This is a genomic window from Corynebacterium sphenisci DSM 44792, assembly GCF_001941505.1.
GTDB lineage: Bacteria > Actinomycetota > Actinomycetes > Mycobacteriales > Mycobacteriaceae > Corynebacterium > Corynebacterium sphenisci.
In genome coordinates this window covers 783,356-837,997 of sequence record NZ_CP009248.1, presented here as the reverse complement: position 1 = coordinate 837,997, position 54,642 = coordinate 783,356, and the positions used below count along the sequence as shown (strand labels likewise).

Sequence of the window (54,642 nt, the reverse complement as noted above, 5' to 3'; positions counted from 1 at the left end):
CCAGGTGCGGGTTGAATCCCTCTCCGAACACGCCCACCCCGATTTCGATGACCGCCTCGTCGCGGCCGGCGGGCGCCGGCTCCGGCGGGGCGCCGCCGCCGGGGTCGGCGACCACCGGGGGATCGCCGGGGTTGGCCATGCAGGACGCGGCGAGGGCGGCGGCGGCCAGCGCCGCCGCCGCACGGGCGCGGCGGGGCGCGACGGGGCCGTGGGACATGCGCCCCAGCCTAGTGGGCGGGGGCGCCCCGCGGCGTCAGCTGCTGCGGTTGCGGGCCTTCTCCCGGGAGCGGGCGCGGCCGCGCTCGGTGGAGTCCAGGATCACCTTGCGCACCCGGATCGCGTCCGGGGTGACCTCCACGCACTCGTCGCCGCCGCAGAACTCCATGGCCTCCTCCAGGGTGAGGCTGCGCGCCTTCTCCAGGGTGACCGTGGCGTCGGCCGTGGCCGAGCGCATGTTGGTGAGCTTCTTCTCCTTGGTGATGTTGATGTCCATGTCCTCGTCGCGGGGGTTCTGGCCCACGACCATGCCCTCGTAGGCCTGGTCGCCGGGTTCGACGAAGAAGCTGCCCCGGTCGGAGAGCTGCATCAGCGCGTAGGCGGTGATCTGCCCGGAGCGGTCGGCGACCAGGGAGCCGGTGGCTCGGCTCTTGATCTCCCCGGCCCAGGGCTCGTAGCCGGCGGAGTAGTGGTTGGCGATGCCGGTGCCCTTGGTCTCGGTCATGAAGGTGGTGCGGAAGCCGATCAGTCCGCGGGAGGGCACCGTGTACTCCATGCGCACCCAGCCGGAGCCGTGGTTGCCCATCTGGCCGAGCCGGCCCTTGCGGGCGGCCATCAGCTGGGTGACCGCGCCGAGGTGCTCCTCGGGCACGTCGATGACCAGGTGCTCGGTGGGCTCGTGGAGCACCCCGTCGATGGTGCGGGTGACCACCTGGGGTTTGCCGACGGTGAGCTCGAAGCCCTCCCGGCGCATGGTCTCCACCAGCACCGCCAGCGCCATCTCGCCGCGGCCCTGCACCTCCCAGGCGTCGGGGCGCTCGGTGGGCAGCACCCGCAGGCTGACGTTGCCGACCAGCTCCTGGTCCAGGCGGGCCTTGACCACCCGGGCGGTGAGCTTGTCGCCGCCGCCGCGGCCGGCCAGCGGGGAGGTGTTCACGCCCACGGTCATCGAGATCGCCGGCTCGTCGACGGTGATCCGGGGCATCGGGTCCGGGTGCTCCGGATCGCAGAGGGTGTCGCCGATCATGATCTCGTCGATGCCGCTGACCGCGGCGATGTCCCCGGCGACGGCCTCCTCGGCGGCGACCCGGGTCATGCCCACGGTGCGCAGCAGCTCCGCGATCTTGGCGGTCTTGACATGCTGCGCGCCATCCGGGTCGTAGTGGATCCAGGCGACCTGCTGGCCCTTGCGGATCCGCCCGGAGTGGATCCGGATGAGCCCGATCCGGCCGAGGAAGGAGGAGGAGTCCAGGTTGGTGACCTGGGCGCGCAGCGGGCCGTCGACATCGGCGGAGGGCTCCGGGAGCACCTCCCGGATCACGTCGAAGAGGGGCTGCAGATCCGGCGAATCGGGCAGGTTGCCGTCGCCGGGGTTGACCGTGGCGGCCCGGCCGGCGCGGCCGGAGGCGTAGATCACCGGCAGCGAGAGGTTGTCCTCGGCGACCTGGGCGGCGGCCGGGTCCTCGACGATGGCGGCCAGCTCCAGGAGCAGATCCTGGGCCTCCTCCACCACCGCGTCGATCCGGGCGTCGGGCCGGTCGGTCTTGTTCACGCAGATGATCACCGGCATGGAGGCGGCCAGGGCCTTGCCGAGCACGAAGCGGGTCTGCGGCAGCGGGCCCTCGGAGGCGTCGACCAGCAGCACCACCCCGTCCACCATGGACAGGGCGCGCTCCACCTCGCCGCCGAAGTCGGCGTGGCCGGGGGTGTCGATGACGTTGATCACCAGGTCCCCGCCGTCGGCGGCCTCCCCCTTCCGCCGGATGGCGGTGTTCTTGGCGAGGATGGTGATGCCCTTCTCCCGCTCCAGATCCCCGGAGTCCATCACCCGGTCGGTGATCTCCCCGTGGTCGCCGAAGACGCCCGACTGCTCGAGCATCGCGTTGACGAGGGTGGTCTTGCCGTGGTCGACGTGGGCGACGATGGCGACATTGCGGAATTCGGGGTTGCTCACTGGCGGGGGTTTCCTCGGTGGATCGGGGGTGCGGGGCGCGCGTGGCGCGGCCGCCGCGGCGGGTGCGCCGGCTGCGGCGGAACGTTCTACACGCTACTCCGCGGCCGGGTCGCCTGCGAGTTCGCCGCCGGGGCGCCCCCGCGGCGGCGCCCGGGGCGGCCCCCGCACCGAGGGGGGTTCTTTCCGGTTTTCTTCCCCAAACGGGTTGCGGCCGTTATGATGGACGCACCTGCGTGGCCCGTCGGCCGCGTGTGACCCGTGGTCCCCCGTGGACCGGAACCCAGACGCCGATACAACAAGGGGAATACTCCGTGGCCATCACCCGACGCACCATCCTCCGCCGCACCGCCGCCGCCCTCGGCGCCGCGGCCCTGCTCACCGGGGCCGCCCCCGTCGCCGGGGCCGCGCCCTCCGTGCCGGAGATGCCGGCGGCCCCCTTCGACCAGTTCGGCCGGCCCACCCCCGAATTCGAGGCCCGGGCCCGCGCGATCATCGAGAGCGAGGCCATGCCCGAGGAGATCGGCGAGCTGCTCGGCAAGGGCCTGGACTTCCTGGCCGGCACCGGCGAGCCCGGCATCGACATCCCGGAGAACGGCCCCGCGATCTCCCAGTTCTACCTGCCCACCGCGGCGGAGAAGTGCATCAACGGCGAGGGCCGCTCCATCGGCCTGGCCACCGCGGTGCCCGGCCCGGCGGCGCTGCCGCTGCCCGGCATCGGCGCCGAGCAGACCGGGTTCATCTTCACCGGCCTGGGCACCGGCGGCGTCGCCGAGGAGCAGAACACCGAGATGAAGGTGCACTGGCTCAACGTCGCCAACGCCAAGTACGGCTCCACCCCGCTGACCTACACCGGGATCAACGCCGATGGCCCGGGCACCGTCAACGGCACCGCGGACACCGGCAAGGGCCTGGTGCTCGCCGTGCTCGAGGGCGGCTTCACCGCCGACGAGGAGGTCGGCCCGGTGGACTGCAACTACACCCCGACCGTCGCGGTGATCAAGGTCGGCTGAGCGCCCGCCGCACCGCACGCGCCCGCCCCGGCCGGTTCCCCGGCCGCGGCGGGCGCCCGCGCGTCCGGGGGGGGCTCCCCCCGGCCCCCGACTGGGCCCGGTGATACCCCCTCGGGTATGCTGGGCGCGTTTTGGAAAACCCCGTCCCCCGAAGGAGCCCCACGCCATGTGCTACCCCGTCGAATGCCCGAAGTGCCACAAGACCACCTGGGGCGGCTGCGGCAGCCACGTCGACCAGGTGATGGCCGGGGTGCCGAAGTCGCGGCAGTGCACCTGCCCGCGGGAGACCACCCCGCGCAAGGGCTTCCTCGCCGGCCTCTTCGGCTGAGCCGCGCCCGGCAGGCGACGCCGCCCGGTAGCGTGAACGCCATGTCCGACGCCACCGCCGCCAAACCCCCGAAACGGGAGCTCTTCGACGTCGCCGCGGGGGTCAACATCGACCCCAAGGGCTACCGCCGCCCGGTGGACCGCTACCGGGAGACCCCGGCCGGGCTGTACCTGGCCCGCGGCTCCGACCACCGGGACTTCCACTACCTGGAGTCCTGGCTGCTGCCCGGCCCGGGTCTGCGGGTCTCCCGCTTCCACCGCCGCCCGGGCAGCTCCTACGACTTCGACCTCTACCTCGACGTCGCCGAAATAACCCCGCCCGCCGAACCGGGCGGGCCCTGGCGCAGCCGGGATCTCTACCTCGACGTGGTCGTCGCCGGCGGCCGGGTGCGCCTGGAGGACGCCGGGGAGCTCACCGCCGCCGTCGCCGCCGGGATCCTCGGGCCCGCGGAGGCCGCCGCCGCCATCGACCGCGGCTGGCGGGCCGTGGCCGGGATCGCCGCGCATGGCGGCGACGCCCTGGCCTGGTTGGCCGGGGCGGGCCTGGCGCTCGACTTCGCCGACCCGGGCCGGATCCGCCCGGTCGCGGAGGGCGCCTGGGCCGATGCCGAGCCGGTGCCCGGCTGGGCGGGGCCGGAGGGGCCCCGATGAGCCCGATCCTCGACGCGGTGCGCCGCCGGCTGTGCGGCTACTTCGAGGAATCCGATCCGGCCTCGGCGACGCTGACCTTCCTCGGCGCCGGCGCCCTGACCATCCTTCGCTTCGGCCCGGACACCGCCGGGGTGGTCACCTACGCCACCGTGGGCTGCTCCGCGGAGCCGATGTCCGATCCGGCGGACTTCGCCCCGGATCCGGTGGCCGGGCCCCGGGCGGAGCTGCTGCTGCCGGTGCACGGGGGCCTGGACGCGGTGACCCGGCCGCTGGCGATGCTGGCGGCCGCCCCCACCGTGGAGGGCCTGGTGCTGCGGCCGGGGGCGCTGCTGGACTTCACCGCCCCGCTGTGGCCGGAGGCCCGGTTCACCGGGTTCGTGCTGCTCGACGCGGAGGTGCCGGAGGTCGATCCGGCGCATCTGCCCGGCGCCCCGGCCGGGGCGGAGCCGGTGCGCTTCCTGCAGGCGGTGCCGGCCACCGCCAATGAGCTGGCCCTGGCCCGGGCGAAGGGGGCGGCGGCGCTGGTGGAGGCCTGGCGGGCCCAGGGCGCCGATCCGGGGGATCCGCACCGGGCCCCGGCGGTGTAGCGGCCCGGCCCGGGGGCGGCTAGCTGAGCTGCAGGAAGAGCTTCTCGATGTCCTCGGCGGTGATGTCGTCCCGGCTGCCGTCGATGCAGCCGCGCATCGCCGAGGAGATCACCTTGAACCCGGCCCGGTCGATGGCCTTGGACACCGCCGCGAGCTGCGTGATCACGTCCCGGCAGTCCCGGTCGTCCTCCAGCATCGCGATGATCCCGGCGAGCTGGCCGTTGGCGCGCTTGAGCCGGTTGATGATCGCCCGGCGCTGCTCGGCGGCCAGCTCGGCCTGGGCCAGGGCCGCCTCGGCGACCTCCGCGGCCGTGGCCCGCGGAATCGGATCCTCGGCCGGCGCGGGGCGGGTGGCCCCGGTCTCGGCGATGCCGGCGCCGGGGGCCGGGTGGGCCTGCGGTCGCGCCGTCCGGGTCGCGTCCGTCATGGACGTCCTCCCCTTCCTCGGGGCGCCCGGATCGGGCGCCGGTCTCTCATCGATACCCCCTACCGTAACCCATGGCCGGCGCCGGCACACAGATCGGTCTACCGGGTGCGGCCCGGCCGGGCCCCGCCGGGCCCGGCCCCGGCGCCGCCGGGGCCAGCGCCGATGGACGCCCGGGCACCCCGCCGCCGGCATGCCGCGGGCTCGGCGCGCGGGCGGGCCTGCCCCGATCCGTCCGCGCGACGGCCCCCGGCGCCCGGGCGCGCCCCTACCCTGGGGGCATGGCCGATACGACGATCCCCGCCCCCATCGCCGAGCTCGCCCGCGCCGCCCGCCGGGTGGTGTTCTTCACCGGCGCCGGCATGTCCGCCGAATCGGGGCTGGACACCTTCCGCGACGCCGGCACCGGGCTGTGGAGCCACGTCGACCCGGAGGCGATGGCCAGCTTCGACGCCTGGCGCGCCGATCCCGCCCCGATCTGGCCCTGGTACCTGGAGCGGCTGCGCCGGGCCCGGGCCGCCAAGCCCAACGCCGGGCACCGCGCCGTGGCCGAGTGGTCCCGCCGGCTGGCCGCCACCGGCGGCTCCGGGTCCGTGGTCACCCAGAACATCGACGATCTGCATGAGCGGGCCGGGTCCGCCGGGGTGGCGCACCTGCACGGCAGGCTCGACGAGTTCCGCTGCGATCACTGCGCCGCCCCCGCACCGGAACCCGTCCCGCCGGAGCAGCCCACCGCGCATCTCATGCCGCCGTTCTGCGCCGCCTGCGGGACGGGCTTCGTGCGCCCGGCGGTGACCTGGTTCGGGGAGGCGCTGCCGGCGGCGGCGTGGGCCGCCGCGGAACGGGCCATCGGGGAGGCCGACCTGGTCGTGGTGGTGGGCACCTCCGGGGTGGTCTTCCCCGCCGCGGGGCTGCCGCTGCAGGCGATGCGCGCCGGGGTCCCGGTGGTGGAGCTCTCCCCCGCGGACACCGATCTCACCCCGGCGCTCACCGCCTCCTGGCGGACCACCGCGGCCACCGGGCTGCCGGCGCTCGCCCGGCGGGCCATCGCCGCCCTCGACGCCGCCGGGGGCGCCCCGGCGGCGGACTAGAGCAGCAGCGCCCCGCCCAGGGCCACCGCGATCACCACCGCGGTCACCGCCAGGCCGTGCAGGAAGGGCGCCCAGCCGGCGGCGGCCAGGGTGTCCCGACGCACCCCGGTGCCCAGGGCCACCATGGCGACCAGGAAGGCCCAGGTGCGCAGCCCCTCCAGGCCGCCGAGCAGCCCGGCCGGCAGGTCCAGCGCGCTGCGCGCGGCCACCGCGGCGATGAAGCCGAGCACGAAGGCCGGCACCAGCGCCGGGCGCGCCCCGGCCGGGGCCGCCCCGGCCGCGGCGTCCGCGGCGGCGGCGCGGCGCTCGGCGAGGCCGAGCAGGGCCAGCACCGGGGCGAGCAGCAGCACCCGGGCCAGTTTCACGATCACCGCGGCGGTGAGCACCGCGGGCCCGGCGATCCCGCCGGCGGCGACGACCTGGGCGACCTCGTGGGTGGCCCCGCCGATGAACACCCCGGCACCGTGCTCGTCCAGACCCGCCAGATGCGCCGTCACCGGGCCGAGGGCGATCATCGCGGTGCCGAAGAGCACCACCACCGCCACCGCGGTGGCGGTCTCGTGGGCGCGGCGCCGGCGCAGCACCCCGTCCACCCCGGCGACCGCCGCCGCCCCGCAGATGGAGCAGCCCGCCGCGGTGAGCAGCGCCTGCTCCCGGGTCAGCCCGATCAGCCGGCCCGCGGCGATCCCGGCCAGCAGCCCGGCGGCGACCACGGCGAGGATCACCGCGAGCACCCCGGGGCCGAGGGCGACGACGTCGCCGACCGCGATGGAGAAGCCGAGCAGCACCACCCCGGCGCGCAGCACGGTACGCGAGGCGAAGGCCACCCCGGCCGCGGCCCGCGCCGGGATCGGGCGCAGGTTCGCGACGACCACCCCGACCACGATGGCCAGCAGCATCGGCGAGGCCGCGGGCACCACCGCGGCCAGCGCCCGGGAGGCCGCCCAGGCGAGCACCGCCCCGGCCAGGCAGAGGCCCAGCCCGGGGGCGATGGCGGCCGCCCGGGCGGCCGCGCCGGCGCCCCCGGCGGTCGCGGGGGGCTGGGCGGGGGCGGGGGATGCGGTGCGCTCGGTCATGGGGACAGCGAAGCAGCCGCGGCCATTCCCCACAATGGCCGCCGGGCCAGGTCCGCCATATCATGAGCGCATGGCCGACTCCCCCGCCGCCGGGCCCGCGCCCCGGATGCCCTCCCTCGACGCCCTGGATCTGCTCACCGCGGTCGCCGACTCCGGCAGCGTCTCCGCCGCGGCCCGGGCCACCGGCATGGCCCAGCCCAACGCCTCCCGGATGCTCGGCCGCCTGGAGCGCACCCTGGGCGCGACCCTGCTGCGCCGGGGCCACGGCGGGGCCACCCTCACCCCCGCCGGCGCCGAGGTCGTCGCCCGGGCCCGGGTGGTGCTCGACGCCGCCGACGAGCTGCTCGACGCGGTGGCCCGGCCCCGCCCGGAGCCGGTGCGGGTGGCCGCCTCGATGACCGTGGCCGAGCACCATCTGCCGCACTGGATCGCCCGGCTGCGCCACCGGCTGCCGGACGCCGCCGCCGGAATCGACGTGGTCAACTCCGCCGAGGTGCTCCGCCTGGTCGCCGAGGGCGCCGCGGAGGTGGGCTTCATCGAGTCGCCGGGGCCGGCCTCGGCGGCGCTGCGCTCCCGGGTGGTGGCCACCGACCGGCTCACCGTGGTCGTCGCCCCGGACCACCCCTGGGCCGGGCGGGGCCGGCCGCTGCGTCCGGCGGAGCTGGCGGCGACCCCGCTGGTGGTGCGCGAGGCCGGCTCCGGCACCCGGGAGGCCCTGGACCTGGCCCTGGCCACCGCCTGCCCGGCGGTGGCCCGGGCGGAGCCGGCCGCCCGCGCCGGCTCCGCCACCGCGGTGCTCATGTCCGCCGTCGCCGGGGTCGCCCCGGCGGTGGTGCCGGTGGTCGCCGCCGCCCCGCTGCTCGCCGCCGGGCTGCTCGCCGAGGTCGCCGTGGACGCCCTGGAGCTGCGCCGCCCGGTGACCGCGGTCTGGTCCGGCCCGCACCGGCCGCCGGGCACGGCCGGGATGCTGCTGGCCATCGCCGCCGCCGAGCGCTGAGCCGGGCCGTCTCCCGATGGTGATGCGGCGTTGCCGGGCACCGGGATCGGGGCCATCATGACCCCGGCGACCCGCCATCGGATCACCCGGATCGGCGGGGCCATCCCCCCCGCCTCACCGGCCGGGCCGCCCCATCCCGGGGGCGGTCCCGGGCACGGCCGGCCGGTGGAGAAGGGCATCGACGTGCTCTGCGCGCTGGAGGTGATCCGGCAATGCCGGCGGGACGGCGTCGACCTGGTGATCCTCGCCTCCCGGGACACCGACCTGATCCCGGTCCTCGACGAGGCCTTCGACAGGCACCAGGAAGACCCCGACCACTGCGCCAAAATCGAGACGGTCACCTGGTATGACCGGGGATCCCGACGCTGGTACCACGGGCACCTCCGGCCCTCCGGAAACCGGCGGATCTGGAACACCAACCTGGACCGCCGCGTTTACGAGGCCAGCCTGGATCGCCGGCCCCACTGAACGGCGGGGGGACGGGCCCGGCGCCGCTCCCGCGCGGGCGGAGGCGCCCGGCCGCCCCGGGGCCCGGCCCCACCGCCACCGCCCCGGCGGCCCATCCCGGCACCCGGCGTGGCGGATTCCGCGTCACCGGCCCCGGGAACGGCGGGGCCCCCGCAGCGACGGCGATCGCGGCGGGGGCCCGGGTACGGCCGATGCGGGTCTAGCGCTTGCGGCCCTCGGCGAGCAGCTGGCGGCCGGCGACGAGGCGGCACACCTGGTTGGTGCCCTCGTAGATCTGGGTGATCTTCGCGTCGCGCATCATCCGCTCCACCGGGAAGTCGGAGGTGTAGCCGTAGCCGCCGAGCAGCTGCACCGCGTCGGTGGTGACCTCCATGGCGACATCCGAGGCGAAGGTCTTCGCCGCGGCGGCCATCAGGCCCAGCTTGCCGCCGCCGTCGGCGTGGCCGCGCTCGGCGTTCGCCGCCGCGGTGTACACCATCAGCCGGGCGGCCTCGATCTTGGTGCGCATGTCGGCCAGCATGAACTGGGTGTTCTGGAAGGCGGCGACCGGCTTGCCGAACTGCTCGCGCTCCTGCACGTAGCCCACGGCGTAGTCGTAGGCGCCCTGCGCCAGGCCCAGGGCCTGCGCGCCGATGGTCGGGCGGGTGTGGTCCAGGGTCTCCAGGGCGGTCTTGAACCCGGTGCCCTCCTCGCCGATCATCCGGTCCCCGGGCACCCGGCAGTCCTCGAAGTACAGCTCCGCGGTGGGCGAGCCCTTGATGCCCATCTTGTGCTCCAGACCGCCGACCCGGAAGCCCTCGTCGTCCTTGTGCACCATGAACGCGGAGATGCCGTTGGCGCCCTTCTCCGGGTCGGTGACCGCCATCACGGTGTACCAGGTGGAGCGGCCGCCGTTGGTGATGAAGCACTTGGAGCCGTTGAGCACCCAGTCCTCGCCGTCGCGCACCGCGCGGGTCTTCATCGCCGCGGCATCGGAGCCGGCGCCGCGCTCGGTGAGCGCGTAGGAGGCCATCTCGCCGTTGACCAGGTCGCCGAGCACCTTCGCCTTGAGCTCATCGGAGCCCTTGAGGATGAGGCCCATGGTGCCCAGCTTGTTCACCGCGGGGATCAGCGAGGAGGAGCCGCACACCCGGGCGACCTCCTCGATGACGATGCAGGCGGCGACCGAGTCGGCGCCCTGGCCGCCGAACTCCTCCGGCACGTGGACCGCGTTGAAGCCGGCGGCGTTGAGCGCGGCGAGCGCCTCCTCGGGGAAGCGGGCGTTGCGGTCGACGTCCTCGGCGTGCGGGGCGATCTCCTTCTCGCAGAGATCGCGCAGGACGGAGCGCAGCTCCTGGTGCTCCTCGGGGAGCTGGAAAAGGTCGAAGCCGGGGGTCAGTGCCATGGGGGATCCTCCCTGGATCACGCATCGGGAAATGGCCCGGGCGAACACCCGCGCCGCAATCGTCGTTCCCCCCGACTATAGCCGCGCGGGGCGCCGAAAGTGCCCTGGATCACTCAATCGGGGCCCCCGGGACCGGCGCCACTGCCCCGCCGCCCCCGGCGGATGCCCGCGGGCGCAGCCACCACGCCCAGCCGGCGGCGACCGCCGCCGGCGCCCAGGGCCGCCCCGCGCCCAGGGCGGCGAATTCGCGCAGCAGGGAGGTCGCCCAGTACCGCGCCGGGGTCGGCGCCCCGGCCACCGCCCAGGGCAGGCCCCGCCGGCGCAGCCCGGCGCGCACCCGGGGCACGTGGAAGTCGCTGGTGACCACCACCACCGGGGCCCGGCGCAGCAGCGGCGCGGCGAGGTCCAGGTTCTCCGCGGTGCTGGTCGCCGCGTCCTCCACGGTGACCGGGCCGATGCCGCGGGCGGCCAGCCAGCGGGCCATCACGGTGGCCTCGGGCAGCGGTTCATCCGGGCCGCGGCCCCCGGTGACCACCACCTGCGGGGACCCGGGGGCGCCGGCGAGGATCCGCGCGGCCAGCTCCAGGCGCAGCCGCAGCAGTTCCGAGGGCGCCCCGCCGCGCAGCGCGCAGCCGAGCACCACCACCGCCCCCGGCGCCGGCGGGCGGCGCCGGGCCCGGGTGCGCCGATGCGCCTCCAGCACCGGGGCCAGGGTGCCCGGGGTCGCCGTGGCGGCCAGCGCCACCCGGGCCAGGGCGCGGGCGGGCGCGCCGGCCCGGCCGGCGGCGAGGGTGCGCCACCCGGCGAGGGTCGCGCCGCCGGCGGCCGCGCCGAGGGCGGGCAGCCCCCAGGCCGGGGGCCGCCGCCGCGGCAGCCGGGGCGGGCGCAGCACCGGGTCCCGGTGCACCAGCACCCCGCCGGCGATGAGCAGCGCGGCGAAGCCGAGCCCGGGCACGGCGGCGACGCTGGCGCGGAGGGGGATCATGGCGCCCACGCTAGTCGGCGCGGCCGCCGACGGCGGTTCAGCGCAGCGCCACCCAGGTGCCGGCGTCGGCCCAGCGGAGCAGCTCCACCACGGTCGCGGTGGGCACCGCCACGCAGCCGCCGGTGGCCGCGCCGTTGGTGGAGTGGATGAAGAAGGCCGAGCCGGCCCCGGGCACCCGGGCCCGGTTCACGCCCATCACCAGGGCGTGGTCGTAGACCGCGTAGTCGATGAGGTGCTCCGAGCGGGACTCGTCGAAGGGGCAGGTGCCCGGACGGCAGCGCTGGTGGGTGTTGTAGGCCGGGCTGGCCGGGTCGGAGACCCACCAGTCGTTCCCGTCGAGCCGCCGGTAGGGCAGTTTCGCCCCCGGGTCCGGGGCGCGGCCGAAGGCGGACTCCAGGGGGTAGGCGCCGGCCGGGGTGCGCGGCACGCCCTCCCGGTAGTCGGCGCCGATGCCGGCCGACCCGACCTTGGCGGCGACCGGGTCGCCGACCGGGGCCCAGCCGCCGGGCACCCGGCGGTAGCGCAGCAGCCGGGCGTCGGAGCCGCCGGTGGACTCCACGGCGATGACCCGGGTGGCCGTCGCCGGCACCCGGGCGCCGAACCAGGGGTGCTGCACCGCGGCGGCGCCCGGCGCCCCGGGGAGGGCGGGCGCCCCGGGCAGGGCGGGCAGCGCGCCAAGCGCCTCGGCGGCGGCGTCGACCAGCGCCCCGGAGTCGGCGGCGGCGAGCGCGCCGGCGATCCGGGCCGGGTCCGGCGCGGCCGGTGCGGCGGCGGCGCCGGGGGCGGCGGCCAGGGCGATCAGGCCCGCCCCGGCGAGGGCGGCGGTGGGTCGGCGGGGGATCCTGCGGTGGGGCATCGTCGGCGGTCCTCGGGGAATCGGCGGTGTCGCTGTCCCGCCGATGCTACCGCCCGGGCGCGTCCCGGCCGACCCCCGCGGCGGGGATCCTCCCCCGCCGCGGGGTCGGCCCGCTCAGCCGGGCCGCACGATCCACCCGGCCAGGCCCACCGGGTCATGGGCGGCGATATGCGCGTCCTCCTGGGCGGCCCACATCGCCCAGTGCCCGGCGAAGTGCTCGTCGCGGGCCATCGCCCGGGCGTGCCGGGTGGCCGCGTCCAGCTCCACCCAGATCGGCCAGACCTCCCCGAAGCGCCGTGCGGCGGCGATGTTCGCCGCGGTCACCGCCCCGCAGCCCTCGATGATGAGCGGCCGGGCCGGATCCAGGTCCACCCACCCCGCCCAGTCCCCGGCGAAATCGCGGGCGAACCAGTCCCAGCGCCGGAACCCGGGCCGCGCCGGGTCCAGCATGTCCGCGGCCACGGCGGCGCTGCCCGCGGCCAGTCCACCCCAGCCCGGGTAGGCGTCCTCCAGATGGGCCACCGGCCAGCCCAGCGCCGCGCCCATCCGGCGGGCCCAGGTGGTCTTGCCCGCCCCGGACCGGCCGTCGACCAGCCAGATCATGGACCGTCCGCGGTCCGGCCGGTGGCTCATGCGCCCAGCAGGCGGAAGGCCCCGAGGGCCACCGCCGCCCAGATCGAGGCCGCCGCGACACCGGCGCAGACCACCAGCAGCGCCGCATCCCGGGCGCCCACCGTGGAGGGCCGGAACCAGGTGCGCGGGCCGGGTGCGCCGAAACCGCGGGCCTCCATCGCGGTGGCCAGTTTGGTGCCCCGGCGCAGGGAGAGCACCAGCAGGGCGAAGACCTGGTTGAGCACCCGCCGCAGCCGCCCGGCGTCGCCGAGGCCCCGGGCCCGCCGGGCCCGGCCGAGGGCGTGCCAGTCGTCGAGGAAGAGGCCGATCAGGCGCACCCCGGCCACCGCGGCGAGCACGAACCGGGCGGGCAGCCGCAGCACCTGGGCCAGGCCCGCGCCCACCTCGGTGGGATCCACCCCCACGGTGAGCACCACCACCGGCAACCCGATGGCCAGCACCCGGAGGAAAATCGCGGCCGCCAGGTGCAGCGAGTTGTCGGTGACCCGGATGAGCAGCAGGCTGAAGTGCTCCGCCCCGCCGGGGCTGCCGTAGAGCGCCATCGAGATGGCGGTCACCGGGGCGGCGGCGAGCACCGGCCAGCCGCGGCGGAGCAGCCGCACCGGGCCCACCCCGCACAGCGGGGCGGCGACCAGGGTGCAGCCCAGGGCGACCAGGGCCGAGACGATGTCGATGGAGAGCAGCAGCGGGGTGGTCAGCAGGATCAGCCCGGCCACCCGGGTCACCGGGTTGATCCCGGCGAGGATCCCGCCGGCGGGGCGGGCGGGCGCGGCTGCGCCGGGGGCGCTCATGCCGCCGCCCCGATCGCCGGCCGGCCCACCCCGGCCAGATCCAGCACCCGGTCGCCCAGGGCGGTCACCAGCAGCGGATCGTGGGTGATGGAGACCACCGCCACGCCCTCCTCGGCGAGTTCGCGCAGCAGCGCGGCGAGTTCCGCGAAGGTGCGCCGGTCCTGGCCGAAGGTGGGTTCGTCGAGCAGCACCACCTTCGGGGCGCAGGCCAGCACCGTGGCCACGGACAGCCGGCGCTTCTCCCCGCCGGAGAGGGTGAACGGGTTCGCCGCGGCGAGGTGGTCCAGCCGCAGCCGGGCCAGCAGCTCCTCCGCCCGGTCCGCGGCGACCCGTTCCGGCAGGCCCAGCAGCCGCGGGGAGAGCCGCAGCTCCTCGGCCACCGTGCCGGTGACGAACTGGTGCTCGGGGGCCTGGAAGACGGTGCCGATCCGCCCGGCCAGGGCGCGGGAGGACCAGTGCCCGGGCCGCCGCTCGGGACCGGTTCCCCGGCCCCGGCGGGCCCATGGTCCGCGGCGGCGGCGGGGCGCGGCCCCGGCGGCGAGCCCGGGGGCGGCGAGCACCCGCCCGCCGAGCGGCTCCAGCAGGCCGCCGAGGGTGAGCGCCAGGGTGGATTTGCCCACCCCGTTGGGGCCGGTGACGCAGGTCGCGGCACCGGCCGGGATGGCCAGGTCGATGCCGGTGCGCACCGGCTGGGCGAGGCCCTCCACCCGGTGCCCGACGGTCAGGTCCTCGGCGACCAGGGCCGCCTCGGCGTCGGCGGGCGCGGGCCGGGCCGCGCCGATCGCCGGGGGCGGTCCGGGCACCCACACCCCGGCGGCGCGCAGCCGGTCGCCGTGCTCGGCGAGCACCCGCGCCGGCGGCCCGTCGGCGTCGATCCCGCCGGCGCCGACCACGATCACCCGGTCCACCACGTCCATCCACGCCGCCACCCGGTGCTCCACCACGATGAGGGTGGCCCCGGTGGCGTCCGCGGCGCGGATCACCGCGTCCCGCAGCGCGGGCACCGCGGCCGGGTCGATGTTCGCGGTCGGCTCGTCCAGGGCGATGATCCGCGCCCCCATGGCGAGCACCCCGGCCAGCGCCAGGCGCTGCTTCTGGCCCCCGGACAGCCGGGTGGTGGGGTGCTCCCCGGGCAGGCGCAGGCCCACCAGCTCGAGGCAGGCGCCGATCCGGCGGCCGATTTCGGCCCGGTCCACGCCGAGGTTCTCCGCCCCGAAGGCCACGTCATCGGCGACCCGGGCGGAGATGACCTGCGAGTCGGGGTCCTGCAGCACCAGGCCCACCTCCCCGCGGGCGGCGTCCGCCGGGGCCCCGAAAACCCGCAGCTCCCCGGTGGCCTCGCCCTCGTCGGCGCCGCCGAGCACCCCGGCGATCGCGGCGAGCAGGGTCGATTTGCCCGCGCCGGAGGCGCCGAGCACCAGCACCCGCTCCCCGGGTTCGATGGTGAGATCCACCTCCCGCAGCACCGGCGCGGCGCGGCCGGCGTGCCGCCAGCCGAACCCGCGGGCGGCCACCGCCGGGGGGCCGCTCACACCAGCTCCCGGGCTTCCCGGCCGGCGGCGAAGCGGTCCAGGGCCCCGGTGCGGGCCAGCGCCCGGGTCAGGCCCAGGCCGAGCAGCCCGGCGAGCACCGCCCCGGACAGCAGCACGCAGGCGCCGTAAATCAGGTTGAACTCCAGGGATTTGGCGAGGTTGCCGGAGGTGAACAGCTCCAGGATGATCGCGCCCACCCCGGCGCCGGCCCCGGTGGCCAGCGCCGCGGCGAGGCCGAAACGGCGGTAGAGCAGGATCGCGAGCACCAGTTCCGCGCCGAGGCCCTGGGCCAGCCCCGAATAGAGCACCGAGATGCCCCACTGGTTGCCGACCGCCGCGGAGACGCCCGCGGCGAGCACCTCCACGAACAGGGCGGCGCCGGGTTTGCGGATGATCAGCCCGCCGAGGGTGCCGCCGAGCAGCCAGACGCCGATGAACAGCCCGCCCAAACCGGGGGTGAAGGCGTCGAGGAAACCGTAGCCGGCGCCGCCGATGAGGTTCCAGGCGACGAAGACCACGCCCACGGCGACGCCGAGCACGGCGGCGGTGACGATGTCCACGATCCGCCAGCGCAGCCGCGGCGGCGCCCCCCGCCGGGCACCGGGGTCCGGGGGCGCGGCCGTGGTCCGCGGGTCGGGTCCGGCCAGGCCGGCCCCGTGGTGGTGTTCGATGTTCATCCGCTGTGTCCTCCAGGGTCGTCTTCTCGTGGAGGCACGGCCGCCGCGGCACCGCGCCCCGCGCCCGCCGCGCGACCCGGGGGTCCGCGGCCGGGCCCGCGGGGGCGGGCCGGTTGCTCCCTGCGCCGGCATTACCCGGATCAGGTTCGACGGTCGAGGGCGGTACGCGCCCTCCTCTCAGCCCCGGCTCCCCGGGGCTCCCGTGCACTGGGCCCGAACCTACCGCATCGGCGCCCGGGGCGCGCGGCGGCCGCCCCGGCGCGCGCGGCCGGCCGCGCCCGCTCCCCCGCCGGCCGCCCCCGCCCGGCGCGGGCCCGGCGGACTAATAGAGTCTGGAGGCCATGAGCGATGCACCGCAGCCCGGCGTCCCCGCCGCCGACGACCCGCAGCTGGCCGCCGCCGCCCGGATCGCCCAGCGCGAGGCCCGGCCCACCCGCGCCCAGTGGCTCGGCGGGATCGCCGTGATCATCGCCCTGCAGACCCTGGGCCGGATCTGGGTGCTCGCCGGGCGCACCTTCTACTGGGACGACTTCATCATCGTCGCCGGCGGGCACGACCACCCCTGGTGGTCGCCCTCCTTCTGGGCGCAGCCCCATGACGGGCATTTCGCGCCCCTGGCCTTCCTGCTGCAGGCCGCGGTGAACGCGCTGGCGCCCTGGCAGTGGTGGCTGCCGGCGACGCTGATGGTGCTCGGCCAGGTGGCGGTGTCGCTGATGGTGGCCCGGGCGGTGCACGCCATCGCCGGGCGCAGCTGGCAGGGCCTGGCCACCGCGGCGATCATCTGCTGGACCCCGCTGACCCTGCCCGGGGCGACCTGGTGGTCGGCGGCGGCGAACGCGCTGCCGATGCAGGCGGCCCTGGCCTGGTGGGTGGCCCTGGGGGTGCGCGCCACGGTGCGCCACGATCCGGCGGCGACCTCGCCGCGGATGGTCGCCCGGGCCACCGCGGTGCTGCTGGTGGCGCTGGCCTTCTTCGAGAAGTCCCTGGCGATCGTGCCGGTGGCCGGGGCGATCGCCGCCTCGGTGGCCTACCTGGAGCGGCGCCGGGTGCGCCCGGCCTGGCGGCGCGGCCGGCCGCTGTGGCTGCCCGGGCTGGCGGTCACCGTCGCCTGGGGGGTGCTCTACCTGGTGATCGCCGCCCGGGACGCCCGGGAGGCCTCCGGGGAGCCCCGGATCGAGCTGGTGCTCTCCGGGCTGGGCCAGGTGCTCGCCGCCCTGGCCGGCGGGCCCTGGCAGTGGCAGCGCTGGGCGCCCGGGCAGGCCTGGGCGGACGCCCCGGCGGCGCTGGTCACCACCGGGGCGGTGCTGGTGCTGCTCTCCGCTGCGGTGGCGATCCACCGGGACTGGCGGGCCTGGGCGCCGCTGGCGGCCGGGTTCGGCTACCTGATGGTCGTGCTCGCCGCGATGACCTGGGTGCGCTCCGGGGAGGGCACCGCCGCCGAGCTGGCGAAGACCCTGCACTACTACGGGGACGCGGCGATGGTGATCGGCTTCGCCCTGGCGGCGGCCTGGTCGGACCGGGTGCATCCGCTGCCGCGGCGCTCCCGCTACCTGGTGCTCGCCCTGGGCGCGCTGCTCGCGGCCTCCTCCCTGGCCTCGGTGGCCGGCTATCGGCAGGCCTGGTCCGATGACGTCACCGGGGACTGGCTGGCCACCACCCGGGCGGGCCTCGCCGCGGCGGACCCGGCCACCCCGGTGCTCAACCAGGCGGTGCCCCTGGAGGTGCTGCTGCCGGTGGTGCAGCCGCGCAACACCTACCACTGGGTGTTCTCCGATCTGCGGGACCGGCCGCCCTTCGGCCGGTGGACCGACCGGCCGCGGATGTTCGACGTCACCGGGCGGCTCATCGACGCCGAGGTCACCCCGGTGGCCCGGCTGCGCGCCGACGGGGGCTGCGCCACCGCGCTCACCGTCGGCCCGGACGGCACCGGCGCCCTGGACGTGGGCCTGGACGAGATCATCACCATCGACGACTGGGTGGTGGAGTTCAACGCGATGGCCTCCTCCCCGATGGAGGTGCGCCTGGCGCTGCCGAACCCCTTCCAGGACGTCGACCAGACCTACGCCGCCTCCACGGTGGTGCCGGTGGGCGCCGAACCGCGCCGGCTGTGGGCCACCGTCGGCGGCGGCGGCAACATCCTGCGGGTGGTGGTGCGCGACGCCGACCCGGGCGCGGAGCTGTGCATCGGCGCCGGCGGGGTGGGCCCGCTCACCCCGGCCGGCTGAGCCCGCGCCGCCGCGCCCCGCGGGCGCCGATCGGGGGGCGAATGCCCGCCGCTGCTGAAAATGTCCTAAGATTTCGGGAAACACGTCCTGTGTCGTCCGTGCCCTGAAGGAGTACTCATGCGCAACCGCCTCACCGGTGCCCTCGCCGCCGGCCTCATCGCCTCCGCCGCCCTCGTCGCCTGCTCGCCGCCCAATGAGCAGGACTCCGACGTGCAGGTCACCGACCAGGAGAACGCGGTGCGCACCTACGAGTCGGACGCCGGGGCCACCACCACCGAGACCGGCGCGGAGACCGACTCCGCCGGCTACGGCACCGCGCAGCAGTAGGGTCCCGCCCCACCCCCTCATCCCGCAGGCGCGACGGCGCCGGCCCGGGCCCGCCCCCATCGGGGCCGCCCCGGCCGGCGCCGTTCCCGTGTCCGCGGCCGGCTACAGCGGGTGCGCCCAGACCACCTCGGCGCCGTCCCGGATCTCGGCCCGGGGGGTGCCGGTGATGTCCAGGGTCACCTCCAGGGCCGCGGAGCCGTCCGCGGCGGCGGTGCGGTAGGTCATCGACTCATTGGCGATGCCGGTGACGGTGACCCGGGCGTCGGCCAGCCAGGGGTGCCGGCGGCGCAGCGCCACCAGCGACTGGTGCACCCGGTGCATGTCCGCGCCGAGCTCGGAGAGATCCTCCGGGGTGGGCGGGAACAGCGGCCGGATCTGGTCGTCGCCGCCGAAGCGCTCCTCCTTCACCCCGGTGTAGCCCTGCTCGTCGCCGTAGTAGATGAGCGGGATCCCGCCGACGGTGAACAGCACCACCGCGGCGAGCACCGCCTTGTCCGCGCCGACCTGGCTGGCGATCCGGGTGACGTCGTGGTTGCCGACGAAGGTCACCGGCCGGAAGGCGTCCTGGAAGCCGTCATGGCGGCCCAGGGTCCACTCCAGCTCGAAGAGGTTGGCCTCCTTCAGCGCCGACCAGGTGGCCTTCCACAGCTCGTACTCGGTGACCGAGTCCATGGTGGAGCGGGCCACGATGTCCACGTAGTCGCCGTGGATCACCTCCCCGTAGATGAAGGCGTGCGGGTGGGTCTCCCGCACCCGCGGCAGCACCCGGGCCCAGAAGGCCGGGTCCACCGCGTAGGCGGCGTCCAGCCGCCAGCCGTCGGCGCCGCGGTCCAGCCAGTGCCGCATCACCCCCACGACCAGCTCGGCGACCTCCTCGGCGCCGTGGTCGAGCTCCACCAGGGAGTCGTGGCCCTCGAACACCGCCGGGCGGGGCTCCCCGCCGGAGCGGTCCACCCGGATCAGCCGGGCGGCGGGGCAGTCCGGATCCGCCAGCGCCTCGGCGACCAGCGGATGCCGCGCGGAGACGTGGTTGAACACCCCGTCGAGCAGCACCTTGATGCCGCGCTCGTGGGCGGCGGCGATGAGCCGGTCGAAGGCGGCGTCATCGCCGAGGCGATCGTCGATCCGGCGGTAGTCCAGGGTGTCGTAGCCGTGCTCGACGGAGGCGAACACGGGGCCGAGCTGGAGCACGTTCAGGCCGAGCCGCTGCACGTAGTCCAGCCAGTCGGCGATGTGGTCCAGCCGGGTGCGCGCGGGCTCGGCGGCCGGGGCGTCGCCGGGGTGCACCGGGGCGCCGGTGAACCCCAGCGGGTACACGTGCCAGCCGATGGCGTGGGCGGTCCAGTCGGGGGCGGTCATCTGCTCTCCTCCTCTGCGGCCGGGGGCTGGGGGTCCGCGCCGCCGGGGCCGGCCGACGGGCGGGGCCGGGGGCGCTGCGCGCCGGCCCGGGACTCCGGGGTGCCGGGGCCGGGCCGCTGCGGCCCCGGGGGGATCGTTCCGGCCGCGGGCAGCCGGTCCGCGGCCTCGGGCATCGGCGGGGGCGGGGCCGCGCCCGGGGCCAGGGCGTCGAGGGCGATCTGCGCCTCCACCCGGACCCCGGAGATCATGGCCCGCTCCACCACGTCGAAGCGGCTGTTGTGCAGGAAGTGCGGATTGCCCACCTCGGGCCCGCCGCCGCCGAGGAACATGTAGCAGCCGGGCACCTCGCGGGAGAAGTAGGAGAAGTCGTCCGAGGGCGCCCAGGGCTCGGCCTCGAAGACCCGGTCCGCGCCGATGGCGCGCACCGCGGCATGCCAGGCCCGGTCCACGGCGAGATCGGCGTTGACCACCATGGGGTAGGGGATCTGCCAGTCGAACTGGGCCTGCGCCCCGTGGGCGTGGCAGACCCCGCCGACGATCCGCTCGATCCGGTGGCAGATCGCCTCCCAGTCCTTCTCGTCGACGCTGCGCATGGACACCTCCAGTTCGGCGGTGTCCGGGATCACGTTGCCGGCGGCGCCGGAGTGCAGGGAGCCGACGTTGACGATGTTCATGTTCTTCGGGTCGAGATCGCGGCTGACGATGGTGTTGAGCATGGTGGTGATCTCGGCGCCGATGAGCACCGGGTCCACGGTCAGCTGCGGGTTCGAGGAGTGCCCGCCGCGGCCGCGCACCGTGATGGACACGATCCCGGACATGGTGGACACCCGGCCCCGGCAGATCCCGACGTGGCCCACCGGGTGCGGGGCGACGTGGAAGGCGTAGACCTCGTCGAGGTCGTCGGCGACGCCGTGCGCGACGAGCTCCCGGGCGCCGCCGGGCAGCGCCTCCTCGGCGTGCTGGAAGATCAGGTGCACCCGCCCGTGCAGCCGGTCCCGGCGCTCCAGGAGCACCTTCGCGGCGCCGAGCAGGCAGGCCACGTGCACGTCATGGCCGCAGGCGTGCATCACCCCGTCCACCGCGGAGGCGAAGGGCAGCCCGGTCTCCTCCCGGATCGGCAACGCGTCGATGTCCGCCCGGTAGCCGATCTCCCGGCCGGTGGCCGGGTCCCCGGCGGTGCCCTCGATCACGCCGACCACGGAGGTGGGCGTGGGCCGGGTGTAGGGCACCGACCAGTCGGCGAGCAGCCCGGCGATGAAGTCGGCGGTGCCGTGCTCGGCGAAGGACAGCTCCGGGTGGGCGTGCAGATGCCGCCGCCAGGACACCACGTCCTCGAAGGGCACGTGCAGCCGGCCGGCGTCCTCGGCGGCCGCGGCGGGCTCGGCCGCCGGCGCGGGCGGGGGCGCGGCGGCCCGGGCGGTCTCGGCGGTCGGGGGCGCGGTATCGCTCATGGTCGCCAAGTCAACCCGGCCCGGGGCCGCTTCGCCAAGCCGGGCCCGCCCGCCGCGCCCGGCGGGGCGGGGCTCACCGGCCCGCCCACCAGGCCGCGAGCACCGCGGTGAGCAGCCAGGGATCCCGGGCGCCGGTGAGCTCCCGGGCGGAGTGCATGGACAGCATCGGGGCGCCGACGTCGACCACCCGGATGCCCAGCCGGGTGGCGGTGAGCGGGCCGATGGTGGAGCCGCAGGGCTTGTGGTTGGCGGAGACGAAGGCCTGTTCGGCGATCTCCGCGCCGGTGGCCTCCCGGGCGGCGTCGACCAGCCGGGCCCACAGCGCCTGGCCGACCGCGTCGGTGGCGTAGCGCCGGTTGGCGTTGACCTTCAGCACCGGGCCGGCGTTGAGCATCGGCCGGTGCCCGGGCTCGTGCTCCTCCGGGTAGTTGGGGTGCACCCCATGCGCCCCGTCGGCGGAGATGCAGGTGGACCGGGCCAGGGCCAGGTGCCGGTCCGGGCCGGCGACGCCGGCGGCGGCGAGGATCCGGTCGGCGAGCTCGGCGAGCATCGGCCCGGCCGCCCCGGTGGCCGTCGCCGAGCCGACCTCCTCGTGATCGTTGGCGATGAACAGCGGGATGAACGCCTCCCCCGCCCGGTCCGCCGGCTGCCCGCCCGCGGCGAGCAGGTCCTCCAGGGCGATCAGCGCCGCGTGCACGCTGAGCAGGTTGTCCAGCCGGCCGCTGGCGAGGAACTCCCCGGCCAGGCCGAAGGTGCGCGGCGGCTGGGTGTCGGCGGTGATGAGCTCCCAGCCGGCGAGGTCGCCCCGGTCGATGCCCGCGGCCGCGGCGAGGTGCCCGCGCAGGTCCCCGCCGATGCCCAGCAGCGGCGGGGTGTGCCGCTGCCGGTCCAGGCGCAGCCCCTCCTGGCCGATCTCCCGGTGCAGGTGGATGGCCAGCTGCGGGATCCGGGCCACCGGCCCGGTGCGCACCAGGTGCACCCCGCCGCGGCGGTCCGCGACCCGGCCGGCGAACTCCACCTCCCGGTCCAGCCAGGAGTTCAGCAGCGCCCCGCCGTAGACCTCCACCCGGGCCCGGGCGTAGCCGGCGGACTCGTCCTGCGGATCCGGTTTCAGGGTGAACCCGGGCGAGTCGGTGTGCGCCCCGATGATCCGCAGCGCCGGCGGGCGGCCGGCCCCGGCGGCGTCGGGCAGCACCCAGGCGGCGACCGCCCCGTCGCGCACCAGCACGTAGCCGCCCGGTTCGGCGGGCAGCGGCCGGGTGCCGTCGACCCGGCGGGCCCCGGCGGCGACCAGCCGGCGGGCGACCTCCTCGGCGGCGTGGAAGGGGGAGGGCGCGGCCTGCACGAACCCGATCAGGTCCTGCAGCTGCGCGGCGGCGTCGCGGCGGGGCTGGTTCATGGTCTCCATGGTGGCAAAAACCGCGGGACCGCGTCGCCCGGTAGCCTGCGGTGCATGAGCAACCGGCATTTCCTGCCCGATGTCGCCCTGGTCCTGGAGGGCGGCGGCATGCGCGCGGCCTACACCTCCGCCTGCGTGGACCGCCTGATCGCCGAGGGCCTGGACTTCGGCTGGGTGGGCGGGATCTCCGCCGGGGCCTCGTTGAGCGTCAACTACCTCTCCCGGGATCGGCCGCGCACCCGGGAGTCCTTCGTGGACATGTCCGCCGACGGCCGCTACGGCGGCTGGGGCACCTGGTTGCGCGGCCGCGGCTTCTTCGACTCGGAGTTCATCTACGAGACCGCGCCGCTGCCCGACGGGCCCGCCCCCTACGATTTCGAGGCCTTCCTGGCGCATCCGGCGCGGCTGCGCATCCCCGCGGTGCGCGAAGACACCGGGGAGCAGGTGGTCTGGGGCCGGGAGGACATCTCCGGGATGGGCGATCTGATGCGCCGGGTGCGGGCGACCTCCACCATGCCCTGGTTCATGGTGCCCCCGGAGATCGACGGGGTGCGCTACGTCGACGGGGCGCTGGGCCCCTCCGGCGGGATCCCCCTGGATCTGGCGGAGGCGGACGGGTTCCGCCGCTTCCTGGTGCTGTCCACCCGCACCCGGGACTACCGCAAGGAGGAGGTCACCCGGCCGAACCTGCTGCGCCGGGCCTTTCCGCGCACCCCGGCGGTGGCGGAGGCGCTGATCGCCCGCCCGGCGCGCTACAACGCGATGAAGGACCGGCTGCTGGAGCTGGAGCGGGAGGGCCGGGCGATGCTGTTCTTCCCCGAGGAGATGGACCTGTCCAACCGGGAGCGCCGGGTGCCGCGGCTGCGCGCCGCCTTCGCCGCGGGCGCGGCCCAGACCGAGCGGGAGCTGCCCGCCTGGCGGGAGTTCCTCGGCCTGGACGGCGCCTGAGCCGCCGCACCGCCCGCACCGCCGCCCGGTGGTGCGGGCGGCGCCGATCCCGGCCGCCGATGGACGGGGCGCATGTGGCGGATGGGGCGAGATGACACCCGCCGTGACCTTCCGGTGACCTCCCCCGGCCCCCGGCACCGGGGCCGAGGACAAACGGGCAGGACGGGCATCGCGGCCCGATGACCCTTGGACGACCCGCCTGAATGTCCGTTTCACCCCCGCAAATCACCCCCGTTTTTACCCCATCGAGCCGTAAATCACCCCCATCGGTGGTTTTTTTCGCGTTTCGGCTTTCCCGGCCCGATAACGGCCTTGTAACGTGCCGGTGGTCCACGGGCGGGTCAGCCGATCCCCCGCATCCGAAGCACCGATCACCCCTGGAGCAGATATGAGCGCACCCACGGCAGCCCCGCCGCAGGACAACCTCCTCGCCTCGCCCCGCGAGCGCAAGAAGGTCCTCACCGGCACCCTGGTGGGCACCACCATCGAGATGTACGACTTCCTCATCTACGCGCAGGCCGCCGGCCTGGTGCTGGCCCCGCTCTTCCTGGAGCCGGTCAGCGAGGAGTCCCCGGTGCTCGCCCGGATCATCGCCTGGGCCTCCATCGGCATCAGCTTCCTCTTCCGCCCCCTGGGCGCCATCGTCGGCGGCCACGTCGGCGACCGCTACGGCCGCAAGATGGTCCTGGTGTTCTCCCTGCTCGGCATGGGGCTGGCCACGATGCTGATCGGCGTGCTGCCCACCTACGCCACCGCCGGCGCCATCGCCCCGGTGCTGCTCATCACCCTGCGCATCTGCCAAGGCATCTTCGCCGGCTCCGAATGGGGCGGCGCGGCCCTGATGAGCGTCGAGCACGCGCCGAAGGAGAAGCGCGGCCTCTACGGCTCCTTCCCGCAGCTGGGCGTGCCGCTGGGCCTGTTCCTGGCCACCTCCGCCTCCCTGAGCGTGCTCTACTTCACCGGCAAGGATGCCTACCTGGAGTGGGGCTGGCGCCTGGTCTTCCTCTTCTCCATCGTGCTGGTCTTCGTCGGCTACCTGATCCGGCGCAGCGTCGACGAGTCCCCGGTCTTCCAGGCCATGAAGGAGGACTCCGCCGAGCGCACCGCGCCGCTGCCGGACCTGTTCCGCAACCACTGGAAGCCGGTGATCAAGGCCATCTTCATCTTCGCCGGCAACAACGCCTGCGGCTACATGGTGATCGCCTTCTTCCCCTCCTACGCCATCAAGACCCTCGACATGGACCAGGGCAACATCATGCGCGCCACCCTGGTCGCCGCCGTGGCCTGGACCATCTTCACCCTGTGGTCCGGCATCCTCTCCGACCGCTTCGGCCGGGTGCAGGTGTTCATCGTCGGCTTCATCCTGCAGGCCGCCTGGATCCTGGCCCTGTGGCCGCTGATCGAGGCCAAGGACATCTGGATGTACACCATCGCGGTGGTCGTGCTGACCTTCCCGCTGGCCCTGACCTACGGGCCGACCTCCTCCCTCTTCGCGGAGATGTTCCCCGCCGGGGTGCGCTTCTCCGGCGCCTCCATCGGCTACGCCATCGGCGCCATCGTCGGCGGCGCCTTCGCCCCGATGATCGCCGAGATCCTGGTCGACGGCACCGGCAAGGTGTGGACCATCGGCATCTACCTGGCGGCGATGACCGTGCCGGCCGTCATCTCCCTGGCCCTGCTGCCGCGGAACCTGCACGAGCGCAACCTGAACCACGCCTAGTCCCCCGCCCCGGCGCGCGCCCGCGCCCGCCGGGGCCCCGCGACGCCCCGTCCGCCGCCGCGCCCGCCCGGGCCGGCCGGCGGCCGGGGCGCCGTCCGTCGCCGGGGTGCGCGGGCGCCGCCCCGGCGTCCGATCCGGGTCCGCCGCGCGGCCGGTCCCGGCACCCCCGGGGGCCCACCGACCTGGGCAATCGCCGGTTTCCCGGTGGTGCAGGCTGTGAACGCCGCTAAAATCGTGGGCATGCAACAACTCACCCCGGGCACCATCACCGACGTCGTCTCGGCCTACCGCGGCTGCGCCCCCGAGGATCCGATCCCCCCGGACACCGACCCCGCCACCATCCGGGGCCTGTCCTGGGACATCTGCCGGCTGCACTTCGCCGGCTCCAAGCTCAAGCGCAAGCCCGCCAAACGCGAGCTCGACCGGCTGCACCTGGCCGCCTACCTCTCCGCGCAGGGCCTGGTGCAGGCCGCCTCCCCGCTGCTCACCTCCTTCAACGTGCAGCACTACGACGAGGCCCTGGAGGTGCTGCGCGCCTACGCCAAGGACCTCGTCGAGGTGGACATGGCGAAGTTCCACAAGAAGAAGACCCGCCGGCTGCTGCTCGCCGCCCATGAGGCGGTCTCCCTGGCCCTGCTGCCCAACTCCGGGGGCACCGCCACCGCCGCCTCGAAGACCCTGGTCGGCGTCTTCGGCTGCCTGCCCGGCTTCGACGGGGCCTTCTCCGCGGCGATGCGCGACCTCTCCGAGGACGCCTACTCCGCCTCCACCTTCGTCTGGCCCAACCGCGACGCCCTGGACTTCATCTCCGCCTTCCACGCCGCGCACGCCGAGGAGATCGACGAGCTCGCCGAGGCGATCCGGGTCGTCGACGTGGCCACCGGCGAGTACACCGACATCCCGGTCGGCCGCGCCCGGGTGCTGGAGATGTTCACCGCGGAATGGGCCGCCCGGCTCAACCGGGACTGAGCCCCCGGCCGGCGGCCGCCTAGGTGGCCCCGCCGGCCTCCCCCGCGCCGAGCAGCGGATGCTCGGCGACGAGCTCATGCAGCGGGCCCCCGGAGCGGCCCCGGCCCAGCTCCGAGCGGTACAGCCCGATCCGGTCCACGGTGAAGTCCGGCCCCCGGTAGACCGCCAGCGCGGCGACGATGTCGTCGAACACCGCCGGGGTGCTGCGCCGGCCCCGCCGGGGCCGCGCCGGCGCGGCGCGGCGCTCCGCCCGGGCGCCGAGCCGGGCCACGGTGAGATGCGCCCGGCGCCGGGCGGCCAGCGGATCCCCGGCCCCGCCCGGATCGGCCGGATCGGCGAGATCGGCCATCAGCGCGCGCAGCCGGTCGACCTCCCCGCCCACGCCCATCCACAGGGTGCGCCCGGCGAAGCTGCCCGCCCCGCGCAACCGCAGCCCCAGCGGCGGAACCGCCACCGCCGCGGTGCGCAGCAGCTCCCCCAGCTCCGTGGCCCGGCCATCGGGCTGCTCCCCGTAGAACGCCAGGGTGAGATGCCACTGCTCCGGGTCGGTCCAGCGCAGCATCGGTCCCCGGTCCTCCCGGATCGGGCGCAGCGCCCGCACCAGGTGCTCCCGGACCTCGTCGTCGATTCGGATCGCGGCGAAGAGCCTCATGCCCCCAGGGTAGCGGCGGCATCCGGATGCCGAAGGCCCCCGCGATCCCGGGGTTTTCCCTGTTCATCCGGCTCATCGGCCATCCGATGCTGCGATAATCGGCACCGCCCGCCGGCGGCCGACCCCTCCGGGTCCGGCCGCCGACGCATGCGGGCGCAGCCCGATCCCCGTTCCCGAACCCCGACGGAAGGCCCCCGATGACCCGGCAGGACCACGCAGGCGACGTCCCAACCGAAGAGCCCGGGTGCTTCGCCGCCGCACTGCTCATCCTGCTCGGGCTGGCCGGCCTGATCGCCATCGGCTGGGCCGTGATCGCCGCGCCCGGCTGGCAGGGGAAGACCTCGGGGATCCTGATCGGCCTCGGCCTGTGGGCGCCGGTGGCGGGGATGATCGCCCACGAGAACGCCCACCGCTTCCCCTGGGTCCTGACCATCCTCTACATGCTCGTCCTCATCGGCGGCGGGATCGCGATCCCCGTCTTCCTCGGCCCGCCGCCGGCCCCGGAACCGGTTCCCGTGGCGCCGGCCACGGTGACCACCACCGCGACCACCACCGTCACCCGCACCACGACGGTGACCACCACCCCGGAGGAGGAGGACGATGACGAGATGACCTCCTCCGGGGCGCGCCGGGGCGAGGCCGACCGCCGCCGCCGCTCCTTCGTCGACGTCGACGGGGGGTGGCGGGCATCGGCCGAACCCGCCGCCACCGAGACCCGGGAGCCGGCCGGCACGGGCACGGCCGGCGCCTCCGGCACGGCGGGCGGCTCCGGCGGCTCGGGGACGGCCGGCACCGCCGCCGCGGCCGGCTCCGGAGCCTCCGGCGGCACCGGGGCCCCCGGTACCGGGGCCGGCGCCGCCGCGCCGCCCACCACCGAATCCTCCGGCTACCGGTACTTCCCGAACTGCGCCGCCGCCTGGGACGCCGGCGCGGCGCCGATGGACGAGGGCGATCCCGGCTACCGCCCGGGCCTGGACCGGGACGGCGACGGACGCGCCTGCGAACCCAAGCCCTAACCCCGGGGCAACCCCGGGTGAGGCGGATCGCGCAGTTCACTCGCACTCAGCCCAGGGTGACCTTAGAATTGGCACGACGGACGGCCGGACGGCGGGGTCATCCGCCGGAACACCCCCACCCCCGCCCCGGACCGAAAGGCGCCGCGACCCCCGTGACCACGCCGCCCCTCCTCCCCGACGCCGCCGCCCTCGCCGACGGCCTGCTCGCCGACATCGACCCGAAGGTCGCCGGCATCTGGTCGGCCCCGCAGACCTGGCGCCAGCCCGTGCACACCGTCTACCTGCCCGCGCACCAGCTCGAGGCCGCCGACGCCCCCGCCGATCCCCGGGATCTGCCGCGCATCTGGGGCGAGCGCGCCCTGGCCGCCCTCGGCGATGACCCGGTGGCCGCCGCCCGGGGGCTCGCCGAGGCCGCCGGGGACGCCGAACCGGCCGCGGTGGCGGAGCTGGCGGTGGCGAAGCTGCGCCGCGAGCCGATCGAGGACCTGCGGATCGACTTCGAGGACGGGTTCCCGCAGCGCGGGCTGGCCCCCGCCGAACGGGAGGCCCAGGAGGACCGGCTCGCCGGACTCGCCGCCGGGCTCATCGCCGACTGGCTGGACCCGGCCGGCGCCCCGCCGGGCGCCCCGCCGTTCTGCGGGATCCGCTTCAAGTCCCCCGACCCGGCGGTGCGCCGCCGGGGCCTGCGCACCCTGCTCATCGTGCTCGGCGGACTGCACGAGCGCGGCCTGCTGCGCGCCCTGCTGGACCCCGCCTCCCCCGCCCACGACCCGCGGGCGCTGCGGCTGACCCTGCCGAAGGTGCAGCACCCCGACCAGGTCACCGCCCTGGTGCGGGTGCTCGAGCTCGTCGAGCGCGAATGGGGCCTGGCCGCCGCCGGGGCCCGGATCCCGCTGGAAATCCAGGTGGAGACCCCGCAGGCGATCCTCGGCGAGGACGGGGCGGTCGCCGCCGCCCGGATGATCGGCGCCGCGGGGGGCCGCTGCCTGTCCCTGCACTACGGCACCTACGACTACTCCGCCTTCCTCGGCGTGGACCCGGCCCGGCAGTCGATGGAGCACCCGGTGGCGGACACCGCCAAGGGGCTGCTGCAGGTGGTCGCCCGCGGCCGGGGCGTGGAGCTCTCCGACGGCTCCACCAACCGGATCCCGGTGGGCTCGCCGGAGCAGATGCGCGAGGGCTGGGCGCTGCACCACCGGCTGGTCACCCGGCACCTGGGCCGCGGCATCCGCCAGGGCTGGGACCTGCACCCGAATCAGCTGGTCACCCGGCACCTGGCCACGATCGGCTACTTCCGCGCGGACTGGGCCGGGGCCGCGGCGCGGCTCGCCGACTACGTCACCGGCGCCGGGGGCCGGTTCCTCGACGAGCCGGCCACCGCCAAGGTGCTCGCCGGATTCCTCCGCCGGGCGCACGCCTGCGGGGCGATCACCGACGCCGAACTCGCCCGCGCCGGGGTCGGCGCCGCCGGGCTCGCCGCCCTGGAGGCCACCGGGATCCCGCCGGCGACGGCCCCCGAGACCTCCCCCGCCGGGCGCGACGCGGCCCGGGACGCCCACGAAGACAAGGACCGGTGACCCCATGACCGTGCAGATCCTCCGCGCCCGCCGCGCCATCATCGGCTACCCGGAATTGCGCGAATCCCCGGCGACGGTGGTGGTGCGCGACGGCGTCATCGAGCGCGTCATCGCCGACCACGCCGCCCAGCCGGACCTGGGCCGGGCCGACCGGGAGCGCGCCGACGTCATCGAACTGCCCCCGGGCCAGATCCTGCTGCCCGGGCTGGTGGACACCCACGTGCACGTCAACGAGCCGGGCCGCGCCGAATGGGAGGGCTTCGACTCGGTGACCCGGGCCGCCGCCGCCGGCGGGGTGACCACCCTGCTGGACATGCCGCTGAACTCCATCCCCTCCACCGTGGACGGGGCGGCGCTGGCGCTGAAGCGCGAGATCGCCGCCCCGAAGGCCCGGGTCACCGTGGGCTTCTGGGGCGGGGTGGTGCCCTCCAACATCGGCACCGGGGAACTGCGCCGGCTGTGGGAGGACGGCCGGGTGTTCGGCTTCAAGTGCTTCCTGCTGCACTCCGGGGTCGACGAGTTCCCGCCGCTGACCGCCGAGCAGCTGCACCGGGCGATGACCGAGATCGCCGCCTTCGACGGGCTGATCATCGTGCACGCCGAGGACCCGGACCTCATCGCCGCCGGGGAGCGGCACGCCGCCGCCGAGGGCGGGATCACCAACGTCTACCGCAGCTTCGAGCGCTCCCGGCCGCCGGCCGCGGAGCACCGGGCGATCCGCACCGTGATCGAGGCCGCCGCGGCCACCGGCTGCCGGGCGCATATCCTGCACCTCTCCGACGCCGGCTCCCTGGAGCAGATCCGGCAGGCCCAGGAGCGCGGCATCCGGGTCACCGCGGAGACCTGCCCGCACTACCTCGCCCTGTTCGGCGAGGAGATCCCGGACGGGGCCACCCAGTACAAGTGCTGCCCGCCGATCCGGGACGCGGCGAACCGGGAGCGGCTGTGGGCCGGCCTGGTCGACGGGGTGATCGGCACCGTGGTCTCCGACCACTCCCCCTGCACCGCGGAGCTGAAGCGGTTCGCCGCGCACGGGGACCGGCTGCGCGGCGCCTTCGCGGCGATGGCCGCCGCGGGCAACGACTACGGCGGCGCCGGCGCCGACGGCCGGGGGCACGCGGGCAGCTTCGGCGAGGCCTGGGGCGGGGTGGCCTCGGTGCAGCTGGGGCTGCCGGTGGTGTGGTCCCAGGCCCGGCTGCGCGGGCTGGGGCTGACCGAGGTGGTGCGCTGGATGTGCGCCGAGCCGGCCCGCTGGTGCGGGCTGGGCGACCGGGGCGCGATCGTGCCCGGGGCCCGGGCGGATTTCACCGCGATCAGCGCCGACGAGGCCTTCGTGGTGCTCCCGGAGCGGCTGCACCAGCGCAACAAGGTCACCGCCTACGCGCAGCGCGCCCTGGCCGGGGTGGTGCAGGCGACCTGGATCGGCGGGGAGCTGGTCTACGCCCGCCCCGGCTCCCCGGACGCCGCCGACGCCGAGGTGTTCCCCTCCGGCCCGATGCCGCTGCTGGACCGCCCCGGGGCGGACTGAGCCCGCCCCCGACCCCCGCACCCACCGCATCCGGCGGGGCGACCGACCAGACCCCACCGACCAGGAAGGATCCGACGCATGAGCGCCAGGACAGCAGAGCACGAGTTCGAGAACTACCCCGATTTGGCGGCCCGCGGGCTCGCCGGCTCGGTGATCTGGGCCACCGACGAGTCCTTCGCCGAGCGGGAGAACCTCATCAACGACCATGAGCCGGCCTTCGACCCGGAGCTGTTCGGCAACAAGGGCAAGGTCTACGACGGCTGGGAGACCCGGCGCCGCCGCGGCGCCGAGATCGGCCGGGACGACGCCGCGATCGTGCGCCTGGGCGTGCCCGGGCACATCCGCGGCGTGATCGTGGACACCTCCTGGTTCACCGGCAACTTCCCGCCGGCCTTCGCGGTGCTGGGCACCGCGATCGACGAGTACCTGCCCGCGGAGGAGATCGCCGCCCTGCCCGAGGAGGCCTGGTTCGAGCTGGTCGGGCGCACCGAGGCGCGCGGCGACGCCCGGCATGCGGTGGCGGTGGACCCGGGCTCGGCGGCGGGGTCGCGCCGGGTCACCCACGTGAAGCTGGTGATGATCCCCGACGGCGGGATCGCCCGGCTGCGGGTGCACGGGGTGCCCGCCCCGGATCCGCGGTTCCTCGGCGGCACCGTGGATCTCGCCGCGATCGAGAACGGCGGCCGGGTGGTGGAGTGCTCGAACATGTTCTACTCCTCCCCCAACCAGATGCTCTCCCTGGGCCGCTCCCGCAACATGGGCGGCGGCTGGGAGAACGCCCGCCGCCGCGACGAGGGCAACGACCACGTCACCATCGCCCTGGCCGGGGCGGGGGTGCCGGAGTTCATCGAGGTGGACACCAGCTACTTCGTCTTCAACGCCCCCGGCGAGGTCGCGATCAGCGGCTGGGCGGAGTCCGGCGGCGAACGCGGCCCGGTCGTGGCGCTGGTCGGCCGGCGGCCGGTGCTGCCGGACACCCGGCACCGCTTCGCCGTCGCCGAGGCCGCCCGCGACGCCGAGATCACCCATCTGCGGATCGACGTCTTCCCGGACGGCGGGCTGGCCCGACTGCGGGTGCACGGCCGGCTCACCGGGGCCGCGCTGGCCGAGCTGCGGGCGCGCTGGGATTCCTGATCGGATTCGACTCCGAAATGGTTTTCCGAACGCCTTAACGCGGGTGAAATGATGAGGGTCGACGCAACTCCGAGCTAACCCTACGGTAACCCGGACGTAACATCTGCGAATCAGGATCGTTCTTGAGTGCCAGAGAACGGGGTGCCGCCCTCGTCACCGCCCGTCCGGGCGGCGGGCGCGCACGGCCCGTACGACGAGAGGACGACCGATATGCGCACCAGGGACCGATCCGCGACGCCGCCCGTCGCGGTGCACCCCGTCGACGTCAAGCCGCCGCCGGCGAGGATGTTCATCCTCGGCCTGCAGCATGTCGTCGCCATGTACGCCGGCGCCGTGGCGGTGCCGCTCATCGTCGGCGGCGCGATGGTCGCCGCCGGCAAGCTCGAGCAGACCGACATCCACCACCTCATCGTGGCGGACCTGTTCGTCGCCGGCATCGCCTCCATCATCCAGTCCGTGGGCTTCTGGAAGTTCGGCTCCCGGCTGCCGCTGATCCAGGGCGTGTCCTTCGTCTCCGTGGCCCCGATGATCGCGATCGGCAGCCAGCACGGGGTCACCGCCATCTACGGCGCGGTGATCACCACCGGCCTCATCATGATCGCGCTGTCGCCGGTGTTCTCCCGGATCGTGAAGTACTTCCCCGCCCTGGTCACCGGCACCATCATGACCGTCATCGGGCTGAGCCTGATGAAGGTGCCCGCCGGCTGGATCGTCTCCGCGAAACTGCCCGACTCGCTCACCGGCGGGCTGAACTACCTGCTCGCCCTGGCCACCCTCATCGCCGTGGTGTGCATCCACCGCTTCGCCCCCGCCGGCTGGCGGCCGATGGCCGTGCTCGGCGGGGTGATCATCGGCACCATCCTCGCCCAGCTCGCCGGGGTCACCGACTGGTCCGAGGTCGGCGAGGCGGACTGGATCGGGGTGCCCACCCCCTTCCAGTTCGGCATCCCCACCTTCGAGATCGGCGCCATCTTCACCATGACCATCGTCGGCCTGGTGATCATGACCGAGACCTCCGCGGACATCATCGCGGTCGGCCGGATCACCGGCCGGCCGGCCACCCGCGCCACCCTGGGCAACGGCCTGCGCGCCGACGGCCTGTCCACCATGCTCGGCGGCGTGTTCAACACCTTCCCCTACACCGCCTTCGCGCAGAACGTGGGCCTGGTCAGCCTCTCCGGGGTCTTCTCCCGGTTCGTGGTCACCGCCTCCGGCGTGATCCTGATCGTGCTCGGCCTGCTGCCCAAGCTCGGCGGGGCCGTGGCGGCCATCCCCACCCCGGTGCTCGGCGGCGCCGGCGTCGCCCTGTTCGGCATGATCACCTCCTCCGGGGTCCGCACCCTCAGCCAGGTGGAGTGGAACGAGGTGCGCGCCCTCATCGTCGGCGTGTCCGTGTCCATCGCCCTGCTGCCGGCGATCTCGGTGGGCTTCTACGATTCCCTGGAGGGCGACCTGAACATGGTCCTCGACTCCGGGATCACCATGGGCGCGGTCACCGTGATCGTGCTCAACCTGCTGCTCAACCGGCAGGACGGCGGCCACGTCGACGAGTCCCTGGAGCTCGCCGAGGCGGCCGAGGAGCAGGACCGGCAGGACGCCGCCGACGCCGCCGAGGCCGCCGAGGCGGAGGCCGCCGCGGCCGCCGCCCGGCCGGCACCGGCCGGCGCCGCGGACTGACCCGCTCCCCCGACCCACCCCGACCCCCACCCCACGAGGAGAACCCCGCCCATGAGCAATCCCCAGGACACCGGCCTCGGCGCCTTCAACGCCGCCGACGCCGGGGAGCTGACCGGCCGGCTGGCCGCGATCTTCGCCAGCGAACCGCTGGCCCGCGCCGTCGTCGCCGGCCGGCCCTACGCCGACGCCGACGCCGCCGCGGCGGCCGTGCACGACCGGCTGCGCGCCCTGGACCAGGACGCGGTGCTCGACTCGGTCAACGCCCATCCCCCGATCGGCGCCGCCACCCGGCGCGGATCCCTGTCCGAGGCCGAGCAGGCCGCGGCGAAGGCGGACCCGGCCGCGGAAACCGCGCTGGCCCGGATCGCCGAGCTCAACGAGGTCTACCACGCCCGCTTCGGGCACACCTTCCTCATCCGGGCCGCCGGCCTCGGCGCCGGCGAGATCCTGGCCCGCCTCGAGGAGCGGCTGGGCAACGAGCCCGGGGTGGAGTGGGCGGAGACCGTGGACAACCTCGCCGCCATCGACGAGCTGCGGCTGCGCGGGCTGCTCGACGAGCTCGCCGCCGGCGACCCCGCCCCGGGCGGGCCCTCGCTGTCCACCCACGTGCTGGACACCGCCACCGGCCGGCCTGCCGCGGGGGTGGCCGTGGAGCTGCGGCTGCTGCCCGATGACGCCGACGGGGAGGGCGGGGGGTCCGGGATGGGCGAGCTCATCGCCGCCGGGGTCACCGACGACGACGGCCGGCGCCGGCTCTCCGAGGGCCTGGCCGCCGGGGTGCACCGGCTGCGCTTCGACCTGGACGGCTACTTCGCCGCCGCCGGGGTCCGCGGGCTCTACCCCTGGGCGGACGTGGTCTTCCGGGTGGACGCGGACTCCCCCGGGCACCTGCACATCCCGCTGCTGCTCGCCCCCTACGGCTACTCCACCTACCGGGGCTCCTGAGCCGCGGCCGAGGCCGCCGCCCCCGCCGCGCATGCGGCGGGGGCGGCGTCGTCACGGGGCCCGGGGCGCGCCCGGGGCCCCATGACGGGGGCCGGCCCCGCCCGGGGAAACCCCCGGGCGGGGCCGGCCCGCGCCGCGCCGCCGGCGGCTCAGTACCGCGGGGCCTGCGGGAACCAGGGCTCCCCGGGCTGATGCGGGCCGACGTTGGTGACCTCGATGTTCTCGAAGGCCTGGAAGTCGGCGTAGAAGTCCGGCCAGTTCTCCACCATGATGTCGGCGGCCACCCGGTCCGCGATCCGGGTGATCCCGGCGTAGATGCCGGAGAGCTGGTTGCCGGCCACCCCGTGGGAGGCCCGGGCGCCGGTGGAGAAGTGGAACAGCCGCGGGATGTAGGCCCGCGCGGCCTCGCCGGCATCCTCCTTGGGCAGGAACTGGAAGCCGTCGCCGAGGTAGGGGCAGCGGCCCATCGGGTGGGTCCTCGCCTCCTCGCGGACATCGCTCCACAGCCGGATGTCGTCGACCACCCGCGCCAGCTCCGGGCGCATGCCCAGGTCCACCGCGTAGCCGGTGGCGGAGATGATGAAATCGCACTCGAGGGTGTGGCCGTGGTTGTCGCCGACCCGGAGGTGGCGCTCGGCGCCCTCGCCGACGACCTCCGCGGAGACCACCGTGGTGTTCTCCCGCAGCTCGAAGTTGTCGTGCGCGAAGGCGCGCCACACCGAGGGCTGGGTGGGCGGCTGCGGCAGCCCGCCGTTGAACACGCCGAAGGCCCACTTGTCGTCGTCGGAGAGGGAGAAGAACCGCTCCTGCATGCCGGGGAACTCCATCCAGCGCAGCGAGTTGCGGGTGGCCACCTCGGATTCGCGCTCCACGACGAGCACTTCGGCGGCGCCGTGCTCCAGGGCCATCCCGGCGTTGTCGAAGCCGGAGGCGCCGGCGCCGACGACGAGCACCCGCTTGCCGGCCAGGGCCGGGAAGTCGATGTACTCCTCGGTGTGCGCGCGCAGCTCCTCGGGCAGATCCGCGATGACCGGGGGCACGAAGGGCCCGCCGCCGCCGTCGAGGCCCAGGGAGAACACCACCCGGCGGGCCCGGTAGGTCACCTCGGCGCCGCCGCGGGTGGCCCGGACGGTGAAGTCGCCGCCGGGCTCGGCCGGGGGCTCCACCACGGTGACCGTCGTGTCGAAGTCCACGTCGGCGTCGGTGACCTTGCGGTACCAGACCAGGTACTCGTTCCAGTCCAGGCGGGGCACCAGGCTGATCGACTCCCAGGCGGCGTCGCCGTAGCGGGCCCGGAACCAGCGCTCGGTGTGCAGCGAGGGGATGTCCACCTCGATGCCCTTCATGTTCTTCGGGCTGCGCAGGGTCTGCATCCGCGCGTAGCGCGACCAGCAGCCGACCGCCTCGGGGTGCTCGGGCCCGGCCTCGAGGACCTTCACCCGGCCGATCCGGTGCCGGGATAGGGCGAAGGCGGCGCCCAGGCCGGCCTGCCCGCCGCCGATCACGACGACGTTGTATGCGCCGTCGGCGGGCTCGGGCACCCAGTCGTGGTTGTGCCCGAGGATGCGCATCTCCTCGCGGGCGGCGGCCTCGAGCCGCTCGAGCCGCTCGGCGGCCTCGGCGGGGTCGACGGCCGGCGGGCGGGTGTCCTCCGGGAGGGTGTCGCGAAGGTCCCTCGGGTGCTGGGCGGTGGCGCTCATCTGGTGCTCCTCTGTGCGCGCCCGGGAGCCGGAGCCGGTTCCCGGGGCGGATGGCGGACCGAGGTCATGGCCGAGGCGGTCGTGGCCCCCGACCGGGACGCCGGCTGGGTTGTCGGGATGGCCTGTTGCGCGACCCGGGGGCCGGCAACCATGGCTTACCTAACCCTAAGATCCCGTTATTTACGCCAGGTTACGGGCGCATTAACCCCGGATTTCGCGATTCGGCGATTCCCCCGCGGCATTCACCCCGCGCACCCCGCCGGGATTCACCGGCGGATGCGCCGCACCGCGAATGCGAATAGCGCCCCGGCGACGTTGTGCCACACCGCGGCCACCGCCCCCGGGATCGCCGCCTCCGGGGAGAAGAACTTCGCGCTCATCCCCGAGGACAGCCCCGCCGACTGGGTGGCCACCTCGATCGCGGTGGTGCGCGCCGCCGGCCCGGGCAGCCCGGTGGCCCGGGCGGCGAGGTAGCCCAGCAGGTAGCCGAAGAGGTTGTGCAGCACCACCGCGGCGAAGACGAGCAGCCCCACCGAGGCCAGGGTGGCGGCGTTCTTCGCCACCGCGGGGAAGACCACCCCGCCGATGGCGAGGATGGACAGCCAGGGCAGCGCCGGCAGGATCCGGTCCACCAGGCGATCGGCGAGGATGCGCAGCAGCAGCCCGCCGAAGACCGGGATGAGCACCGTCTGCGCCAGGGTCCAGGCCATGCCCGGCCCGTCCACCGGGGTGCGCTCCCCCGCCAGCAGCAGGGTGATGATCGGGGTGAGCAGCGGGGAGAGCACCGTGGACACGCTGGTCATCGCCACGGACAGGGCCACGTCGCCGCGGGCCAGGTAGGCGATCACGTTGGAGGCGGTGCCGCCGGGCACGCTGCCGAGCACGAGCAGGCCGATGGCCAGCTGCTCGGGCAGGCCGAGCAGCCGGGCCACCGCCACCGCGGCCAGCGGCATGATCACGAACTGGGCGGCCACCCCGATCCCGATCGGCCAGGGCCGCCGGGCCACCTCCCGCAGATCCGGGATGGTCAGGGTCAGGCCCATGCAGAACATGATGATCGCGAGCAGCGGCGTGATGTACGCGCCGAGCGGGGCGAAGGGCGCCGGCACCAGGTAGGCGAGGACGGCGCCGGCGAGGATGAAGGCCGGGAAGGCGAACACCGCCACGGCGGCGGAGCGATCCTCGGCGTCCAGGGTCTTCGGGGCCCGCTGTGCCGCGGGGGCGTCGGAAAGCATGGTCCCAAGATATGGGATGGCCGTCCCATTCCGCGAAACACGCTGGCGGGGCGGGGGATCCGGGGCCGGCAACGCCCGCGGCGGCCCCCGCGAATCTCGCGGGGGCCGCCGGCGGGCGCTGGGCGGGCGGGGGCTAGCGGACCCGCTCCACCTTGCCCAGGGTGGTCACCATCGTGCCCGGATCGCCCTCGCCGCCCTTGAGCACGTAGGCGATGACCCGGCGCTCCACCTCATCGGGGCCGACGTCGTAGCCCTTGGAGACCTCGGCGGTGATCACGGTGCCCTTCGGGCCGACCTCGATCCACGGGTCCTTGACCACCACGTCGACGATGGAGAACTTCGCCGCGATATCGGCCAGGCCCCGGTACTTGACGATCCCCTTGCCGGAGCCGTCCCGGCCATCGGAGACCAGGGTGTAGCCCACCTTGCCCTCCCCGGCGGGCACCGCGCCCTTCTTCGGGGTCACCCCGCCACCGGCGGTTTCCGCGATCTTGTGCAGGGTGGCCACGTCGAAGACCAGGTCCGGGCTCGCCGGCGGCGGGGTGTTCGGCCCCGGCGCCGGGGAGTACGGGATCGGCACGTGCAGCTCCTCGGCGGCGTTGACCGAGCCGGCCGCGGCGTAGACGTAGACGCCCCAGTTGTCGCCGGGGGTCTGCTCCGGCGGATCCACGGTGATGAGCGCGTGGAAGGTGCCGTCGGCGTTCATCGGCTGATGCACCCGGGCGAGCACCCGGCGCATGTTCAGGCCCTTGTCCGGGACCTTCTCCAGGGTGCCCTCGGGCATCACCCAGGCCATCCGGTCATGGGGGTGCGCGCGGTTCTCGGAGGGGGCGTCCTCGCTGGGCTTCCAGTGATCCGGGAAGGCGCTGTAGAGCACGTACACCCCGTTCGGGGTGCCCGGCGGGATGGGCAGCGGGAAACCGCCCTTGTTCGCCTCCGGATCGAAGCCGGCGCCGTGCACGAGCAGCTGGTCGCCGCGGTGCACGGTGCGCCCGGCCACCGGGGAGCCGTCCGGCATGGTCACCGTGATCGAGGGGTTCTCCACGGTGGTGGACGGGCCCGAGGACCCGGTGGCGATGGGCGAATCGTCGGGGATGGCCGGCGTGGCCGCCGAGGCGGGGGCGGCGCCCAGCGCCAGGGCCACCGCGGCGGCGAGCAGCACGCGGCCGGTGCGGTTGCGGGATCGGTGGGTTGTCATACCCGAATCCTAGATCGCAGGTTTGGCTTACCACCCCCGCATGCGGTGGACCGGGCCCGCCGCCGGCCGCACCCCCGGCCAAGCTGCGACGATGCGGACCTTCCCGGCGCATCGGCGGCGCCGCCGCGGCCGCCGCGGGATGCCGCCGGGGCGGCCGGGATCGCCGAAGCCGCCACCGCGGCCGCTTGGATCGGCTACGTTGCCACCATGACCCAGCAGCGCACGGCCGAATTCCCGGACATCGTCGTCGAGCGGCGGATCGACGCCTCCCCCGAGGCGGTGTGGCGGGTCATCTCCGATCTGCGCGCCATGGGCGAGCGCTCCCCGCAGTGCCGCCGGATGCTCATCCTCGGCGGGGCCCCGAAGGTGGGCACCCGCACCGTCAACATCAACCACCGGGGTCTGTTCCACTGGCCGACCACCGCCCGGATCACCGCCTGGGAGCCGAACCGCCGGCTGGCCTTCCGGGTGGCGGAGAACCACACCGTGTGGAGCTACGAGCTCGAGCCCGACGGGGACGGCACCCGCGTCACCGAGCGGCGCAGCCGGGACTCCACCACCTGGATCTCGGAGGCGATGGTGAAGCTCTTCCTCGGCGGACCGGAGACCTTCGAGCGGGAGCTGCGCGCCGGGATGACCGCCACCCTCGACCACGTCGCCCGGCGCGCCGAGGCCGGGGCCTGAGCGAGCCTCCCCCGCCGCGCCCCGGTGCGGCGGGGCGCGGGCGATCCCGTCCCCGGACGCGCCGCGGCCCGCGCCGGGGGCGCCCCGCGGGCGCCCCCGGCGCGGGCCGGGGCCGGGCGGGAGGGGCCTAGACGCGGTCGCCGGGGCGGCCGCGGAACTCCTCCATGGTCGCGTTGACGCCGAGCAGCCCGCAGAAGGCGTCGAACAGCGGCAGCGGCAGCAGCCGGCCGATGTAGACCAGGCGCACCGTCCACGGCAGCAGCACCTGGTGCCGGCCGGCCTCCACCGCGTCGACGAAGGTGCGGGCGACGTCCTCCTGGCGCAGGATCGGGAAGATCCACGGCACCTTAGTCTTCACCCCGTCGAACATGCCGGTGTCGACGTAGAAGGGGCACAGGGACAGGGTGTTGACGCGGTGCTTGCGCCGCTTCATCTCCACCCGCAGCGACTCGGTGAAGCCGATCGCCGCCCACTTGGAGGCGGAGTAGTCGGTCTGCTTGGCCACGCCGACCACGCCCGCGGCGCTGGCGGTGACCACCACGGTGCCCCGGTCGCGCTCCACCATGCCCTTGAGGAAGGGCCGGGTGACGATGTAGAGCGAGCGCACGTTGACGTCCAGGGTGCGGTCCACCGACTCCTGGGTGTTGTCCAGGAAGTCCCGGCCGGAGACCACCCCGGCGTTGTTGAACAGGATGTCGACGTCGCCGGCGATCTCCGCGGCGGCCTCCACGGCCTCCTGGTCGGTGACGTCGACGACCTGGTACTCGGCGGCGCCGCCGGCGGCGTTGATGGTCGCCGCGGTCTCCGCGGCGCGCTCCTCGGACAGGTCCCAGATGATCACCTTCGCCGCGCCGCGGTCGGCGCATTCGATGGCCATCAGCCGGCCGATGCCGGAGCCGGCGCCGGTGACCAGCACCCGGTGGCCCCGGATCGGCATCTTGTACTTGGTGGGGAGCAGCTTGCCGGTGCTGCGCCGGATGGTGTCGACGATGCTCATGTGCACGTCCCTCCCGCCGGCGTCGCCGGCGTGGTCGGTGGTGGATACGGTTGCCTCGTTGAGGCTAATCGTCCGGGCGCCCCCGCGTAACCCCTACCGCGGAAACCGTCCGCCCGGTAGCCTTCCGGAAATGAGGATCCCCCTGCCCCGCCGCTCCCCCCGTACCCGCCCCGCACCCCACCCCGACGCCGGCCGCCGGGTGCTCATCACCGGCGCCGCCTCCGGCCTCGGCCTGGAGTTCACCAGGATCTGGGCCGCCCGCGGCGCGGAGGTCATCGCCACCGACGTGCACGACGCCGCCCCGGCGGAGCTCGCCGCCGTCGCCGGGGACGTCCGCTACCGCCGCCTGGACGTCACCGACCCGGCGGACTGGGCCGCCGCCCGCGCCGACCTGGGCGGGCTGGACATCCTGGTCTCCAACGCCGGGATCGCCGCCGGCGGCCGGATCGACGTGACCAGCCTCGCCGAATGGCGCCGGATCCTGGACATCAACCTGATGGGCGCGGTGCACGGCTGCCGGGAGCTCACCCCGGTGCTCGCCGACGGCGGCCGGATCGTGCTCACCGCCTCGGCGGCCGGGCTGGTGCACGCGCCGCTGATGAGCGCCTACAACGTCACCAAGGCCGCGCTGGTCGCCCTCGGCGAGACCCTGGCCATCGAACTGGCCCCGCGGGACATCACGGTCACCGCGGTCTGCCCCTTCTTCTTCCGCTCCAACCTGTCGGACTCCCTGGCCGAGGAGGACCCGATCGCCACCGCGATGGCGCAGCGGATGCTGCACGGCACCCACCTGAGCAGCGCCACGGTGGCCCGCCGGGCGATGCGCGGCATCGACGCCGGCCGGGTGGTGGCGCTCACCGACGGCTACGGCGGCGCCGGCTGGTACCTGCGCCGGCTGGCCCGCTGGGCCTATCTGCCGCTGATGCGCACCGCCACCCGGCGGCGCCGGGCCCGGCTGCTCGCCCGCGGCGGGCAATAGCCCCGATCGACGGCGGCGCCCGCGGCGGCCCGGACGGGGCCGCCGCGGGCGCCGCGCGGGATCGGCCCGGCTAGGCCAGGATGTTCCGCCCGGTCTCCGCGTCGAAGACGCTGATCTTCGCCGGGTCGAACCACAGGGTCGCCGGGGTGCGCCGGCGCACCCCGGACTCCGCGGACAGCCGCGCCACCATGGAGGCGGTCTGCCCCTCCGGCAGATCCGCGTTGGCCAGCGCGCCCACCTGCTCGGCGGCGTCGCCCCCGGGCGGGGTGAAGTGCGCGAACTTGTCGGAGCCCATCGACTCCAGCACGTCGACGTCGACGTCGACCAGCACCCCCGAGGGCTTGACCTCCTCGTCGACCAGGGCGGCGTCCTCGAAGGCCTCCGGGCGCACGCCCACGATGACCTCCCGCTCGCCGGCGGCCGCGGCGGCCTCGCGCAGCCGGTCCGGCAGCGGGATCTCGCCCAGGCCGGTCTCGGCGACGCCGCCGCGCAGCCGCCCGGCGGTGAAGTTCATCGCCGGGGAGCCGATGAACCCGGCGACGAAGACGTTCACCGGCCGGTCGTAGAGCTCCTGGGGTTCGCCGACCTGCTGGATCACCCCGCCCTTCATCACCACCACCCGGTCGCCGAGGGTCATCGCCTCGGTCTGGTCGTGGGTGACGTAGACGGTGGTCACCCCCAGGTCGGCCTGCAGTCGGGCGATTTCGGCGCGCATCTGCACCCGTAGCTTCGCGTCCAGGTTGGACAGCGGCTCGTCCATGAGGAAGACCTTCGGCCGGCGCACGATCGCCCGGCCCATGGCCACCCGCTGGCGCTGCCCGCCGGAGAGGTTCGAGGGCTTGCGGTCCAGGTAGTCGTCCAGGTCCAGGATCCGGGAGGCCTCGGCGACCTTCTCCTCGATCTCCTTCTTCGGCACCTTGGCGAGCCGCAGCGGGAACTCGATGTTCTCCCGGACGCTCATATGCGGGTACAGCGCGTAGGACTGGAAGACCATCGCGATGTCCCGCTCCTTCGGGGCCACGTCATTGACCCGGCGGCCGTCGATGAGCAGATCGCCCTCGGTGATGTCCTCCAGGCCAGCGATCATGTTCAGGGTGGTGGATTTTCCGCAGCCGGAGGGCCCCACCAGGATGATGAACTCGCCGTCGGCGATGTCCAGGTCCGCCGAATCGACGCCCACGGCGCCGTCCGGGAACCTCTTGCACACGTTCTTGAGCTGGATCTCGGCCATGGTTTTACCCCTTCACTGCGCCGGAGGTCAGCCCGGCGACGATACGGCGTTGGAAGATGACGACGAAGACGATGATCGGGATGGTGATCACGATCGCGGCGGCGGCGATGGAGCCGGTGGGCTCCTCGAACTGGGAGGAGCCGGTGAAGTTCGCCATCGCCGCCGGGGCGGTGCGCGCGGCCTCGGTGGAGGTCAGCGACACCGCGAGCAGGAAATCGTTCCAGGCGAAGATGAACACCAGGATCGCGGCGGTGACGATGCCCGGGATCGCCAGCGGCGCGATGACCTTCCGGAAGGCCTGGAAGGGCGTGGCGCCGTCCATCTGCGCGGCCTTCTCCAGCTCCCAGGGGATCTCCTTGAAGAAGGAGGACAGGATGAAGATGGCCATCGGCAGGGCGAAGGTGATGTAGGGCAGGATGAGCCCCGGCCAGGTGTCGAACAGGCCCACCCTGCGTTCGATGTCGAACAGCGGGGAGACCAGGGACACCTGCGGGAACATCGCGATGAGCAGCGAGATCCCGACGATCAGGTTCTTGCCGGGGAAGTCCAGCCGGGCGATCGCGTAGGCGGCCATGGTGCCGATCAGCACGGCGATCACCGTGGTGATGAGCCCGATGCCGATGGAGTTCACCAGCGCCCGGGTGAATTCGGTGGTCGCGAAGATGCCCCGGTAGTTGTCCAGGGTCCATTCCCGGGGGATGAAGTTGCCGTCGTGCAGGGTGTTGGTGGTCTTGAACGACAGCGAGGCGATCCAGGCCACCGGGACCAGGGCGTAGAGCACCACCGCCACCAGGGCGACGGTCCACCAGGCGCGCTGTTTGGCGCTTGCGTTCGGCATGGCTGATCAGTCCTTCCCCGAGCCCGGCGAGGAGGCGCCGAGCCCCTTGACGAAGACGAATGCGATGACGGCCACGCACAGGAAGATCAGCACCGAAATCGCCGATCCGATGCCCAGGTTGAACGCCTTGAACAGGTTGTCGTAGCCGAGGATGGACACCGAGCCGGTGCCGTTGTTGCCCTTGGTGAGGATGTAGATGTTGTCGAACACCCGGAACGCGTCCAGGGTGCGGAACAGCAGGGCCACCACGATGGAGGACTTCATCAGCGGCAGCGTGATCTTGAACAGCCGCTGCCAGAAGCCGGCCCCGTCGAGCTCCGCGGCGCGCAGCACGTCATCGGGCACCAGGGCCAGGCCCGCGAGCAGCAGCAGCGCCATGAACGGGGTGGTCTTCCACACCTCCGCGCCGACGATGATGAGGATCGAGGGCCACTGCTCGGTCAGGGGCGCGGAGCCGTCCGGCAGCAGGTTCGCCAGGTAGCCGGTGCCCGGGGTCCAGGCGTAGTTCCAGGAGTAGGCCGCGGCCACGGTGACGATGCCGTAGGGCACCAGCACCACGGTGCGCACCACCCCGCGGCCGAAGATCGCCCGGTGCATCACCATGGCGATGGCCAGGCCGAGCACCAGCTCGAAGGCCACCGAGACCACGGTGATGAAGGCGGTGACGCCCAGGGCCTCCCACCAGTAGGGGGAGCTGAGCACCGCGGCGTAGTTGGACAGGCCCACGAACTCCCGGTCCGCGGGGAAGCGCAGGTCGTAGCGCTGCATGGACAGCCACACCGCGTAGAGGATGGGGTAGGCGGTCACCAGCAGCATGAGCACCACCGCGGGCGCGACCAGGGTGAGCCCGAGCCGGCGCTCGGAGCGGGCCCGGTCGGTCTCGTGGCGCCGCCCCCTCTCCGGGGCGGGCGCCGCCGCCTCGCGGCGGGCCACGGCGGTCGCCCCGGCGGGTTCCGGGGCGGGGCTCGGGGCGGTCGGGCCGGCCGCGCGCGTCCCCCGCGCGGCGGCGTCGTCACGTGCGGTCATCAGGGCACCAGTCCTTCCGAATCGACGGCGCGGGCGATTTCCTCGCGCAGGGTCCCCACCAGCTCGGCGGGGTCGATCTCCTCCGGGGGGCTGAGCCGGGAGGCCAGCAGGATGGACACCGACTGGTAGGCCGGCGACTGCGCGCGCACGGCCACGCCGACACGGCGCGGCTCGGGCAGCAGCGCCCGCTCCTCCTCGCCCAGCTCCGCCGGGTCGAGCTTGTTCAGGGATTCGAAGATCTCCCGGTAGAAGGGGTATTCGCGGGTGAACTCCTCGGTGGGCTCGGTGTAGAGGCGGGTCAGGGTGGGCGGCAGCCCGCCGGTGAGCGCGTTGTTGAGCTGGTTCTCCTCATCGCGCAGGCACCGCACCGCCTCGAAGGCGAGCTCGGGGTGCCGCGAGGTCGAGGGCACCGCGATGTTCAGCCCGCCGATGGTCACCTTCGCGGGCTCGCCCTCCCGCATCGCCGGGTACGGCGCCCAGCCCAGGTCCTCGTAGACCTCCTGCGCGCGGGCGTCGCCGTCCTCGGCCTTCTCCTTCACCCCCGCGTAGACGAAGGGGTAGTTGACCTGCATGAAGGCGTCCCCGCGGTCGAAGGCCAGCCGGGCCTGGTTCTCGTCGAGCTGGGAGAACGACGGGTCCTTGGCCGGCGTGGTGCCGAGATCGCGCATGACCTCGAGCGCATCGCGTGCGGCGTCGGTCTCGCCGAGGGTGACGGTGCGCCCGTCCTCGCCGATGATGGAGCCGCCGGCGGATTCCACCAGGGAGTTGAACCAGACCACCACGCCCTCGAACTGGGCGGCCTGCACCCCCGCGTAGGAGGGCCTGCCCTCCTCGTGCAGCCGGTCGCCGAGGGCGACCAGCTCCGGCCAGGTGCGCGGGGCCTCCCCGCCGGGCATGAGCGACTTGCGGTACCAGAGCAGCTGGGTGTTGGTGTTCAGCGGCGCCGCGTAGAGGGTGTCGTCCCAGGTGGCGGTCTCCAGCGGACCGCTCATGGTGCCCTCCCGGACGTCGGCGGCGAGGTCCTCGGGCAGCGGCAGCGCCCAGCCGGCCTCGGCGAACTCGGGGGTCCAGGTCACGTCCAGGCCCATGATGTCGAAGGAGTCGTCCCCGCCGACGATCCGGCGGGCCAGCTGCAGGCGCTGGTCGTCGGTCTGCTTGGCGGAGATGTCGTAGTCGATGCGGTAGCGGCCGCCGGAGGCCTCGGTGCAGCGCTGCGCGGCCTCGGTGTACTGGTCCACGCCGTCGGCGGGACCCATGAAGCGCAGGGTCACCGGCCCGGCGTCCTCGGCGCCGCAGCCGGCCAGCGGCGCGGCGGCCAGGGCCAGGGAGAGGATCAGGGCCGCGGTGCGGCGGGGGCGGCCCGCGCGGGATGCGCGGGGGGAGCGCGTCATGGGGCATCAGCTCCTTTTCGGCCCCTTGCCGGGCAACGGGCCACGACGATTCGGTGTATGTGATTCAGCCGACATCCGAGGGTATCACCGAATCACCGTCCGGATACCCGCGATCGGGGGGCCGGGATCACCCCCGTGGCACCAAGCGCACCCGTCCCACGCTGGGCGGACGTAGGATCGGCGCATGTTCCCCCGCATCGGAAAACGCATGCCGCGCGGCCAGAGGGTCCTCATCACCGGGGGCGCCTCCGGTCTCGGCCTGGCCCTGACCACCCGCTTCGTCGAACGCGGTGACCGGGTCATCGTCGCCGATCTGCACGACACCGCCCCGGCGGAGGTCGCCGCCCTCGGCTCGGCGGTGGAGTACCGCAGGCTGGACGTCACCTCCGACGCCGACTGGGCCGCCGCCGCCGAGGAGATCGACTCCCTCGACGTGCTGGTGCTCAACGCCGGGGTCGCCGTGGGCGGCCGGATCGAGACGGTGTCCATGGAGACCTGGCAACGGGTGGTGGACATCAACATGCTCGGCGTGGTCCGCGGCGCGCGCACCATGGCCCCGAAACTCGCCGACGGGGGCCGGATCGCGATCACCTCCTCGGTGATGGGGCTCATCCACCCCGGCTTCATGGCCACCTACAACGCCACCAAGGCGGCCACCGTGGCCATCGGCGAGACCCTGCACCATGAGCTCTCCCACCGGGGCATCTCCGCGACCACCATCTGCCCCCAGTTCTTCCGCACCCCGCTGGTGCACTCCCTGGCCACCGACGATGAGCCGGTGAACTACGTGGCCCGGATCCTGATGACCCGGACCTGGCTCACCGTCGACGCCGTCGCCGACCGGGCGATGGCCGCCATCGAGCGCCGGCGGGTGGTGGTCACCCCCGATGCCGCGGCGACCTTCACCTGGTACTCCAAGCGCTTCGCGCGCCCGGCGTACCTGCTGGTGCAGCGGCTGTCCATGGTCGGCGCCCGGGCGCTGATGCGCCGGAAGTTCCCCGCCGAGCGCTGAGCCCGCCCGCGGCGGGCGCGGTTCAGCGCCGCGCCGCCGGCGCGGCCGCGCCCGCGAGGAAGCAGGCCGCCAGCGCCACCACGCAGCCCACCGCGGGCGCCACGCCGCCGGCGAGCATCGGCAGGTTCGCCACCGAGATCGCCAGCACCGCGACCAGGCCCGCCGCCCCCGCCGCCGGGGCGGCCAGCCACGCCGCGGGGCCGCGCCGGCCGAAGAAGGCCAGCACCGCCACGCAGGTCAGGGTCATCATCACGATCACGCCCACCGCCCCCGCGCCGGAGTACCAGGTGTAGATCTGGGTGACCGGCTCCAGGCCCAGCGCCGCGGAGGCCGCCACGATCGCCGAGGTCGCCGCCGAGGCCCAGGCCGAGGCCCGCGAGGGCGCCCGGTGCGCCGGGTGCACCTCGCCGAGGGCCCGCGGCAGCACCCCGCGCTCCCCCAGGGTGAACAGGTAGCGGGAGACGATGTTGTGGAAGGACAGCATGCAGGCGAACATCGAGGTCACCACCAGTACCCGGAACACGTCCGCGGCCACCGGGGCGATAACCGATCCGGCCAGCTCCAGCACCACGTTCTCCGGATCCGCGGCACTGGCCGCGACCACCGAATCCACCCCGAGCCCGGAGGCGACCAACCAGGCGGAGACCGCGTAGAGCACCCCGATGAGGCCCACCGCGGCATAGGTCGCCCGCGGGATGGTGCGCTCCGGATCCCGGGCCTCGTGCCGGAACACCGCGGTGGCCTCGAAGCCGAAGAAGCCGAGGAAGGCGAAGAGCAGGCCCAGCCCCGGCGCCCCGTGCAGCGCCTCCGCCGGGGAGAAGGGGACGGCCGACAGCTCCCGCCCGGAGGCGAGCACCCCCAGGTCCAGGGCCACCACGGCGAGCAGCTCCGCGACCAGCACGGTGCCCAGCACCCTGGCGCTGAGCTCGATGTCCCGGTAGCCGAGGCCCCCGACGACGGCGAGCATCACCGCGGACACCGCCCACCACGGCGGATGCGGGCCGCCGAGGGCGGCCAGCAGATTGCCGGCCTGCACCCCCAGGTAGCAGGTCATGGACACGGTGAGCAGGACGTAGGACAGCAGCGCCACCCCGGCGGTGCCCAGGCCCATCCGCCGGCCCAGCGCCCGGTCCACGTAGGAGTAGAAGGCCCCGGCGTCGGGCACCTCGGGGGTCATCCGGGTGAAGCCGACGGAGAACAGCAGCAGGATCACCGCCGCGGCGAGCACCATCAGCGGCGCCCCGGCGGAGCCGGACTCCATGAAGACGATGGGGAAGTTCGCGGCGACGACGGTGATCGGGGCGGCGGCGGCGAGCACCATGAACACGATGCCGACCACGCCGAGGCCCCGGTGCAGGGAGGGTTCCACGCCGCCAGCTTAGGCCGCCCGCGCGCACGCCGGCGCCCCGCCACCGGGGTCGGTGGCGGGGCGCCGGGGCGGCGGGTGCGCGCGGTGGGCGATCCGGGTCAGCGGATCAGCTCACCGGCGGCGAACTCCAGGGTGGAGCCGAGGTTGCCGGCCACGGTCGCGGCGGTCTCGGTGGCCGAGACGGCCTCCGCGGGCAGCGGGATCGGCAGCGGGATGGGCAGCGGGGACTCCTCCTTGCCGGGCTCCTCCGGCTTCGGGTTGGCCTCGCGGTAGGCCTCGATGGTCTCCGTGTCCTCGTTGATGGTGCGGTACTGGTCGCGGCGGTTCGCCCCGTCCGGGTTGCCGGCGGGCTCGAAGTGGTCGTTGACCTCGCCATCGGGGATCCCGTAGGCCTCCTCCACCGCGATATCGGCGGGCTGGAAGCGGTTGAAGGGCCCGACGGCCATCGAGTTGATGCCGATGACCTGCTTCGACTCGGGGTCGTAGGCCATCCCGCCGGAGTCGCCGTGGTCGAGCTGCAGCAGCACCGCCCACACGCCGTTGCGCACCCGGAAGACCTGCACGCCGCACTGGCGGCCGGTGCGGTTGCCGTCGGTGCACACGGGCTTGCCGAAGTTGTCCACGCTGACCTCGCCGGGCTCGAGATCCTCGTAGTCGACGATCCCGGTCAGCTCCACGGGCTCGCCGTGGACCTCGCCGTCCTCGTCGAAGGACTCGGACACGGAGGTGGTCTCCACGTTGTCGTCGAGCTCGATGAAGGCCCAGTCGGAGCCGTTGAACATCTCGTCGAGCCACGTGTCCGGGGTGGAGTCCTCGGAGGGGCCGGCGTTGAAGCGGGCGGGGCCGGTCTTGCCGATCCGCACGTCGCCGTCCTTGGTGGGGGCGTAGATGGTGTCGCCGAAGGAGGGCATGCCGGGGGTCTCGGACTGGTCCACGCAGTGGCCGGCGGTGATCAGCACGCGGTGCTTGTTGCCGTCCTTGTCGGTGACCGTGCCGGGCATGTTCGCCGAGCACATGCCGGTGCCGGCGTGCACGCCGCCGCCGATGTCCTCGGCGTCCTTGACCGGGATGCGGATCGGGTCGCCGGGGCCGACCACCACCGGGGTGGTCGCCGGCTGGGTGGGCGAGCCGTTTTCGGCCGGGCCCGGGGCGGGCGCGGGCGCGGCGGCGGCGCCGGCGGCGGGGATCGCCGCGAAGGGCATCGTCGCGATGACGAGCGTGGACAAGGTGGCGCGGAATGGCGTCATGGAACCTGGGCTTTCTTGCTGGGACGGGTGCGTCGGATGCGCCGTGGGGCCCCTCGCCCGGGTGCGGGCGACGGGGCCTGGTGCGGGCCGGCATGGACTGTATCGCCGCGGGGGCCCGGCGGGATACATCCACGCCGGGCCCCCTGGGGCCGATGGTGCCCATGTGTCGCATGGGACCCATTGTTGCCGAACCGTTACCGCGCTGAGCCTTCCCTCAGTAGCGGGCGAAATTCTGGGTCGCGTACACGTACCCGTCCGCGGCCCGCGCGGAACCGGCGCCCATGTGGGTCAGCCGCGGATCCAGCATGTTGCGCCGGTGCCCCGGGGAGTTCGCCCACTGCCGCACCAGATCCTTCGCGGTCGCCGAGGGGCCGTTCATCGCCACGTTCTCCGCGGCGACGGTGGTGCCGGCCGGGTAGGCCTGCAGCATGTTCGGCCGGTGGCTGAGCCGGCCCCGGGCGGCCATCTGCCGGGACCAGTCCCCGGCCAGGGCGTTCAGCCGCGGATCCGCCTTCAGCGGGGCCAGGCCGTGCCGGGCCCGGAAGGCGTTGGTCTCGGCGATGATCGCCTGCGCGGACACCGGCTGGCCGATGCCCGGGGTCGGCGTCGGGGCGGGGGTCGCCGAGCCGGGCAGCAGCTCCGCGGAGCCGGGCGCCATCTGGATGGAACCGGGCAGCTGGGCCAGGTCGGGCAGCGCGGGCAGCGGGAGGGCCGGCAGCGCGCCGGCGGCCGGGACCGCGCCGAGGCCCAGGCCGCCGGCCAGGGCCAGGGCGACCAGGGCGCGCTTCGGGGTGTGTCGCATGGGGATGCTCCTGTCGTACGTCTTTTCGGGACGGGTCCACGATAACCGGCCCCCGACCGGGGCCCGAAGCCGCGCGGGGAATGCTCCCCGCCCCCTCCCCCGGGACCCCGCGCCGGCGCCGTCGTGCGCCGCTCCGGCCGTCGCGCCCCGCCCGGGGAACGCTCCCCGGAACCGGATGGGCCAGTGCCGCGCCGGTGCTAGCGTCCGGGGCGAATCGGCCGGCGCGGGGCCGGCCCCGAGCCGAGGAGGAGAGCGGCGTGATCGACGAGGGGATCCGGGACCGGGCGCTGGGCTGCCTGCTGGGGCAGTTCATCGGCGATTCCCTGGGCAGCCGGGTGGAGTTCCGGGATGCGGCGGACATCGCCGCGGAGTTCCCCGACGGGGTGCGCGATCTCGCCGACGGCGGCACCTGGGACCTCATCGCCGGCCAGCCGACCGACGACTCCCAGATGGCCATGGAGCTGGCCCTGGCGGTGGTGGACCGGGGCCGCTACGACCCGGACGCCGCCCTCGCCGGCTACCGGCGCTGGGCGGCCACCGGGCCCGTCGACATCGGGATCACCACCCGGGCCGCGCTGCTGGACGGGGTGACCGGCACCGGGTCCGAGGCCAACGGCTCGCTGATGCGGGTCAGCCCCCTGGGCGTCTTCGGCGCCCGCCCCGGCGCGGACCCGGCGCGCACCATGGCCGCCGCCCGCGCCGATGCGGCGCTGACCCACCCCGCCCCGGTGTGCCGGGACGCCGGGGCCGCCTTCGTCGCCGGGCTGGTCGCCGGCATCGGCGGGGCGGATGCGGAGGCGATGGTGACGGCGATGCGCGCCGCCGCGGCCACCGACCGGGTCGCCGAGGCGATCGAGGCCGGCGCCGCCGGGGACCGGGGGCGCTACGCGGAGCACTCCGGCTGGGTGCTGCTCGCCCTGGCCGGGGCGGTCGCCGCGCTGCTCGGCGCCGAGGACCCGGAGGAGGCGCTGGTGGCGGTGGTCGGCCTGGGCGGGGACACCGACACCAACGCCGCCATCGCCGGGGCGGCCCTCGGCGCCCGCTTCGGCGCCGCGGCCTGGCCGGTGCGCTGGGTGGACCCGGTGCTGGGCTGCCGGCCGGCGGCCGGCGCCCCGGGGGTGGCCCATCCGCTGCACCGCCGGTACTGGCCCGGCGCGGTGCCGGACCTGGTGGACCGGCTGCTCGCGCTGCCCGGCGACGCCGCCGGCTAGCCGTTCAGCCGGGGATCGTCGTAGGCGCGGTGCTCCACGATCCAGCCGGTGTAGCGCGGCACCACCCAGAACGCGTAGATGCCGAAGGTGATGAGGATCAGGAACCACCACTTCACCCACTGGCCGAACAGGCCCAGCCCGCTGCCGGTGAAGCGCAGCCGATGGCCGAAGAGGTAGGTGTTGCGGGCCTTCCAGCCCTCCAGCAGCACCGTCGCCCAGGGGGTGCCGAGCCCCAGGGTGACGGTGGTGATGAGGAAGGCGGCGATGGAGTTGACCAGCCAGCCGCCGGCGCCGCCGGTGAAGCGGTACATCGGCGCCCCGGGCACCGGGGGCGGCATCACCGGGCCGGCCGTCGTCGCCGGCGCCGGCGGCGGCGCGGCGAAGGGATCCACCGGCTGCCGGCCGCCGAAGCCGTCCTCGGGGTAGCCGCCGCGTGCGTGGTCGTGGGGGTTGACGCCCATCGGGACCTTCCTGCCGGGACCGGCCCTCGCCCCCGGCGGGGGTGAGCATAGGCGGTCCATGCCCGGTTGGCTAGACCCGCTCCCAGTCGGCGACCGGCCCGTCGACGAGCTCGAACAGGGGGTGGGCCTCCCCCTCCCCGGCCGCCCAGCGGGGCCCCTCCAGGGTGCCGGGGCTGCGCCCGGCGAGCTTGGCGCGCAGATGCGCGAACTCGTGGGCGAGCTGGCCGCGGGTGAGTTCGATGGGCGCCGGCCGCGGCGGCGGCGGGACCAGGATGAGCGACCCGTTGAAGGAGTAGCCGCGGGCGCCGGCCTCGGCGTGCAGCCCGGCGAGGTAGAAGCCCACCGCCGCCAGCGGATCGGCGTGGCCGCGGAACCGGGCCAGCTGCGGGTGGTTGCGGTAGCCGCGGGTTCCCCCGGCGAGGACCTTCTGCGCCAGCAGGGTCTCCCGCCAGCAGGCGACCAGCCCGATACGATCCAGGTAGCCGGGGTGCATGCTCCAGATCCGCATGCGCCCACGGTACCCGCCGCGGCCGCGGCGGCCCTTGTCCGCCCCGAAAGGAATGGCTAACCTCACCGCCATGGTCGATTCCAACGAGAAACCCGCACCCGCCGCCGGCCCGCACGGCGGCGCCGTGTTCGTCGTCACCGGGACCGAGCGGCTCTCCCCCACCCTGCAGCGGGTGGCCTTCGAGATCCGCGGCGTGCCCGCCGAGGAGGTCGAGGAGTTCACCGCCTCCCCGGACACGGACATGTACGTCAAGCTCATCTTCCCCGCCCCCGAGGGGCTCACCGCGGAGGAGCTGGAGGCCAACTCCCCCGGCGAGGACGAGGACGCGATCGTGATGCGCACCTACACCCTCCATTCGGTCGCGGTGGAGGGGGAGCGGATCACCGGGGTGGTCGACTTCGTCGCGCACGGCGAGGGCCTGGCCGGCCCCTGGGCGCTGGCCGCGGCCGAGGGCGACTGGCTGGAGGTCTTCGGCCCGGGCGGCAACTACGCCCCGGACGCCGGCGCCGCCCGGCACCTGCTCGCCGGGGACGCCGCGGCGCTGCCGGCCATCGCCGCGGCGATGCGCGCCATGCCGGCGGAGGCGGTCGGCGATGTGGTGGTGGAGACCCCGCACCCCTCGGACATGGGGCTGCTGCCGGAGCACCCGGGCCTGCGGGTGCGCCACGTCACCCCCTGGGAGACCCCGGGCGACGCCCTGGCCGCCGCGGTGCGCCAGGTGCACGTGGAGCCGGAGGGCCTGCAGGTGTTCGTCCACGGCGAGGCCCATGCGGTGATGAAGAAGATCCGGCCCTGGCTCAAGGACCTGGGCGTCACCGTGCGCGGGGCGTCGATCTCCGGCTACTGGCGGCAGGGCCGCTCCGAGGAGGGCTTCCGCCTCTGGAAGCGGGACAACCGCCCCGAGGACTAGGCCGCCGGGCCGCCGGCCCCGCCGGGGCCGGCGGCGGCGCGGACCGCACCGGGGGCGGCTACTCCAGGGAGCCGATGATCCCCCGCATCATCTCCTCGGCGCGGCCCATCAGATCCCCGAGCCCGGCCACCCCGGCCATCCGGCCCATCGCCGCCGGGCTCATCGCGACCACCCGCACCGCGTCGGCGCCGAGCGCCGGGTCCTCGCGGACCACCACGTTGCAGGGCATCACCAGGCTCACGTCCCGGGAGGCGTCCAGGGCCTCCGCGGCGAAGGCCGGGTTGCAGGCGCCGAGGATGAGCAGCCGCTCGATCTCCCGGCCGAGCTTGTCGCGCAGTGTCGCGGTGACGTCGATCTCGGTCAGCACCCCGAACCCACCCTCGGCGATCGCGGCCCGGGTGCGCTCGACGACCTCGTCGAAGTCGCCGTGCACCACGGTGCCGATGCCGAGCTCCCCGTCGGGATCGGCGTACGCGTCCATGCTGTCCATCGGGCATGCCTCCTCTTGTTGGCGGCGCCCGCCGGCGCGGGCGCGGTGTCCCCGCCCACGATACCCCCGGGGGCTTCCCCGGGGAAGGGGGCGCGGGCGGCGGCGGGCGACCGGATGCGGTGCCGTGGGGCGGGTCCGGGCACGTAGAATCGGCCCCGACCGCGGCCGGCCCGGCCGCCGGGGACGGGAGGATGATGGACGCGCGCGATGAGCAGGCGCTGCAGGCGGCGAAGCTGTACTACGGGGAGGACCTCACCCAGGCCGCGGTCGCCGAGGCCCTGGGCGTGTCCCGGCCCACCGTCGCCAAGCTCATCCAGCACGCCCACGATCGGGGCTGGGTGAGCATCACCGTGCACGATCCCCGGGAGCGCTCCTCGGCGCTGGCGGAGGAGCTCGCCGGGCGGTACAACCTGGCCGAGGTGCGCCTGGCGCAGCCGGTGCACGACCGGGCCGAGGCGCTGCTGGCGGATCTGGGCCGGATCGGCGCCGAGGTGCTCGACGAGCTGGTCGTGGACGGGATGCTGGTGGGGGTGTCCTGGGGGCGCACCATGCTCTCCACCGCGCTGCAGCTGCGCCGCAAGCACGTCCGGGGCGTGGAGATCATCCAGCTCAAGGGCGGGCAGTCGCATTCGGACCGGTCCACCGAGGATCTGCAGACCATCAACGGCTTCTGCGCCGCCTACGACGCCTGGGCGCGCACCCTGCCGCTGCCCGGCATCTTCGACTCGGTGGAGACCAAGCGGATCGTGGAGGAGGACCGGCACATC

53 protein-coding genes and 1 riboswitch (2 of these 54 only partly in view) are annotated in these 54,642 nt (G+C 74.9%); of the genes, 24 read left to right on the top strand and 29 right to left on the bottom strand.

The features are described 5' to 3' along the window. Both CSPHI_RS03815 and typA read right to left on the bottom strand, forming a co-directional pair. Nucleotides 1-217, bottom strand: the 5' portion of a protein-coding gene (locus tag CSPHI_RS03815; protein ID WP_075691572.1) for an ABC transporter substrate-binding protein. The gene continues 1,739 nt to the left of window position 1, outside the view; only the first 217 of its 1,956 coding nucleotides appear in the window; the start codon lies at nt 215-217; its stop codon lies off the left edge, out of view. Nucleotides 218-253: 36 nt separating this feature from the next. Beyond that, on the bottom strand, nt 254-2,170 hold the full coding sequence (gene typA, locus CSPHI_RS03810) for a translational GTPase TypA (protein ID WP_075691571.1): 1,917 nt from the start codon (nt 2,168-2,170) through the stop codon (nt 254-256). Nucleotides 2,171-2,481: 311 nt separating this feature from the next. Between typA and CSPHI_RS03805 the strand changes: the two genes are divergently transcribed. From CSPHI_RS03805 to CSPHI_RS03795, 4 genes are all read left to right on the top strand, one after another. After that, nucleotides 2,482-3,180 carry an Rv1157c family protein gene (locus tag CSPHI_RS03805; RefSeq protein WP_084210226.1) on the top strand — a complete coding sequence of 233 codons (699 nt, stop codon included), beginning with the start codon at nt 2,482-2,484 and terminating at the stop codon, nt 3,178-3,180. Nucleotides 3,181-3,346: 166 nt separating this feature from the next. After that, nucleotides 3,347-3,508 carry a hypothetical protein gene (locus CSPHI_RS12145; protein ID WP_169840395.1) on the top strand — a complete coding sequence of 54 codons (162 nt, stop codon included), beginning with the start codon at nt 3,347-3,349 and terminating at the stop codon, nt 3,506-3,508. Between the two features lie 41 nt (nt 3,509-3,549). Then, nucleotides 3,550-4,158, top strand: coding sequence for a ribonuclease FAU-1 family protein (locus CSPHI_RS03800; protein ID WP_075691570.1), 609 nt, complete (start codon nt 3,550-3,552; stop codon nt 4,156-4,158). Continuing rightward, nucleotides 4,155-4,745, top strand: a complete 591-nt coding sequence (locus CSPHI_RS03795; RefSeq protein ID WP_075691569.1) for a suppressor of fused domain protein — start codon at nt 4,155-4,157, stop codon at nt 4,743-4,745. Before CSPHI_RS03800 ends, CSPHI_RS03795 begins: the two co-directional genes overlap by 4 nt. A gap of 19 nt (nt 4,746-4,764) precedes the next feature. Here CSPHI_RS03795 and CSPHI_RS12365 read toward each other — a convergent pair whose 3' ends face one another. Then, nucleotides 4,765-5,016, bottom strand: coding sequence for a metal-sensitive transcriptional regulator (locus tag CSPHI_RS12365; RefSeq protein ID WP_075693706.1), 252 nt, complete (start codon nt 5,014-5,016; stop codon nt 4,765-4,767). A 434-nt stretch (nt 5,017-5,450) separates the two neighbouring features. Between CSPHI_RS12365 and CSPHI_RS03785 the strand changes: the two genes are divergently transcribed. Further along, nucleotides 5,451-6,260: an NAD-dependent protein deacylase gene (locus CSPHI_RS03785; RefSeq protein ID WP_075691568.1), complete on the top strand. Its 810-nt coding sequence runs from the start codon at nt 5,451-5,453 to the stop codon at nt 6,258-6,260. Here CSPHI_RS03785 and CSPHI_RS03780 read toward each other — a convergent pair. After that, complete coding sequence (locus tag CSPHI_RS03780; protein ID WP_075691567.1) at nt 6,257-7,336, bottom strand: YeiH family protein; 1,080 nt, start codon at nt 7,334-7,336, stop codon at nt 6,257-6,259. The genes CSPHI_RS03785 and CSPHI_RS03780 overlap by 4 nt on opposite strands. A 70-nt stretch (nt 7,337-7,406) precedes the next feature. On the opposite strand from CSPHI_RS03780, the gene CSPHI_RS03775 reads away from it, so the two are divergent. Both CSPHI_RS03775 and CSPHI_RS11995 read left to right on the top strand, forming a co-directional pair. Further along, complete coding sequence (locus tag CSPHI_RS03775; protein ID WP_075691566.1) at nt 7,407-8,333, top strand: LysR family transcriptional regulator; 927 nt, start codon at nt 7,407-7,409, stop codon at nt 8,331-8,333. A gap of 57 nt (nt 8,334-8,390) precedes the next feature. Then, on the top strand, nt 8,391-8,801 hold the full coding sequence (locus CSPHI_RS11995) for a PIN domain-containing protein (RefSeq protein WP_157118472.1): 411 nt from the start codon (nt 8,391-8,393) through the stop codon (nt 8,799-8,801). Nucleotides 8,802-9,000: 199 nt separating this feature from the next. Here CSPHI_RS11995 and CSPHI_RS03765 read toward each other — a convergent pair whose 3' ends face one another. The 7 genes from CSPHI_RS03765 to CSPHI_RS03735 form a co-directional block, all read right to left on the bottom strand. Further along, complete coding sequence (locus CSPHI_RS03765) at nt 9,001-10,185, bottom strand: acyl-CoA dehydrogenase family protein (RefSeq protein WP_075691564.1); 1,185 nt, start codon at nt 10,183-10,185, stop codon at nt 9,001-9,003. A gap of 109 nt (nt 10,186-10,294) precedes the next feature. Next, nucleotides 10,295-11,170 (bottom strand): YdcF family protein, encoded by an 876-nt coding sequence (locus CSPHI_RS12630; RefSeq protein WP_075691563.1) that lies wholly within the window; start codon nt 11,168-11,170, stop codon nt 10,295-10,297. Nucleotides 11,171-11,207: 37 nt separating this feature from the next. Beyond that, complete coding sequence (locus CSPHI_RS03755; protein ID WP_245803346.1) at nt 11,208-12,026, bottom strand: L,D-transpeptidase family protein; 819 nt, start codon at nt 12,024-12,026, stop codon at nt 11,208-11,210. Between the two features lie 114 nt (nt 12,027-12,140). After that, entirely contained in the window at nt 12,141-12,659 is a 519-nt protein-coding gene (locus CSPHI_RS03750) for a nucleoside/nucleotide kinase family protein (RefSeq protein ID WP_245803345.1), read from the bottom strand. After that, nucleotides 12,656-13,450: an energy-coupling factor transporter transmembrane component T family protein gene (locus CSPHI_RS03745; RefSeq protein WP_075691561.1), complete on the bottom strand. Its 795-nt coding sequence runs from the start codon at nt 13,448-13,450 to the stop codon at nt 12,656-12,658. The genes CSPHI_RS03750 and CSPHI_RS03745 overlap by 4 nt, the downstream gene beginning before the upstream one ends. After that, nucleotides 13,447-14,982, bottom strand: a complete 1,536-nt coding sequence (locus CSPHI_RS03740; protein ID WP_075691560.1) for an ABC transporter ATP-binding protein — start codon at nt 14,980-14,982, stop codon at nt 13,447-13,449. The genes CSPHI_RS03745 and CSPHI_RS03740 overlap by 4 nt, the downstream gene beginning before the upstream one ends. Beyond that, on the bottom strand, nt 14,979-15,659 hold the full coding sequence (locus CSPHI_RS03735) for an ECF transporter S component (protein ID WP_084210224.1): 681 nt from the start codon (nt 15,657-15,659) through the stop codon (nt 14,979-14,981). Before CSPHI_RS03735 ends, CSPHI_RS03740 begins: the two co-directional genes overlap by 4 nt. A gap of 114 nt (nt 15,660-15,773) precedes the next feature. Next, a riboswitch (TPP riboswitch) is annotated at nt 15,774-15,866 on the bottom strand. A gap of 134 nt (nt 15,867-16,000) precedes the next feature. Between CSPHI_RS03735 and CSPHI_RS03730 the strand changes: the two genes are divergently transcribed. Further along, nucleotides 16,001-17,884 carry a DUF2339 domain-containing protein gene (locus CSPHI_RS03730; protein ID WP_075691559.1) on the top strand — a complete coding sequence of 628 codons (1,884 nt, stop codon included), beginning with the start codon at nt 16,001-16,003 and terminating at the stop codon, nt 17,882-17,884. A 117-nt stretch (nt 17,885-18,001) separates the two neighbouring features. Continuing rightward, on the top strand, nt 18,002-18,211 hold the full coding sequence (locus tag CSPHI_RS03725) for a hypothetical protein (protein ID WP_075691558.1): 210 nt from the start codon (nt 18,002-18,004) through the stop codon (nt 18,209-18,211). A 102-nt stretch (nt 18,212-18,313) separates the two neighbouring features. Here CSPHI_RS03725 and CSPHI_RS03720 read toward each other — a convergent pair whose 3' ends face one another. The 3 genes from CSPHI_RS03720 to CSPHI_RS03710 form a co-directional block, all read right to left on the bottom strand. Beyond that, entirely contained in the window at nt 18,314-19,570 is a 1,257-nt protein-coding gene (locus tag CSPHI_RS03720; protein WP_075691557.1) for an alpha-amylase family protein, read from the bottom strand. Further along, on the bottom strand, nt 19,567-21,021 hold the full coding sequence (locus tag CSPHI_RS03715; RefSeq protein ID WP_084210223.1) for a M20 metallopeptidase family protein: 1,455 nt from the start codon (nt 21,019-21,021) through the stop codon (nt 19,567-19,569). The genes CSPHI_RS03720 and CSPHI_RS03715 overlap by 4 nt, the downstream gene beginning before the upstream one ends. Before the next feature lie 73 nt (nt 21,022-21,094). Continuing rightward, nucleotides 21,095-22,420 carry a M18 family aminopeptidase gene (locus CSPHI_RS03710; RefSeq protein ID WP_075691556.1) on the bottom strand — a complete coding sequence of 442 codons (1,326 nt, stop codon included), beginning with the start codon at nt 22,418-22,420 and terminating at the stop codon, nt 21,095-21,097. A 54-nt stretch (nt 22,421-22,474) separates the two neighbouring features. Here CSPHI_RS03710 and CSPHI_RS03705 point away from each other — a divergent pair, with 54 nt between their 5' ends. The 3 genes from CSPHI_RS03705 (at nt 22,475) to CSPHI_RS03695 (ending at nt 26,057) form a co-directional block, all read left to right on the top strand. Further along, entirely contained in the window at nt 22,475-23,368 is an 894-nt protein-coding gene (locus tag CSPHI_RS03705) for a patatin-like phospholipase family protein (protein ID WP_075691555.1), read from the top strand. Nucleotides 23,369-23,756: 388 nt separating this feature from the next. After that, complete coding sequence (locus CSPHI_RS03700) at nt 23,757-25,088, top strand: MFS transporter (protein ID WP_075691554.1); 1,332 nt, start codon at nt 23,757-23,759, stop codon at nt 25,086-25,088. A gap of 240 nt (nt 25,089-25,328) precedes the next feature. After that, a complete protein-coding gene (locus tag CSPHI_RS03695; RefSeq protein ID WP_075691553.1) occupies nt 25,329-26,057 on the top strand; it encodes a hypothetical protein in 729 nt (242 codons plus the stop codon). A gap of 19 nt (nt 26,058-26,076) precedes the next feature. Here the strand turns inward: CSPHI_RS03695 and thpR are convergent, their stop codons facing one another. Then, the gene (gene thpR, locus CSPHI_RS03690; protein ID WP_075691552.1) at nt 26,077-26,709 is read right to left on the bottom strand and encodes an RNA 2',3'-cyclic phosphodiesterase; all 633 of its coding nucleotides are present in this window, start codon (nt 26,707-26,709) and stop codon (nt 26,077-26,079) included. A 197-nt stretch (nt 26,710-26,906) separates the two neighbouring features. Between thpR and CSPHI_RS12625 the strand changes: the two genes are divergently transcribed. The 6 genes from CSPHI_RS12625 (at nt 26,907) to uraH (ending at nt 34,586) form a co-directional block, all read left to right on the top strand. Further along, nucleotides 26,907-27,725: an excalibur calcium-binding domain-containing protein gene (locus CSPHI_RS12625; RefSeq protein WP_075691551.1), complete on the top strand. Its 819-nt coding sequence runs from the start codon at nt 26,907-26,909 to the stop codon at nt 27,723-27,725. Between the two features lie 152 nt (nt 27,726-27,877). Next, nucleotides 27,878-29,302, top strand: coding sequence for a DUF6986 family protein (locus tag CSPHI_RS03680; protein WP_075691550.1), 1,425 nt, complete (start codon nt 27,878-27,880; stop codon nt 29,300-29,302). Between the two features lie 4 nt (nt 29,303-29,306). Continuing rightward, on the top strand, nt 29,307-30,830 hold the full coding sequence (gene allB, locus CSPHI_RS03675; RefSeq protein WP_075691549.1) for an allantoinase AllB: 1,524 nt from the start codon (nt 29,307-29,309) through the stop codon (nt 30,828-30,830). 78 nt (nt 30,831-30,908) lie between these two features. Continuing rightward, the gene (gene alc, locus CSPHI_RS03670; RefSeq protein WP_075691548.1) at nt 30,909-31,964 is read left to right on the top strand and encodes an allantoicase; all 1,056 of its coding nucleotides are present in this window, start codon (nt 30,909-30,911) and stop codon (nt 31,962-31,964) included. A 210-nt stretch (nt 31,965-32,174) separates the two neighbouring features. Continuing rightward, nucleotides 32,175-33,641, top strand: a complete 1,467-nt coding sequence (locus tag CSPHI_RS03665; RefSeq protein WP_075691547.1) for a nucleobase:cation symporter-2 family protein — start codon at nt 32,175-32,177, stop codon at nt 33,639-33,641. 51 nt (nt 33,642-33,692) lie between these two features. After that, complete coding sequence (uraH, locus tag CSPHI_RS12760; protein WP_075691546.1) at nt 33,693-34,586, top strand: hydroxyisourate hydrolase; 894 nt, start codon at nt 33,693-33,695, stop codon at nt 34,584-34,586. A gap of 149 nt (nt 34,587-34,735) precedes the next feature. On the opposite strand, the gene CSPHI_RS03655 is transcribed toward uraH, so the two are convergent. The 3 genes from CSPHI_RS03655 to CSPHI_RS03645 form a co-directional block, all read right to left on the bottom strand. Then, entirely contained in the window at nt 34,736-36,286 is a 1,551-nt protein-coding gene (locus tag CSPHI_RS03655) for an NAD(P)-binding domain-containing protein (RefSeq protein WP_075691545.1), read from the bottom strand. 266 nt (nt 36,287-36,552) lie between these two features. Beyond that, nucleotides 36,553-37,521, bottom strand: coding sequence for a bile acid:sodium symporter family protein (locus CSPHI_RS03650; RefSeq protein ID WP_075691544.1), 969 nt, complete (start codon nt 37,519-37,521; stop codon nt 36,553-36,555). Nucleotides 37,522-37,654: 133 nt separating this feature from the next. Beyond that, entirely contained in the window at nt 37,655-38,719 is a 1,065-nt protein-coding gene (locus CSPHI_RS03645; protein WP_075691543.1) for an HtaA protein, read from the bottom strand. A gap of 207 nt (nt 38,720-38,926) precedes the next feature. On the opposite strand from CSPHI_RS03645, the gene CSPHI_RS03640 reads away from it, so the two are divergent. Next, nucleotides 38,927-39,403 carry an SRPBCC family protein gene (locus CSPHI_RS03640; protein ID WP_075691542.1) on the top strand — a complete coding sequence of 159 codons (477 nt, stop codon included), beginning with the start codon at nt 38,927-38,929 and terminating at the stop codon, nt 39,401-39,403. Between the two features lie 127 nt (nt 39,404-39,530). On the opposite strand, the gene CSPHI_RS03635 is transcribed toward CSPHI_RS03640, so the two are convergent. After that, nucleotides 39,531-40,400: an SDR family oxidoreductase gene (locus CSPHI_RS03635; protein ID WP_075691541.1), complete on the bottom strand. Its 870-nt coding sequence runs from the start codon at nt 40,398-40,400 to the stop codon at nt 39,531-39,533. A gap of 130 nt (nt 40,401-40,530) precedes the next feature. Between CSPHI_RS03635 and CSPHI_RS03630 the strand changes: the two genes are divergently transcribed. After that, on the top strand, nt 40,531-41,379 hold the full coding sequence (locus CSPHI_RS03630; protein WP_084210222.1) for an SDR family NAD(P)-dependent oxidoreductase: 849 nt from the start codon (nt 40,531-40,533) through the stop codon (nt 41,377-41,379). A 70-nt stretch (nt 41,380-41,449) separates the two neighbouring features. Here the strand turns inward: CSPHI_RS03630 and CSPHI_RS03625 are convergent, their stop codons facing one another. The 4 genes from CSPHI_RS03625 to CSPHI_RS03610 are packed head-to-tail and all read right to left on the bottom strand — an operon-like array spanning nt 41,450 to nt 45,865. Next, a complete protein-coding gene (locus CSPHI_RS03625; protein WP_075691540.1) occupies nt 41,450-42,610 on the bottom strand; it encodes an ABC transporter ATP-binding protein in 1,161 nt (386 codons plus the stop codon). Between the two features lie 4 nt (nt 42,611-42,614). Next, a complete protein-coding gene (locus CSPHI_RS03620) occupies nt 42,615-43,448 on the bottom strand; it encodes a carbohydrate ABC transporter permease (protein ID WP_075691539.1) in 834 nt (277 codons plus the stop codon). 6 nt (nt 43,449-43,454) lie between these two features. After that, nucleotides 43,455-44,474 (bottom strand): carbohydrate ABC transporter permease, encoded by a 1,020-nt coding sequence (locus CSPHI_RS03615; protein WP_084210221.1) that lies wholly within the window; start codon nt 44,472-44,474, stop codon nt 43,455-43,457. Then, nucleotides 44,474-45,865: an extracellular solute-binding protein gene (locus CSPHI_RS03610; protein WP_084210220.1), complete on the bottom strand. Its 1,392-nt coding sequence runs from the start codon at nt 45,863-45,865 to the stop codon at nt 44,474-44,476. The genes CSPHI_RS03615 and CSPHI_RS03610 overlap by 1 nt, the downstream gene beginning before the upstream one ends. A gap of 184 nt (nt 45,866-46,049) precedes the next feature. On the opposite strand from CSPHI_RS03610, the gene CSPHI_RS03605 reads away from it, so the two are divergent. Further along, nucleotides 46,050-46,877 carry an SDR family NAD(P)-dependent oxidoreductase gene (locus CSPHI_RS03605; protein WP_075691538.1) on the top strand — a complete coding sequence of 276 codons (828 nt, stop codon included), beginning with the start codon at nt 46,050-46,052 and terminating at the stop codon, nt 46,875-46,877. Between the two features lie 22 nt (nt 46,878-46,899). On the opposite strand, the gene CSPHI_RS03600 is transcribed toward CSPHI_RS03605, so the two are convergent. The 3 genes from CSPHI_RS03600 to CSPHI_RS03590 all read right to left on the bottom strand — a co-directional run bounded on the left by CSPHI_RS03600 (nt 46,900) and on the right by CSPHI_RS03590 (nt 50,295). Further along, complete coding sequence (locus tag CSPHI_RS03600) at nt 46,900-48,246, bottom strand: APC family permease (protein WP_075691537.1); 1,347 nt, start codon at nt 48,244-48,246, stop codon at nt 46,900-46,902. A gap of 98 nt (nt 48,247-48,344) precedes the next feature. After that, nucleotides 48,345-49,493: a chymotrypsin family serine protease gene (locus tag CSPHI_RS03595; protein ID WP_157118470.1), complete on the bottom strand. Its 1,149-nt coding sequence runs from the start codon at nt 49,491-49,493 to the stop codon at nt 48,345-48,347. A gap of 214 nt (nt 49,494-49,707) precedes the next feature. Next, complete coding sequence (locus CSPHI_RS03590; protein ID WP_075691535.1) at nt 49,708-50,295, bottom strand: CAP domain-containing protein; 588 nt, start codon at nt 50,293-50,295, stop codon at nt 49,708-49,710. Between the two features lie 257 nt (nt 50,296-50,552). Here CSPHI_RS03590 and CSPHI_RS03585 point away from each other — a divergent pair, with 257 nt between their 5' ends. Beyond that, nucleotides 50,553-51,506 (top strand): ADP-ribosylglycohydrolase family protein, encoded by a 954-nt coding sequence (locus tag CSPHI_RS03585; RefSeq protein ID WP_075691534.1) that lies wholly within the window; start codon nt 50,553-50,555, stop codon nt 51,504-51,506. Here the strand turns inward: CSPHI_RS03585 and CSPHI_RS03580 are convergent. Together CSPHI_RS03580 and CSPHI_RS03575 are read right to left on the bottom strand one after the other, a co-directional pair. Then, complete coding sequence (locus CSPHI_RS03580; RefSeq protein WP_211274681.1) at nt 51,503-51,967, bottom strand: YjgN family protein; 465 nt, start codon at nt 51,965-51,967, stop codon at nt 51,503-51,505. The genes CSPHI_RS03585 and CSPHI_RS03580 overlap by 4 nt on opposite strands. 70 nt (nt 51,968-52,037) lie before the next feature. Continuing rightward, nucleotides 52,038-52,475, bottom strand: coding sequence for a pyrimidine dimer DNA glycosylase/endonuclease V (locus CSPHI_RS03575; protein ID WP_075691533.1), 438 nt, complete (start codon nt 52,473-52,475; stop codon nt 52,038-52,040). Between the two features lie 70 nt (nt 52,476-52,545). Here CSPHI_RS03575 and CSPHI_RS03570 point away from each other — a divergent pair, with 70 nt between their 5' ends. Next, a complete protein-coding gene (locus CSPHI_RS03570; RefSeq protein ID WP_075691532.1) occupies nt 52,546-53,385 on the top strand; it encodes a siderophore-interacting protein in 840 nt (279 codons plus the stop codon). A 58-nt stretch (nt 53,386-53,443) separates the two neighbouring features. On the opposite strand, the gene CSPHI_RS03565 is transcribed toward CSPHI_RS03570, so the two are convergent. Beyond that, nucleotides 53,444-53,875: a DUF302 domain-containing protein gene (locus CSPHI_RS03565; protein WP_245803344.1), complete on the bottom strand. Its 432-nt coding sequence runs from the start codon at nt 53,873-53,875 to the stop codon at nt 53,444-53,446. A 194-nt stretch (nt 53,876-54,069) separates the two neighbouring features. Here CSPHI_RS03565 and CSPHI_RS03560 point away from each other — a divergent pair, with 194 nt between their 5' ends. Beyond that, nucleotides 54,070-54,642, top strand: partial view of a sugar-binding transcriptional regulator gene (locus CSPHI_RS03560; RefSeq protein ID WP_075691531.1) — the 5' portion only. Its footprint extends 381 nt past the window's final position; 573 of the gene's 954 nt are visible here — the first part of the coding sequence; its start codon is at nt 54,070-54,072; its stop codon lies beyond the right edge, outside the window.

What these genes read in the sequence shown, in the direction of transcription:
- CSPHI_RS03720 (WP_075691557.1), bottom strand. Translation starts at nt 19,570, where the DNA reads ATGACCGCCCCCGACTGGACCGCCCACGCCATCGGCTGGCACGTGTAC.
- CSPHI_RS03620 (WP_075691539.1), bottom strand. Translation starts at nt 43,448, where the DNA reads ATGCCGAACGCAAGCGCCAAACAGCGCGCCTGGTGGACCGTCGCCCTG.
- CSPHI_RS03570 (WP_075691532.1), top strand. Translation starts at nt 52,546, where the DNA reads ATGGTCGATTCCAACGAGAAACCCGCACCCGCCGCCGGCCCGCACGGC.
- CSPHI_RS03730 (WP_075691559.1), top strand. Translation starts at nt 16,001, where the DNA reads ATGAGCGATGCACCGCAGCCCGGCGTCCCCGCCGCCGACGACCCGCAG.
- uraH (WP_075691546.1), top strand. Translation starts at nt 33,693, where the DNA reads ATGAGCAATCCCCAGGACACCGGCCTCGGCGCCTTCAACGCCGCCGAC.
- CSPHI_RS03650 (WP_075691544.1), bottom strand. Translation starts at nt 37,521, where the DNA reads ATGCTTTCCGACGCCCCCGCGGCACAGCGGGCCCCGAAGACCCTGGAC.
- CSPHI_RS03785 (WP_075691568.1), top strand. Translation starts at nt 5,451, where the DNA reads ATGGCCGATACGACGATCCCCGCCCCCATCGCCGAGCTCGCCCGCGCC.
- CSPHI_RS03575 (WP_075691533.1), bottom strand. Translation starts at nt 52,475, where the DNA reads ATGCGGATCTGGAGCATGCACCCCGGCTACCTGGATCGTATCGGGCTG.
- CSPHI_RS03655 (WP_075691545.1), bottom strand. Translation starts at nt 36,286, where the DNA reads ATGAGCGCCACCGCCCAGCACCCGAGGGACCTTCGCGACACCCTCCCG.
- thpR (WP_075691552.1), bottom strand. Translation starts at nt 26,709, where the DNA reads ATGAGGCTCTTCGCCGCGATCCGAATCGACGACGAGGTCCGGGAGCAC.
- CSPHI_RS03565 (WP_245803344.1), bottom strand. Translation starts at nt 53,875, where the DNA reads ATGGACAGCATGGACGCGTACGCCGATCCCGACGGGGAGCTCGGCATC.
- CSPHI_RS03765 (WP_075691564.1), bottom strand. Translation starts at nt 10,185, where the DNA reads ATGGCACTGACCCCCGGCTTCGACCTTTTCCAGCTCCCCGAGGAGCAC.
- CSPHI_RS03700 (WP_075691554.1), top strand. Translation starts at nt 23,757, where the DNA reads ATGAGCGCACCCACGGCAGCCCCGCCGCAGGACAACCTCCTCGCCTCG.
- CSPHI_RS03735 (WP_084210224.1), bottom strand. Translation starts at nt 15,659, where the DNA reads ATGAACATCGAACACCACCACGGGGCCGGCCTGGCCGGACCCGACCCG.
- CSPHI_RS03590 (WP_075691535.1), bottom strand. Translation starts at nt 50,295, where the DNA reads ATGCGACACACCCCGAAGCGCGCCCTGGTCGCCCTGGCCCTGGCCGGC.
- CSPHI_RS12145 (WP_169840395.1), top strand. Translation starts at nt 3,347, where the DNA reads ATGTGCTACCCCGTCGAATGCCCGAAGTGCCACAAGACCACCTGGGGC.
- CSPHI_RS03630 (WP_084210222.1), top strand. Translation starts at nt 40,531, where the DNA reads ATGAGGATCCCCCTGCCCCGCCGCTCCCCCCGTACCCGCCCCGCACCC.
- CSPHI_RS03745 (WP_075691561.1), bottom strand. Translation starts at nt 13,450, where the DNA reads ATGAGCGCCCCCGGCGCAGCCGCGCCCGCCCGCCCCGCCGGCGGGATC.
- CSPHI_RS12630 (WP_075691563.1), bottom strand. Translation starts at nt 11,170, where the DNA reads ATGATCCCCCTCCGCGCCAGCGTCGCCGCCGTGCCCGGGCTCGGCTTC.
- CSPHI_RS03715 (WP_084210223.1), bottom strand. Translation starts at nt 21,021, where the DNA reads ATGAGCGATACCGCGCCCCCGACCGCCGAGACCGCCCGGGCCGCCGCG.
- CSPHI_RS03710 (WP_075691556.1), bottom strand. Translation starts at nt 22,420, where the DNA reads ATGAACCAGCCCCGCCGCGACGCCGCCGCGCAGCTGCAGGACCTGATC.
- CSPHI_RS03580 (WP_211274681.1), bottom strand. Translation starts at nt 51,967, where the DNA reads ATGGGCGTCAACCCCCACGACCACGCACGCGGCGGCTACCCCGAGGAC.
- CSPHI_RS03645 (WP_075691543.1), bottom strand. Translation starts at nt 38,719, where the DNA reads ATGACAACCCACCGATCCCGCAACCGCACCGGCCGCGTGCTGCTCGCC.
- CSPHI_RS03615 (WP_084210221.1), bottom strand. Translation starts at nt 44,474, where the DNA reads ATGACCGCACGTGACGACGCCGCCGCGCGGGGGACGCGCGCGGCCGGC.
- CSPHI_RS03705 (WP_075691555.1), top strand. Translation starts at nt 22,475, where the DNA reads ATGAGCAACCGGCATTTCCTGCCCGATGTCGCCCTGGTCCTGGAGGGC.
- CSPHI_RS03795 (WP_075691569.1), top strand. Translation starts at nt 4,155, where the DNA reads ATGAGCCCGATCCTCGACGCGGTGCGCCGCCGGCTGTGCGGCTACTTC.
- CSPHI_RS11995 (WP_157118472.1), top strand. Translation starts at nt 8,391, where the DNA reads ATGACCCCGGCGACCCGCCATCGGATCACCCGGATCGGCGGGGCCATC.
- CSPHI_RS03605 (WP_075691538.1), top strand. Translation starts at nt 46,050, where the DNA reads ATGTTCCCCCGCATCGGAAAACGCATGCCGCGCGGCCAGAGGGTCCTC.
- allB (WP_075691549.1), top strand. Translation starts at nt 29,307, where the DNA reads ATGACCGTGCAGATCCTCCGCGCCCGCCGCGCCATCATCGGCTACCCG.
- CSPHI_RS03595 (WP_157118470.1), bottom strand. Translation starts at nt 49,493, where the DNA reads ATGACGCCATTCCGCGCCACCTTGTCCACGCTCGTCATCGCGACGATG.
- CSPHI_RS03800 (WP_075691570.1), top strand. Translation starts at nt 3,550, where the DNA reads ATGTCCGACGCCACCGCCGCCAAACCCCCGAAACGGGAGCTCTTCGAC.
- CSPHI_RS03780 (WP_075691567.1), bottom strand. Translation starts at nt 7,336, where the DNA reads ATGACCGAGCGCACCGCATCCCCCGCCCCCGCCCAGCCCCCCGCGACC.
- CSPHI_RS03665 (WP_075691547.1), top strand. Translation starts at nt 32,175, where the DNA reads ATGCGCACCAGGGACCGATCCGCGACGCCGCCCGTCGCGGTGCACCCC.
- CSPHI_RS03775 (WP_075691566.1), top strand. Translation starts at nt 7,407, where the DNA reads ATGGCCGACTCCCCCGCCGCCGGGCCCGCGCCCCGGATGCCCTCCCTC.
- CSPHI_RS03695 (WP_075691553.1), top strand. Translation starts at nt 25,329, where the DNA reads ATGCAACAACTCACCCCGGGCACCATCACCGACGTCGTCTCGGCCTAC.
- CSPHI_RS03610 (WP_084210220.1), bottom strand. Translation starts at nt 45,865, where the DNA reads ATGACGCGCTCCCCCCGCGCATCCCGCGCGGGCCGCCCCCGCCGCACC.
- CSPHI_RS03750 (WP_245803345.1), bottom strand. Translation starts at nt 12,659, where the DNA reads ATGAGCCACCGGCCGGACCGCGGACGGTCCATGATCTGGCTGGTCGAC.
- CSPHI_RS03635 (WP_075691541.1), bottom strand. Translation starts at nt 40,400, where the DNA reads ATGAGCATCGTCGACACCATCCGGCGCAGCACCGGCAAGCTGCTCCCC.
- CSPHI_RS03725 (WP_075691558.1), top strand. Translation starts at nt 18,002, where the DNA reads ATGCGCAACCGCCTCACCGGTGCCCTCGCCGCCGGCCTCATCGCCTCC.
- CSPHI_RS12625 (WP_075691551.1), top strand. Translation starts at nt 26,907, where the DNA reads ATGACCCGGCAGGACCACGCAGGCGACGTCCCAACCGAAGAGCCCGGG.
- alc (WP_075691548.1), top strand. Translation starts at nt 30,909, where the DNA reads ATGAGCGCCAGGACAGCAGAGCACGAGTTCGAGAACTACCCCGATTTG.
- CSPHI_RS03625 (WP_075691540.1), bottom strand. Translation starts at nt 42,610, where the DNA reads ATGGCCGAGATCCAGCTCAAGAACGTGTGCAAGAGGTTCCCGGACGGC.
- CSPHI_RS03755 (WP_245803346.1), bottom strand. Translation starts at nt 12,026, where the DNA reads ATGCCCCACCGCAGGATCCCCCGCCGACCCACCGCCGCCCTCGCCGGG.
- CSPHI_RS03640 (WP_075691542.1), top strand. Translation starts at nt 38,927, where the DNA reads ATGACCCAGCAGCGCACGGCCGAATTCCCGGACATCGTCGTCGAGCGG.